Consider the following 57,671-nt stretch of genomic DNA (forward strand, 5'->3'; position numbering starts at 1 on the left):
GATTTCTATAAATCTGATGAGTTTTTAAGTTTTATTAAACATAATACTATCGAAGAAATCTTAACTGGATTTGAAAACTATGGTAAAAATCTAATAGATATCAAAGGAGCGACTGATTTACATTTTTTAGAAAATAAAGAAAACTTAACTACAGCTTTATTATTTTTATCAACACAATATACAAGAACTAAAAATATCAAATACAGAGTTAATAAGACCTTGCGAAAATATGACTTATTATACAATGCACAAAATGATAATTTCTGGATGTTTTTAAGTTTTGTTTATGCTTTAAATATAACATATTATCTAAGTGAAAAATTTAACTCAAAAATCATTGTTTACAATAATGTTTCAGAATTAAATTTCATAACATCAGACCAACCCGCCTTTAATTCAAATCAACAAAATAAAGATGAAAATGGTCATGTAACTGGTTTTGATCTTTTTTACGCTTTAAATCCTAAAGTTGCTATTAAGTTTGTCTGTAATAATGGTTCAGAATCTTTTGAGATACATAATGTAAATAAAAACGAAGTGATTGAGATTAATAAAATGATTTTTGAATTTTCATATAAAAACATATTCTTTGTAAACGAAAATGACATAATAAATTTATCTTTATAATCAACCCAATAATTTATTTTTCAATTTATTAAGCTGATATTCAATCTTATCCAAACACAAATTTCCGATACTTCCCTGATGGGTATGATTTAAATTTTTAACTTCAAAATCAAACTCTTTATTTTCGATCTCCTGCCCCACTTTTACATAAGCATCACGGAATGAACTTCCGTTTTTCACTTCTTCATTAATTTTTTCTACACTGAAAAGATATTGATACTTTTCATCTTCCAAAATCCCATCTTTCACCTGAATATTTGGTAACGTATAGCTTAAAATTTCAAGACATTCTTTCAAAGAGTCAATTGCAGGGAACAGAATTTCTTTCGTCAACTGCATATCTCGGTGATAGCCGGAAGGAAGGTTATTTGTCAATAAAATAAATTCATTCGGTAAAGATTGAATTCTGTTGCAGCGCGCACGAACCAACTCAAAAATATCCGGATTTTTCTTGTGCGGCATAATACTGCTTCCCGTTGTAAATTCTTTTGGAAAACTTATAAAATCAAAATTCTGACTCAAATACAGGCAAACATCATAGGCAAATTTCCCCAACGTTCCTGCCAATGTTGCCATTGCCATCGACAACATTTTCTCTGATTTCCCACGTGTCATTTGAGCGTACACAGAATTATAATTCATCGACTGGAAACCTAAATTATACGTTGTACTCTCACGGTCAATCGGGAAAGATGAGCCATAACCTGCCGCCGATCCTAAAGGATTTTTATTAATAATACTTTTAACCGAGTAGAGCATTTCCACATCATCCAACAATGCTTCTGCATAAGCTCCAAACCATAATCCAAAAGACGAAGGCATTGCAATCTGTAAATGCGTATATCCGGGAAGCAAAATATTTTTATGCTGATCTGCCAGTTTAATTAATATTTGAAAAAATTCGTCCGTCAATGTTGTGATTTCACGGATTTCATCCAGTAAATACAGTTTTATATCCAATAAAACCTGATCATTTCTTGAACGGGCGGTGTGAATTTTCTTTCCGGTGTCTCCTAATTTTTCAATTAAAATAGATTCAATCTGCGAATGTATATCTTCCGCGGTTTTATCGATTTCAAAAGTTCCATTTTCGATTTCTGCTAAAACTTTTTCCAATACAGATAACATCTGCGCTGATTCTTCATCGGAAATAATTCCAACTTCTGCCAGCATTTTACAGTGCGCCATCGAACCTTTCACATCGTATTTTGCTAAGCGTTCATCAAAGTCAAGATCTTTCCCGACTGTAAATTTATTGACTAATATGTTAGTGGCGTTGTTGTCTTTTTGCCATATTTTTTTCATAATTTTTTCTTTAAAACATTAATTTACTTTTGTCTTGAAATCGAAGATTCGACGTAGTCAAACAAAAGAAACAATCCCGAAGCTTCGGGACAAGACTTGGAAACTCCGGCTAAAATTTTAAATTATTTCCTAAAATTTCCAAAACTCGGGCGGGAAGTATTATTTGAAATAATTAGATTATTTTTTGCCGCCACTCAGACAGTGGAAATTTTTTAACGGAAATAATATAAAATTTCTTAACGCCTCCGTTTCCTAAGTCGTTATTTGCAGACTTCATTTTCAATCTTCCCTCTTCCAGCTTCCAGTCTATAAAACTTTTTCAAGTATCTTAATATAAATCTCAATTCCCTCCGCAATTTCTTCGATAAAAATAAATTCATCTGCAGTATGAGAGCGCCTGCTGTCACCAGGACCGAGCTTCACCGATGTACACGGAATAATTGCCTGGTCGGATGACGTAGGTGAACCGTAAGTTGTCCTCCCGATTTCCAGACCTGCTTTTACAAATGGATGATCCTTATCGATTTTTGAGGAATTTAGCCTGAAAGATCTTGCCGTTAAAGTTGATTTCATCTGGGACTGTATGATTTCAAACGCTTCCTGATTAGAATATTCATCAGTAACTCTCACATCTAATGTGAATTGACATGATTCCGGAACTACGTTATGCTGCACGCCGGCATGAATTCCCGACAAAGTCACTTTAACTTCACCCAAATAATCTGAAACTTTTGGAAATTTGAAATTTAAAATCTGCTGTACATCCTCCATACATTTCACGATTGAGTTATCATCGTTCGGATGAGCGGCGTGAGAAGGAGTTCCTTTCATCTCTCCGTCAATAACCAACAATCCCTTTTCCGCAATCGCCAGATTCATCTGCGTTGGTTCTCCCACAATGGCAAGCTCGATATTGGGTAGTTGAGGAAATAAAGCTTCAATTCCGTCAAATCCTGAAATCTCCTCCTCCGCTGTCAGAGCAATCAATAAATTATATTTTAAATCTTCTTTATCGAAAAAATGTAGAAAAACCTGAGCCATCGAAACCAGAGAAGCACCGGCATCATTGCTTCCCAATCCAAACAGTTTTCCATTCTTTTCAACCGCTAAAAAAGGATCTAAAGTGTAAGCTTTATTTGGTTTTACCGTGTCGTGATGAGTATTCAGCAAAATCGACGGCTTGAAAACATCGAAATTTTTATTCACCGCCCAGATGTTGTTTTTAAAACGTTTTGTAGGAATATTGTTCTTTTTAAAAAAGCTTTCAATCTCCACCGATGTATTATATTCATCTTTGCTGAATGATGGAATTTCAATCAGTTTTTTCAGCAAATCCACTGCGTTATTCAGTAATTCTTCTTTACTATAAACAGATTTCAGTTCCTGCATGCTGGTTTTCTATATGGTTTTTTAGTTCAGTCTCTTTAATTAAGAACACCTTATTTACATTATTTTGTACGGCTCCAAGAGCATTTTCTAATTTTGGCAAAATTCCTTTGTACAATTTCCCTTCATTTTTTAAAAGAGAAAATTCTCCTTCAGAAATATTTTTGATGACAGAGTCAGGATTTTCGACATCTTCCAAAACCCCTGATTTATCAAAGCAATACAATAATTCAACATCATATTTTAAAGATAAAGCCTGAGCAATCACCGAAGCAATCGTATCTGCATTGGTATTGAAAAGATTTCCTTTTTTATCGTGTGTGATCGCTGAAAAAACCGGAACGAGTTTAAGCTTAATCAATTTTGAGATCAATTTCCTGTTCACACTTCTCTTCTTGATATCACCTACAAATCCGAAATCTATTTCTGCATGTTCTCTTTTTTTAGCTTTAATTAAATTCGCATCAGCGCCTGAAAATCCTATTGCCTTGCATTTTTTCTGCTGAAGTTTTGCCACAATATTTTTGTTGATTCCACCCGCATACACCATCGCCACAATATCCAAGGTATCTTTATCGGTAATTCTCCGGCCGTTGATCATTTTCTGTTCAACACCAAGTTTATCAGCCAATGTGGTTGCTAATTTTCCGCCACCGTGAACTAAAATTTTCTTTTCTTTAATTTCAGAGAACTGCTCCAGAAATTCATTCAGTAATTCTTCATCATCGATTAATGCTCCGCCGATTTTTATGATGTATAGTTTTTCTTTCATTATTTAATTCATTTACATAGGATTGCATCCTATTCTGGATTATGTCATCCCTTTGGGACTTTGATTGAACTTAATTAAGATGATTTACTTAGAATTCAATTCATCCAAAATCTCAGAGAACACAGCCTGTGCAGAGAAAATCCGGTTTTTTGCCTGTTGATAAATGATGGAATTTTTACTATCCATTACTTCATCGCTCAATTCTACATTACGACGAACCGGAAGACAGTGCATCACTTTTCCCTGATTGGTATTGGCTAATTTTTTATTCGTCAGCATCCAGTTTTCTTTCACTTCAGGCATTGCCGCATAATCATCAAAAGACGACCAGTTTTTCACATAAATAAAATCTGCATCTTTTAACGCTTCCTCCTGATCATGAATTACTTTCACATCTTTAGTAAAGTTTTTATCCAAATCATAACCTTCAGGATTAGCGATCACTAATTCAACATCCATTTCCTGCATCCATTCTGCGAAAGAATTTCCTACCGCATGAGCAATCGGTTTGATGTGAGGCGCCCAGGTTAAAACTACTTTTGGCTTGGATTTTACACTGAGCTTTGCCTGTGGTGAGCTTGACGAATCATCGAAGTGCCAGTTTTCTGTAATTGTGATACAGTCTGCCAAACTTTGCAAAGGGTGACGTGTCGCCGATTCCAAAGAAATAACCGGAACTTTCGCATGTTGTTCGAACTGACTTAATATACTTTCGTTCACGTCATCTTCCTTGCTTTTCATTCCCGCAAAACAACGAACTGCAATGATGTCACAATATTGATTTAATACTTCAATGGCATCTTTAATATGCTCAACAGTGTCGCCATTCATGGCGGCTCCGTCTGCGAATTCCAGACTCCATGCTTCCTGTGCAGCATTTAGCGTCAGAATATTTAAGCCTAAATTTTGCGCCGCAATCTGACTGCTTAAACGCGTTCTCAAACTTGAATTTAAAAATACAAGTCCTATTGTTTTACCTTTTCCTTTCTCGGTTTCCGAAAGAGGATTTTCTTTAATTTGTAAAGCTTTTTTTATGATTTCCTGTAAGTTTTCAACATCGCTTACAGAGGTGAATTTTTTCATTTTGAATTGGTTGTTTTACCACAAAAGTCACAAAAGATTTTTCCAAATTTTAAAGTCTAATAGTTTGAAAATATAAGTTCACATAAGATGAAAATCAGAGATTTTCATTAAGCTTTAATGCTCTTTAAAAAGCCTGATAGATTCTTAAAATGATAAAGCTTTTGTGACTTTGTGGTTAATTAAAAATTATAGATTTTCTAAAACACTTTTCAAAGCACCGATAAAGAAATCGGTTTCTTCTTTTTTAATGTTCAACGCAGGAAGAATCCTCAACACAGCCTTATCATTGGAGTTTCCTGTGAAAACATGATGATTGTACAACAGGCTGCTCCTCACTTCTGAGCAATCCCTGTCGAGCTCAATTCCGATCATCAGGCCTTTCCTTCGGATCGTTTTAATATGTGGAAAATCTTTAATTTTATTTTCAATATACTCGCCCATTTCCTGAGCATTTTTGATGAGATTTTCCTCTTTCATCACGTCCAAAACCGCAATCGCAGCGACACAAGCTAAGTGATTCCCTCCGAAAGTAGTTCCCAGCAAACCGTTGCTTGCCTGAAATTTTGGATGAATTAAAACACCGCCGATTGGAAAGCCATTCCCCATTCCTTTGGCTGTCGTGATAATATCCGCTTCAATTCCGAATTCCTGATGAGCGAAGAAATATCCACTTCTTCCGTAGCCTGACTGAACTTCATCTAAAATCAAAACGGCGTTATATTTTTCGCACAGTTCTTTGATTTTAGTTAAAAATTCAACCGTTGGAATCATAATTCCGCCAACTCCCTGAATTCCTTCAATAATAACTGAAGAAATTTCATTTCCTTGCTTTTCAAAAATCGCTTCAAGCTGTTCGATATTATTCCAATCAGATTTTATGAATCTTTCGTCATAATTTACCGGAGCTACAATTTTTGGATTGTCGGTCACAGAAACCGCTGCCGATGTTCTGCCGTGAAATGAACCTGAGAAATACAGCACGTTGCCTTTTCCATTGTGAAAAGAAGCCAGTTTTAGAGCATTTTCATTCGCTTCAGCCCCTGAATTACATAAAAACAGATTGTAATCTTCTAAGCCTGAAAGTTTTCCCAATTTTTCAGCTAATTCAGTTTGTAATTCATTCTGAACCGAGTTTGAATAAAAAGATATCTTATCTAATTGTTTTTTTAATTGATTTTGATAATGCGGATGGTTGTGCCCGATAGAAATAACGGCATGACCTCCGTAAAAATCAAGATATTTTTCTCCTTTATCGTCCCAAAGAAATGATCCCTGAGCTTTTACCGGATTGATGTTGAATAATGGATATACGTTGAATAAATTCATGTCTATTTATAAATGATAATTGATGTTTGATGAATAATTTACAAATTCATCCCTAAAATTCTTTTTTTAATTTCTTTTGCCTTGAAGCAAAAGAAACAAAAGTTCAAGACTGGAAACTTCCGCTAAAAAACATTTTTGTTCTCTAAAAATTCTAAAACTTGCGCGAAATCGATATTTGTTCTTCGATTCGACATTTGTCTCGCGCTTCGAACAGTAGAATTTTCTTAACGTTCACAAAACTATTTTTCTTAACGCTCCATTTTCCTAGGTCGGATTATTGTCCGTTTTAAAATGCAATTGGCTTTAAATTTAATCCTAAATTCTCTTCCCAGCCCATCGCAATATTCATGTTTTGAACTGCTTGTCCCGAAGCTCCTTTCAACAAATTGTCAATCGCTGAGTGAATAACTGCAACATTTCCACTCTTTTCTATATGAATCACACAGCGATTGGTGTTGACAACCTGTTTTAAATCAATTGCTTTCTCACTTACCTTTACAAAAGGCGCATCTGCATAAAAATCCCTAAACAATTGATGAATATCCGAAAGTTCTACATCTGTTTTCACCGTGGAACTCGTAAAAATTCCTCTCGCAAAATCTCCTCTCCACGGAACAAAATTCAGACTGATTTCATTCGTATTAAAAGAAACTAACTGCTGTATAATCTCATCCACATGTTGATGTGTCAAAGTTTTATAGGCTGAAATATTATCGTTTCTCCAGGTAAAATGCGTCGTTGGCTGCAATGACTGACCGGCACCTGTTGAACCTGTAATTCCTGTTATATATACCTCATTCAATAACCCTTTTTCAGCCAATGGAAGCAAAGCCAGTTGAATTGCCGTTGCAAAACATCCCGGGTTCGCAATACTTTTTGCTCCCAAAAGGTGTTTTTTGTTGATTTCAGGTAAACCGTAGATAAAATCTCTGTTTCCAAAATTTCCATCTAAGCGAAAATCATTTCCTAAATCGATCACTAACGTTTCATCTTTTACAGCATTCTGAGTCAGCCAATTCTGGCTTTCTTTGTGCGGAAGACATAAAAATAAAATATCTACCTCTTCAGGCTGATCCGTTAAAATCATTTCACAGACCGTCGTTAAATCCGGGTACAAATCTGAAATTTTTGTCCCCGAATTTGAACGGCTATATAAAAAACTCAATAATATGTTGGGATGAAAAGCCAACTGACGAACTAATTCGCTTCCTGTATAGCCGTTGGCACCGATAATTCCTGCCGTCTTTTTGATATTAATCATTTTATTGGTTTTCACGGATTTCGACCGCAAATATTATTGAACCCTATCGGGTTCTGATTGCTTGTTGATTTAATAATCCATAGGTTCCACCTATGGCTATTCGTATTGAACCCTTCGGGTTCGTCCTTATAACGCAGAATTAATCTGATGGTATATATTTAAAGAATTGCTTACAATTTTCGTGTATCCTTTCACATCATCGCCTGTCCAAGCTCTGTTTGCTTCTCCGTAGCTTCCGAATTTATCGGACATCAGGTCATGTTTAGATTCAATTCCATTTAAAATAAACCTGTATGGATGAAGGGTCACATATACTTTTCCGCTTACTGTTTTTTGAGAATCGACTAAGAAAGACTCAATATTTCTCATCACAGGATCTAAGAAAATTGCTTCGTGAAGCCAGTTTCCGTACCAATCAGACAATTGGGATTTCATCATCTGCTGATATTTTGAAAGCGTATGTTTCTCCAATAAATGGTGTGCTTTGATAATCACAGATGCCGCCGCCGCTTCAAATCCTACTCTTCCTTTAATTCCGACAATCGTATCACCAACGTGGATATCACGACCGATTCCATACTCAGAAGCTAATTTTTCAATTTTTTGAATGGCATAAACCGAATGTTCAAAGTTTTGTCCATTTACCACTACAACTTCGCCATTCTTGAACTCAATTTCCAGTTCGGAAGGCTGAGTTTCTTTAATCTGAGATGGAAAAGCTTCCTCTGGAAGATAATTTCTTGAAGTCAAGGTTTCTTTGCCACCGACTGAAGTCCCCCAAAGTCCTTTATTGACAGAATATTGAGCCTTTTCGAACTCCATTTCGTAGCCATGGATTTTCAAAAATTCAATCTCTTCTTCACGGGACAAAGACAGATCACGAATCGGAGTAATAATTTCTACGTTCGGACACATCACCTGAAAAATCAAGTCAAAACGGACCTGGTCATTTCCAGCACCTGTACTTCCGTGAGCAATCGCATCAGCACCGATTTCAATCGCATATTTTGCGATTTCCTGCGCCTGGATCGTACGTTCAGCACTAACAGACAATGGATACGTATTGTTTTTCAACACATTTCCAAAGATCAAATATTTTACGCAAGAATTGTAATAATCCTCCTGAGCATCAACGCACCTGTATTCTTTAACCCCAAGATTTAAGGCTTTTTTCTCAAGTTCTTTTTCCTCTTCTTTAGAAAAACCTCCGGTATTTACAGTCACTGCGTATACTTCATATCCAAGTATTTCGCTCAGATATTTGGCACAGTAAGAGGTATCTAGACCTCCGCTAAACGCTAAGATTACTTTCTTGCTCATTTTTATATTTATTTTCGGGTTGATTATCGTCAACTCCATTTACTTTACTATTTTCAGGAACGAAAAGCATTGCTGTACAAAGGCAGTTTTTCCGTTCTTTTTTCATTAAAATTTCATAATTCACGCAGCTTTTGCATCCGCTCCAAAACTCATCATCCTGCGTTAATTCAGAATAAATCACTGGTTTATATCCCAAGTCACTGTTGATTTTCATCACCGCCAAACCTGTAGTTAAACCAAATATTTTTGCATTGGGAAATTTTTCTCGTGACAAAGCAAATACTCTGTCTTTGATTAAAGTTGCAATACCTCCATGCCTGAATTTTGGAGAAACAATTAACCCCGAATTGGCTACAAACTGACCGTGCGACCAGGTTTCGATATAGCAGAAACCTACCCATTCACCATTTTCTGTAGCGACTACAGCGTTACCTTCCGAAATTTTTTTACTTAAATATTCGATGGAACGTTTAGCGATTCCCGTTCCCCGCCGCTGTGCAGAATCATACATTTCCTGCTGTATTTCACTCACATACATTAAATGTTCGCATGAGGAAATTTGTATTTCCATTTATTTATCTGAATTTTTTGGCAAATTTAAAACATATTATCTTTAAAAAACAAATTAAAAAGATAATTTTATTGTTTAATTAATATTAACAGGTATAATTATCTTATTGTTAAGATTTAATATTGCTAAATTATTATATATTTGCTAAAATACTATATATGGAAAGTATCTGTCCGAAATGCAAAAGTGAAAAAGTCGTAAAAAGCGGAATCATTAATGAGAAACAAAGATTCCACTGTAAGGATTGTAATTATTACTTTACCGTTAAAAAATTAGGAAAAAAAATTGATGATTACTATGTGACCAAAGCACTACAATTATATCTTGAAGGCTTAAGTTTCCGCGAAATAGAAAGGATTATCGGTGTTTCTCATGTGACGGTAAGTTCCTGGATCAAGAAGTATAATATTACAAGACCACCCCACTCCGATTTTCACCCGGTTTATAAAATTTTAAAGCAAAATGAGTTGATCGAATACATTTCCAAAGAAGAAAACATTAGAGATTCAGGTTTAATTATCACTCAATTTGCTGACAAGTACATGTTGATTAAATGGGAAAGATTTAAAAAATAAATTAAAATTTCTAGTACATTTCTGCTAAAATTAAATTTCAAGAACATCAATTTAATTATTTAATAAGCATTATATTAAATGATTATAACTAAAATTTTGCTTAAATATTTAAATTTTCCGACCCATCAATCATCATTGATCATTAATCAACTATATTATAAGCACTAATATATACTGAATTTTTATAACTAAATTATTAATTCCAATTTGGCTTTCACAAAATAACAGCCAAAAAATTAATAATTTATGAAGAAAATATTAAGTTTTATTGGATTAGCTTTAATCAGCAGTTCTGTATACAGTCAGGGTTCTCCTGATTATGGAAATGGTTTAAAAATAAATTTAAATCCTGAAAGAGATAAATATGTCAGATTTATTCTCTGGGATCAGTTCTGGATCAGGAACACCGAAATGAACCCCGGAAGTATGGTTGGCGGAGAAGCCACTGACAATACCTGGAATTTAGGAAACCGACGAGCACGTATTTTAGCCTACGCTCAAATCACGAAGCGTTACATGATTCTCACCCATTTCGGGATTAACAATCAGACTTTCATCAACGGTGGCGCGACAGGAACAACAGGAACCGGCGGCTACGGAAATGGTAAAAAACCTCAGCTTTTCTTTCACGATGCATGGAATGAATATGCAGTCGTAATGCCTGGTGAAGCAGGAAAATTCAGCTTAACATTAGGTGGTGGTCTTCATTATTATATGGGACTTTCGCGTATGACGATGGCTTCTACACTGAACTTTCTGACTTTGGATTCTCCGGTTTTCAGCTGGCCCTTGATTGATAATTCAGATCAGTTTGCGAGACAGATGGGTCTTTTTGCCAAAGGTAAATACGGAAAATTTGAGTACCGGATGAGTTTAAACAAACCTTTCGCAACAGATTTAGTTCCGGCAAATACGCTGATTCCCGGAAATGAAGTCGCTGTTGACAACAACGGAAATCCAAACTGGTCTAAGGCAGGTTATTTTGAATATCAGTTTTTAGACACAGAGTCTAATCTTCTTCCTTTCAAAGTAGGTTCTTACTTAGGAACCAAAAAAGTTTTCAACGTTGGCGCAGGATTTTACCATCAGGCGGAAGGAACGAGAACTTCAGTCAACTCAAACATCGAAAAACACGATATTACCTTACTTTCTGTAGATGCTTTTGCTGATATTCCTTTAGGAGAAGCGAAAAATAAAATGGCTGTTTCAGCTTATGCAGGATATTTCAACTATAATTTCGGACCGAATTACGTGAGAAATTTAGGTACAATGAACATCGCAGCCAACGACCCGAATTTTGTCGGACAAAGAGCTTTAGCTGGTCCCGGAAATCTACAACCGATGATCGGAACCGGAAATGTGGTCTATGCTCAGGCAGGCTTGTTATTGCCAAGCCAGGCTGAAAAACCGAAAATCAGAATTCAGCCATTTGCTGCTTATACATATAAAGATTTTGAAGCGTTTGATAAACCATCGTCGCAGTTTGATGTGGGAGCCAACTGGTTTCTGGACGGTCATCACGCAAAAATCACGACACAGTATTCTACGAGACCGGTTTACACAAGTCCGACAGAAAACCCGAAATCTAAAGGAGAATTTATTGTACAGCTTCAGATTTATTTATAAAAACCAATTCCATTTAAATTAATTATTAACAAAAAAAATCTATTGATATGAGCGAACAACACCACGATGTTTACGAGAATATGACAGATAAGCAGAAAAACCGAACCATCTGGAGCGTGATCACCGCATCGTCCCTCGGAACCTTGATAGAATGGTATGATTTCTATATTTTCGGAAGTCTGGCAGTCGTTTTGGCGACCAAATTCTTCCCCGCAGACAATCCTACTGCAGCATTTTTATCTACGCTGGCCACTTTTGCGGCTGGATTTGTAGTGAGACCTTTCGGAGCCCTGTTTTTCGGAAGACTGGGAGACATCATCGGGAGAAAATATACTTTCTTAGTGACTTTACTGATCATGGGATTTTCAACCTTCCTGATCGGATGTATTCCGGGATATGAAACGATCGGATTTATGGCGCCGGTTTTAGTTTTAATTTTAAGACTTTTACAGGGTTTGGCCTTAGGTGGAGAATATGGTGGCGCAGCAACTTATGTTGCAGAATATTCGCAGCCACACAGAAGAGGTTACTGGACTTCATGGATTCAGACTACCGCTACAGCAGGACTTTTCATTTCACTGATCGTTATATTAATTACTAAAAATACACTCTCTGCAGAAGATTTTGACTCATGGGGATGGAGAGTTCCGTTTTGGATTTCGATTTTAATGGTTGGAGTTTCATATTTTATCAGAAAAAACATGAAGGAATCTCCGCTTTTTGCAAAGGCTAAAAGTGAAGGGAAAACTTCAAAAAATCCTTTAAAAGAAAGTTTCGGTAATAAATTCAATTTCAAATTTGTCTTGTTGGCTTTATTCGGAGCTGCGATGGGACAAGGGGTCATCTGGTACACCGGACAGTTTTATGCGATGAGTTTCCTTCAAAAAGTAATGAACATCAATTCGATGCAGGTTGATTATCTGATGGCCACAGCACTTTTGATGGGAACACCGTTCTTCGTGTTTTTCGGTTGGCTTTCAGATAAAATTGGCCGAAAAGCGATTATGATGACCGGAATGCTGGTCGCAATTTTAGCCTACAGACCGATTTATGACGCGATGTACAAAAGCGTCAATATCGAAGCAAAAACAGTTGCAAGTGAAGGTATTAAAGAAACAAGAGTTGCAGCCATTCACAAAACGATTGCCTCAGACAGTTTAGTTACATTTCACAAAGAAACGACTTATACAGACGGAACTTTAATTAAAAAAGACAGTATCGTTCACTGGTCAGCCGCCGGTCCTGTGATGAAAGACGGAAAAGCGGAAGAGCCAAAAGTTTCAACATCGATTACGTTGAACGACGACACGAGATGGTATTTGGTTTTCCTCGTATTTATTCAGGTGATTTTTGTGACGATGGTTTACGGTCCGATTGCCGCATTTTTAGTTGAAATGTTCCCGGTGAGAATCCGTTATACCTCGATGTCGTTGCCATATCATATTGGTAATGGGGTTTTTGGCGGATTGCTTCCCGCAGTAGCCACTTATCTCGTAACTTCCGGAAAAGATGCAGGACATGCAACGTGGTATCTTGAGGGACTTTGGTATCCGATCGGAGTTGCCGCAGTCTGTTTAGTCATCGGATTGATTTATCTGAAAAATAAGAACAACAATATCCACGATTAATAGGGATAATCACTCAAAAATTTATTAATTTTAAATCTACTAAAATGAACGGATTAAAAAAAATATTAGGCATTGTATGGATTTTAGCCGCCCTGATCGTCGCCTATTTTGGAATAACGGTGATGGGCATCCCTAAAATCACATCAGGAAAACAGGAAGACCTTGTGTTCGGCATCATTATACTTTTTGTATTGGTTCCGATTGTCACAGGCGGATTGGCCATCTTTGGATATTATTCTTTGACTGGAGAATATTCTGACGAGAAATAATTTATAAATGATAGATGATAATTGATGAATGATTTCGGTCTGTTCATCAATTATCGTTTTTAATAAAAAATTGACCGAAAATCATAACCCTTGAATCTTCCTTCAACAAGCTCAGGATGACATAGTAGTAATTTTAGATAGAAGTTTTTCTCTCTTTTAAGGTTGGAGAAAAGCAGAATTATTTTAAATTTTTTATTAAAATTGAATTAAAAAAAACTTTAAACATTCGAATCAATCAATTATCATTCATCAATAATCACTTATGAAAAAGCGTCACGAACAAAAACTGATCATTCTGAGCGTAGGTCTTTTGATTGCGTTCAGCATTCCTATTTCATTGTTGTTTAACAGTGAAAGGGAAGTTTTTGGATATCCGATGATTCTTGTTTATTTCTTCGCAGTCTGGATGATTTCCATCATTATTTCTTTTGTAATCGTAAAAAAATATGATGAGTAGTTTCGCATTATTTATCGTTGTCCTTATTTATCTCGCACTTTTGTTCTTAGTTGCCCATTTGGCAGAGAAGAAAAAGAGTAAAATCTGGATCAATAATCCCTACATCTATGCGCTGTCGCTTGCTGTGTACTGCACCGCATGGACGTATTATGGAAGTATCGGCGTGGCAGCGACCAGCGGACTCAATTATTTACCGATTTACATTGGTCCGATCATGGTAATTCCGGCCTGGATTTACATTAATACCCGAATCGTCCGCATCTCAAGAGTTAATAAAATCAGCAGTTTGGCAGATTTCATTTCATTAAGATATGGAAACAGCCGTAGTTTCAGTGCAATCATCACTCTGGTTTGTCTGTTTGCAATTATTCCATACATTGGATTGCAGATCAAAGCAATTTCCGAGACTTTTCATTTAGTTACAGAAACTAAATTTTCTCAAAATATTTTAACGGACAGCGGAACTTTTGTAGTTATATTAATAGCTGTCTTCTCATCGTATTACGGAACAAAGTATGTTGATGCCTCAGAAAAACGTTTGGGAATTATTTCTGCCATTGCTTTGGAAAGCTTCCTGAAGTTATTCTTCATTATTATTTTGGGATTATTCGTTATCTATTATGCGTTTGACGGATTTTCAGACCTCTATCAAAAAGCCAGCAAATTCCCTGATTTTAAAGCAAAAAATACATTTAACGGAATTGAAGGCGCGATGAACTGGATGGTTCTCTGCATGATTTCCGGAACAGCCATCTGTATTTTACCGAGACAGTTTCACACCGCAATCGTTGAAAACAGACAGGAAAAACACATCAAAACTGCAATCTGGTTTTTCCCTCTTTACCTTTTAATATTTACGATTTTCATCTTCCCGATTGCCTGGGGCGGAAGATTGATTTTCAACGGACAAAACGTGAATCCCGAGTTCTACTCTATTCTCATTCCGCAACATTTTGACAATACTTTGATTACTGTTCTGGTGTTTTTGGGAGGTTTGAGTTCATGTATTTCAATGATTATTATTTCGGCGATTACTCTGTCTATTATGCTTTCAAACAATTTAATTATTCCTTATGGTTTATTGGGGAAATTTAAAGCTGAAAATGAAGTTCAAAATACAAGAAACATTACGAACATCCGCAAATTCTCGATTTTCGGGTTGATTATAGTTGCTTTTGCCTTTTATAAATATTTCATTTTAAAAACTTCTTTAGATTCTGTCGGACTGATTTCATTTGTCATTATTGCTCAATTGGCACCTGCATTTTTTGGAGCAATATTCTGGCGAAGAGGCAGTTATCAGGGCGCAGTGGCCGGACTTTTAGCTGGATTAATTATTTGCTATTTCGGACTGATTATTCCGCAGTATTATTTTTCCTACAATTCTGAATTGAAGGGAGTTTTAAGAGATTTGTATAATGCTTTTCAGTTTTTTGACATTTCATTTTTAACCCAAATTCCTGAAATTTTCTTTTGGTCAATTTTGGTAAACACTGCCCTATTTACCATACTTTCCGTGAGTATGAAAGGAAATTACCGTGAAAGAAATTTTGCCGAATTGTATGTTGATATCGATAAATATATTCAAAACCACGAAAATGCTTTCATTTGGCGTGGAACTGCTTATGTTTCTGATATTCAAAATATTCTGGAACGTTTTTTAGGCAAAAAGAAAACTGAACAGGCCATGCGGATCTTCAATATCAAATACAATATTGATTCACAAACCGAAACCGCCGATTCCAGATTTATTAAATTTTCTGAAAACCTTTTGGCAGGAAGAATCGGGACTGCTTCGGCAAAAATTCTGATTGAAGGCGTAACCAAGGAAGATAAAATTTCATTGAAGGAAGTTTTAAATATTTTGGAAGAATCAAAAGAGAATATCACGCTGAATAAAAAACTGACCGAGAAATCTGAAGAACTAAAACAGCTTTCGAACGACCTCAGTGCCGCCAATGAAAATCTCATCGTAAAAGACCGTCAGAAGGATGATTTCCTGGATTCTGTTGCGCATGAACTGAGAACTCCAATTACAGCAATACGTTCGGCAGGGGAAATTTTAGCCGATGACGACGATATACCTTTAGATATTAAAAGAGAATTTTTAAATAATATCATCACAGAGTCTGACCGTTTGAGCGAGATTATTAATGATATCCTTTATCTGGACAAGCTTCAGCACGGAGAAATTGCATTAAACATTCAGGAAAATAACATTATCGAAACATATAAAAAGGCTTTAAACCCTATCCTGCATTTGATTCAGCAGAAATTTATCCATGTCAGCGAAGTTGATTTATTGAAGCATTACCAGTTTGAATACGATGAAGCGAGATTTATCCAATTGTTTCAGAATATTTTGGGAAATGCACTTAAATTTACTGATGAACAGGGAATAATTCAGACGAAACTTTCAGAAAAAGATGATAATTTGATTATTAAAATTTTCAATACTGGGAAAAATATTCCCGAAGAAGATCTGGAAATGATTTTCGATAAATTTTATCAGTCTAAAAATCAAAACATTATCAAACCTACCGGAAGCGGCCTTGGACTGGCAATTTCCAAACGAATTATCGAAGCCCACAACGGAACCATAAAAGCAGAAAACAGCGGATTGGGTGTGACGTTTACCATCACGTTACCCATCATAAAAATGACAGATAATGACGCAGAACCCGAAAAGTAGCCCTGGATGAAATCGAGGCACGAGATTCGGCTAAGCCAAACCTGATATTGGAAGCAACAGATAAGAACCCGAAGGGTTCAACAACAATAGCCGTGGGTGAAACCCATGGATATTGAAAAACACAAAACAACGAACCCGACAGGGTTCAACAACAATAGCCGTGGGTGGAAACCCATGGAAATTGAAAAACACAAATAACGAACCCGACAGGGTTCGACAAAAAAACACACAAATGGGAACATACAAACAAATATTCTATCATATTGTTTTCGGAACAAAAAATAGAAAACAAACGATTAATGAAAAAAATGAAACCAAACTGTAAAAATACATTTTCGGCATTTTAAACAATAAAAAATGTAAATTATACGGAATTAATGGCATACCAGATCATATTCATATTTTATGTGACTTACATCCAAATTTAAATCTCAGCAGTTTGGTAAAGGATATTAAAGTAGCATCAAACCTGTGGATGAAAGAATCTGGATTATTTGATGAGTTCGAAGGATGGCAGGAAGGCTATGGAGCATTTACAATATCGGTGAGAGAAAAGGAAACTCTTATAAATTATATTAAGAATCAAAAAGAACATCACAAAAAAGAGACGTTCATGGAAGAATTTAAAAGGTTATTGAATGAAAACGGGATTAAATTTGAAGGTGAAATTATTTAAAATTCAACCCTACCGGGTTGTTTTGATCCGAATGAAGATTCATATTCCCTAGGTTTCACTTACGGCTATTAAAATTGAACCCTTCGGGTTCACCAACATAAAAAAACAATGAAGTTGAATCATAAAGAAAATACACAATGAAAAAGATCTTAATCGCTGACGACGAACACAAGATATTAATGTCTCTGGAATACAGTTTCCGGAAAATCGGTTACGAAGTTTTTATCGCCAGAGACGGAACCGAGGTTTTGGAGTTTTTAAAAACCATTGTTCCAGATGTGATTTTACTCGACATTATGATGCCCAATCTTGACGGCTACAGCACTCTGGAAGAAATTAAAAAGAATGAAAATTTAGACAATACAAAAGTTCTCTTCCTCAGCGCCAAAAACAATCCGAAAGATATTGAGAAAGGCCTGGAAATGGGAGCTGACGCGTACGTAACAAAACCGTACTCGATTAAAAAACTGATTTCTCAGATTGAGGAACTGTTGATTAATTAAGCACGAATATCATAAATAAAATTGCACAAATGATTTAGTGCAATTCGTGTTTTAAAAACAACAAATTATGAACACAGATAATCTATTTAAGCAAAGCATAGAAAACAAAGAGCAGTTCTGGAAAGAACAGGCTCAGGAAATTTCTTGGTTTGAATTTCCAAATCAGATTATTTCAAAGGACGCAAATGATTACACCCGATGGTTTGCGGATGGAAAACTCAACATATCTTATCTCTGCATTGACAAACATATTGAAAACGGTTTTGGAGAAGAAACTGCAATTATTTATGATTCTCCGGTCACAAATCAGAAGAAAAAATACACCTTTAATCACGCTAAAAAAGAGATTTCAAAATTAGCAGGCGGACTGGTTTCTTTAGGTTTAAAAAAAGGCGATACCGCAGTCATTTATATGCCGATGATTCCGCAGACGCTTTTTGCGATGTTGGCTTGTGCAAGAATCGGCGTGATTCATAATGTAGTTTTCGGAGGTTTTGCACCGCACGAACTGGTCGTTAGAATTGATGACTGCAAACCAAAAGCGTTGATTACAGCCACTGCGGGAATTGAAATTTCCAAAAGAATTCCCTATTTGCCATTGGTGGAAAAGGCAATCGAACTGGCACAGGATAAAGTCGATAACATAATCGTTTTTAACAGAAGATTAGTCGACAATCAGGATGAAATGTTTGAAGGCATCATCGATTACGAAGAGTTGGTTGAAAAGTCTGTGCCTGCATACTGTGTTTCTGTGGAATCGAATCATCCGCTTTATCTTTTATACACTTCCGGCACTACCGGAAAACCAAAAGGCATTACGAGAGATACCGGTGGTTACGCAACTGCTTTGAAATTTTCCATGAAATACATCTATGGAATTGAACAGGGTGAAACATTTTGGGCGGCTTCCGATTTTGGTTGGGCAGTCGGTCACAGTTACAGCGTTTACGGACCTTTAATCAACAGAAACACAACGATCATTTTTGAAGGAAAGCCAATTTTGACTCCCGACGCAGGAACTTTTTGGAGAATTATTTCTGAGTACAAAGTTTCCGCAATGTTTACGGCTCCTACAGCCATCAGAGCGATTAAAAAAGAAGATCCGAATGGCGAACTGGTAAAGAAATATGATTTAACCTATTTTAAAAAGCAGTTTTTGGCAGGCGAAAGATGCGATGTTGCTACTTTGGATTGGTTTGAAGAACACATCGGTGTTCCCGCCATCGACCATTGGTGGCAGACAGAATCCGGCTCGCCGATGTTAGGTTTATTAACTTTTGATGATAATTATAAAATTAAAAGAGCTTCCGCAGGGAAACCGATTCCAGGATATGATATCAAAATTTTTGATGAAAATGGATATGAATTGGATGAGCATAAAGAAGGATATTTAGTTATCAAACTTCCGCTTCCGCCCGGTGCAATGCTGGGAATTTGGAATGATTACGAGCGTTTTGAGAAAAGTTATTTATCTCAGTACAAAGGTTATTATTTTTCCGGAGACGGTGCGATAAAAGATGAAGACGGATATATTTTCATCACCGGAAGAGTGGACGATGTCATCAATGTTGCAGGCCACCGACTTTCAACTTCAGAAATGGAAGAAATTGTCTCCTCGCATCCTGATGTCGCGGAATGTGCCGTAGTCGGAATTGATGATGAATTACGCGGACAGGTTCCTTTTGCAACGGTTGTTTTAAAAAACGGTTCCGAAATTTCTGAAACTGATGTTGAAAATGAAATTATTAAAAATGTCAGAGAAAAAATTGGCGCAGTGGCTTTTCTAAAATCTGTGATGGTCGTAAAAAGACTTCCAAAAACCCGTTCAGGAAAGATTTTAAGAAAACTGATCAGAACGATTATTGATGGTAAAGAATTTCAGATTCCGTCGACCATTGATGATGAAATGATTATTGAGGAATTAAAGGAGAAGATTCTGCAATACAGAAATTCATAAACTTAATTGTGATGACAGAAATTATTAAAGCAAATTCCGATGACGACAAGATTTTAACCGAAATTACAAAAAGATCAAAGGCTTACTGGGGATATTCCGATAAACAAATGGATGAGTGGTCAGATTTACTAACCATCACTTCAGAATATATCCAAAACAATGAAGTTTATAAATTAGTTATCAACCAATCGGCTGTTGCTTATTATTCTTATTTCGAAATTGAAAATAACAGCGTGAGACTGGACAATCTTTTTGTTTCACCAGAAAATATCGGTAAAGGATTTGGTAAATTATTAATGAGTGACTTCATTTTAAAAATAAAACAGAGTCAAAGATCAAGAATAATTCTTGATGCCGACCCAAATGCACAGAAATTTTATGAAAGTTTCGGATTTGTAAAAGCAGGTCAGATAGAAACATCAATTAAGGATAGATTTTTACCAATTATGGAGCTCAAAATTGATTAAATTGTTGGAAATTCATTTAAAATAGACACCACTTTGCTTATGTAAGTGGAACGGCTCTGTGAGACTAAATGCAACATGAATAAAAAAAACTCTGTGACCTTCGTGTTCAAATTAAAACACTACAAAACAATTTAAATAAAAAATTAAAAAATAAATAATTCTAAAAAGAAAAAGTATGAGAAATTACGTGATAGAAGATTTACCGCACTACTTTGAAGAGTACAAAAAATCAATCAAAAACCCGAAAAAATTCTGGGATAAAGTGGCTGACCAAAATTTTGTTTGGTACCAAAGATGGAGCAAAGTGGTAAAATATGATATGAATGAAGCAAAAATCACATGGTTTAAAGATGCTAAATTAAATATCACTAAAAACTGCCTCGACAGACATTTATCGGTACGTGGCGAAAAAACAGCCATCATCTGGGAACCCAACGATCCGAAAGAGGAAGCTCAGCATATTTCCTACAACGAACTGTATGAAAGAGTCAACAAAACAGCCAATGTTTTGAAAGACATGGGCATCGAAAAAGGCGACAGAGTCTGCATCTACCTTCCGATGATTCCAGAATTGGCGGTTACAATGTTGGCCTGTGCGAAAATCGGAGCAGTACATTCAGTTATTTTCGCCGGATTTTCAGCTTCGGCAGTCGTTTCTAGAGTGAATGACTGCGGCGCAAAAATGTTGATCACTTCAGACGGAAGTTACAGAGGCAACAAAATTTTAGATTTAAAATCAATCATCGACGAAGCTTTAGAAAAATGTCCGACTGTAGAAAAAACTTTGGTTGTCAAAAGAACCAACAACGAAATAAAAATGAAGGAAGGCAGAGATTTCTGGATGGCTGACCTGTACGAAAAAGCTTCTGCCGATTTCGTAACGATCATTATGGATGCCGAAGATCCTCTGTTTATTCTGTACACATCAGGTTCTACCGGAAAACCAAAAGGAATGCTTCACACTTCTGCCGGTTACATGGTTTATTCGGCGTACACTTTTAAAAATGTTTTCAATTATCAGGAAAATGACATTTATTGGTGTACTGCAGATATCGGATGGATTACGGGACACTCGTACATTTTGTACGGACCTCTTTTAAATGGAGCAACCACTGTTATTTTCGAAGGAGTTCCAACCTATCCTGAGCCTGACAGATTCTGGGAAGTGATTGAAAAGCATAAAGTCACTCAATTTTACACTGCACCAACTGCCATCCGTTCTTTAGCCAAAGAAAGTGCTGATTGGGTTGATAAACATGATTTAAGCTCATTGAGAGTGATCGGATCTGTGGGAGAACCTATTAATGATGAAGCTTGGCATTGGTTTAACGATCATGTGGGAAGAAAAAAATGTCCGATCGTCGATACGTGGTGGCAAACCGAAACAGGTGGAATTATGATCTCTCCTATCCCATTTGTTACGCCGACCAAACCGACGTATGCTACACTTCCTTTACCGGGAATTCAGCCGGTTCTAATGGATGACAAACGCAACGAAATTACAGGAAATCAGGTGACAGGAAATCTCTGCATCCGTTTTCCATGGCCGGGAATTGCGAGAACCATTTGGGGCGACCATCAAAGATATAAGGAAACTTATTTCTCAGCATTTCCAGGGAAATATTTCACTGGTGACGGTGCTTTGAGAGATGAAGTGGGTTATTACAGAATTACAGGCCGTGTAGATGATGTGGTGATTGTTTCCGGGCACAATTTAGGAACTGCTCCGATTGAAGACAGCATCAACGAACATCCGGCGGTGGCAGAATCTGCGATTGTAGGCTTCCCGCACGACATCAAAGGAAGTGCTTTGTATGGTTTCGTAATTTTAAAAGACAGTGGCGCCGGCCGTCAGAAAGAAAATCTCAAAAAAGAAATCAATCAGCTGATCTCAGATCAGATCGGCCCGATTGCAAAGCTTGATAAAATTCAGTTTGTTTCCGGGCTGCCGAAAACACGTTCAGGAAAGATTATGCGTAGAATTCTGAGAAAGATTGCGGAAGGAGACTTCTCGAATTTCGGAGATACTTCTACTCTATTGAATCCTGAAATTGTGGAGGAAATTAAAAACGAACGTCTGAATTAATTTCTGTTGTTCATATTACAAACTGCACTCCTAAGTGCAGTTTTTTTTTAATATTTGCCAGAAAAAATACAATTATAAACAAAATAGACACTATCTTAATTTTTATTAATTTATTATAGATAAAATAATAAAATGTAAATTTTATTAAATTTTTATTAGCTATTCTAAAAATTTGTTTTATCTTTAAATACCAAAACAAAATTACTATGTCAAGCATTTTAGCGGGATTATTTGAACGCCACAGTGATTATAAGCGATTGGAAAATGAACTGGAGACTTCAGGTTTTGAAAACTCTGATTACATAGTTTATCTCACCGAAGATCATCATCAGTCACAGTATATGGCGAGTGTAGAGATAAAAGATAACGAACAGGCACAAAAAGCACAATATGTATTTCATCAGAATTCCGTTCTGAAAACATACATATTTGAAAATATGAATATCGGTCAGGCATCATACAGTAACGTTAAAAAGTACATCGACGCCCGGAGCAAGGCAGAGATTCATAACAGTCCGGATGTGAAGAAAAAATCACAGCACAGTGGAATGGACTCTGAAGTGAAATTCTAAAAACTAAAACTCATAACCAGAATCCGTAGAAATTTTTCTACGGATTTTTTAGTTTCAGGAATTGACGAATCACTTTATTTTTCGTATTTTCGTTTAAACAAAGCCTTTTACACAAATGAGTTACGACTTAGAGCAAGAAAATAAAGAAATCTTAGCGAGGTATAAAGACCTGATTTCTAATACATACAGAACTTTGGATGAAGAGAACAATAAACTCATCCGAAAGGCTTTTGATATTGCATTAGACGCACACAAAGACCAAAGGAGAAAAACCGGTGAACCTTACATTTACCACCCCATTGCTGTGGCCAAAATTGTAGCAACAGAAATCGGTTTGGGAGCAACATCTATTGCATGTGCACTACTGCATGATGTTATTGAAGATTCGGATTACAGTTACGAAGATTTGAAGAAAATTTTTGGTGAGAGAATCGCAGGGATTGTCAACGGACTGACCAAGATTTCAATCATGAATCATCAGAATATTTCTGTACAATCTGAAAACTACAGAAAACTTCTCCTGACGCTTTCAGAAGATTTCCGCGTGATCTTGATTAAAATCGCAGACCGTCTTCACAATATGAGAACCTTACAGAGCATGGCTCCCGATAAGCAGAAAAAAATTGCTTCCGAGACCGTATATATTTATGCTCCAATGGCTCACCGTTTAGGTCTGTACAATATTAAATCTGAATTAGAAGATCTTTCTTTAAAATATAACAATCCGGATATTTATAATGAAATCACTCAAAAACTCGAACTTGCCAAAGAAAGCCGGGAACGATATATTGAGGAATTTAAAAAAGAAGTTTCAGAAAGACTGACAGATGAAGGTCTGAATGTAACGATTAAAGGCCGCGCTAAGGCAATTTCATCGATTTACAGAAAAATGCTGAAGCAGGGAGTTTCATTTGAGGAGGTTTTCGATAATTACGCGATTAGAATTATTTATAAATCTGATGCTAAAAACGAAAAATTTCTAGCCTGGAAAATTTACTCTATCGTTACGGATGTTTACCACAGCAATCCCTCAAGAATGCGTGACTGGATTACCCAACCTCGTTCTACAGGTTATGAAAGTTTACATTTAACTGTGTTGGGACCTGATAAAAAATGGATTGAAGTGCAGATCCGTTCAGACAGAATGGACGATATTGCCGAAAAAGGTGTTGCTGCCCACTATAAATATAAGGAAGGATACAAACAGACTAACGACGACAGAAATTTCGAAAACTGGGTAACAGAAATACGTGAAGTTCTCGAACAGCAACAGAATCTTTCTACCTCTGAGCTTTTAGATAATATCAAGCTTAATTTATATTCTAAGGAAGTTTTTGTTTTTACACCTAAAGGAGAAATCAAAATTTTACCGACCAACGCTACCGCTCTGGATTTTGCATTCTCCGTGCACTCAGATTTGGGAATGAAATGTCTGGGAGCAAAAATAAACGGTAAGCTGGTTCCGATTTCTTATGTTTTGCAAAATGGTGATCAGGTTGATATCTTATCATCTCAAAACCAAAAACCAAAATTTGACTGGCTGGATTTTGTAGTGACTTCCAAAGCTAAATCAAAAATAAAAGGATATTTAAATTCCGAGAAAAACTCATTAGTTGATGAAGGAAAAGAAATTCTCCGCAGAAAATTGAGACACGCAAAAATCAATTTTAACGACGAAGAAATCAATAAACTTCAAAAGTTTTTCAATCTAAAAACATCTCAGGAATTATTTTTAAAATTCCAGACCAATGAATTAGACGCAAGCAGCCTGAGAAAATATATTGAAAGCAAAAATGTATTCAACAACCTGCTTTCGAGATTCAGAAAATCACCTACCAAAAATCAACATTATGTTGAGCCGAAAGAAATCAATTTAGACATGATTGTTTTCGGGAAAGATGAAGAAAAACTGAATTATAGTTATGCAAAATGCTGTACCGTAATTCCGGGAGATAAAATTTTTGGCTTTATCACCATTTCGGAGGGAATAAAAGTACACAGTGACAATTGTCCGAACGCGATTAATTTAAGAGCTCAGTACGATTACCGTGTAATCCCTGCAAAATGGGTCAATGAGGAAAGCTTCAAAAACCGTATTAAAATTGAGATCGAAGGTCTTGACAGAATGGGTATGATTAATGACATTACTACTGTAATCAGCGGCGCAATGGGTATGGATATGAAAAGTATGTCTATAGAATCCAACGACGGTGTGTTCACAGGAAATATAAACCTTGAAGTGAAAAACAGAAGCCAACTTGATGAAACATTTAAAAAACTAAAAGATATCGATGGCGTTTCTAAGGTGATCCGAATCTAACTATGAACTTAAGTATCTACTTTAAAAAGTTTTTTGAAAGCAGTCAGTCATCAGGAATTTTATTAATTTTTTGTGTCGCCATTGCGTTAGGAATTGCGAATTCTTCTTTGGCTGAAAACTTTCAGAACTTTTTGGATCAGGAAGTAGGTGTTAATTTATTTCATCTAAAATATCCTGTCTCTATATGGATTAATGACGGTTTAATGGCGATCTTCTTTCTTCTGGTAGGTCTTGAAATTAAACGCGAGGTTGTTGAAGGTGAACTCTCTTCCTTTAGAAATGCTTCCCTTCCTATCTTTGCAGCAATCGGTGGAATGCTGGTTCCGGCAATTATCTACACAATTTTCAATTTGGGAACCGAATACAGCAATGGTTGGGGAATTCCAATGGCAACAGACATTGCTTTTTCTCTGGCAATAATTTCAATGCTTGGTAAAAAAGTTCCCAATTCAATTAAAATATTTCTGGCTGCATTAGCGATTGTTGATGACCTGGGAGCAATTTTTGTGATTGCGATTTTTTACACTGAGCAAATTCACTGGATATTTATTTTGCTTTCTTTGGGAGTATCTGTCTTATTGTTTCTGCTGAATTATTTTAAAGTTACAAAAATCGTTTTTTACCTGATCCCAGGAATATTTCTTTGGTATTTTCTCCATCATTCCGGCATCCATGCTACGATTGCTGGCGTTGTTCTGGCATTTTCAATTCCGACCAATGTTTCAGATGTCGAAATTTCACCTTTAGAAAAACTAGAACATCAGCTTCATTTACCTGTGAGCTTTTTTATCATGCCAATTTTCGCATTGACGAATACAAATATAACTTTTAACAGCGGGATGATCAACGGTTTATTCAGTGGTTTGGGGCTAGGAATTGTCTGCGGACTGGTTATTGGAAAGTTAATCGGAATCAATCTTTTCTCATGGATTGCTATTAGATTTAAAATCAGTTCACTTCCTCAAAACTCGTCATGGACTCAGATGCTGGGCGTCGGACTTTTGGCTGGAATCGGTTTTACCATGTCCATTTTCATCGCCCTGCTTTCATTTAAAGAAGAAATTCAGATTCAGGACGAAGCTAAATTCGCGATCCTGATTGCTTCATTTATAGCAGCCGTTTCAGGTTATGTTATTTTAAGTTTAAGTTCTTCAAAAAATCATGAGACTTTGGAAGATTAGTTTTTAGTCACAGTCCATGTTCCTTTTAGATTCCCCATTTCCCAGGTTCCCTTTTTAGTCTGCATATTTCCGATGAGCATAAAACCCTGGGAAGATTTCGTCGTTGTATTGAAAGATGACATAATCAAATGAGTAAGATATGAATCTGAACCTCCAGTTACACCTCGACTGACTTCTACACTGGCATCTTTTCTTACATTAATGGCCAGTGAACCGCTGACATCACCGCTGTAACTTCCGGTATAATTCCCCATAAACTCAGACGTAAAGTTTTCCTGTGCGCGCTTTTCCTCAGCCTGATCAAGAATATGCTGACACGACTGCAAACTTACCAATGCACAGAAAATAAATACAATAAATTTTATATTTTTACTCATCTTTTTTCTTTATATCTTCAATTATACTGCGAATATGTTCCTCATCACTGTCGAGATTAGGTTCTTCATTTTTTGACTGGTAATGTGATGCCTCTTTCTTAAGTTCGTCTGCCAACAGTTTTTCCACTCTCAGTTTACGTAAAGCCATATTCAGCTCGTTCCCGAAAAGAAGAAGGTAAACATTTACGTTGACCCAAATCATCAGTAAAATCATACTTCCGATAGATCCATACAACACGTTGTAACGTGCAACATTTTTGACGTACAGCGTAAATAGATATGTTGTTAAAATAAACAGAACCGTCGTAAGAATCGCACCTGGAATTGCCTGCCTGAATCTGATAATCTTCACCGTTCCCAGCCAGTAAAACATGGTCAGTAACAGGAAAAAGAACAACGGAAATGATACGAAACCAATGATTTTGGAAAGGTTATTGACGAGCCACGAAATATTATATTTGGGTGTAAAAAGCTTCAGAACAACTTCGGAATAGTAGACGCCGAAAAGAGCTAAAAACACAATGGTAACAAAGCCAATGGTGATAAAAAATGATAAAATAAATTCTTTAACGTCAGGGAGCTTCTCTTTAGAATTTTCATTAAAACCGCTGATAATGGAGAACGTTCCGTTGGTTGCAAATACAAGGGCAATAAGAATTGTTAAATTACTGATTCCCTTCATATTGGGAATAATACTGCTTTCAATATAACTTCGCACATCACCTTCGATGTTAGATGGGAAAATATTGTGCATCAACACTTCAAAAATATAAAACTGAAGCCTGTCATACAAAGGCATATGTGGCAAAACAGACAGTAAAAACAAAATAAACGGAAAAAGACTCAATGTAAAACTCCAGGAAATTGCCGCAGCCTTCTTTCCTATTTTATCTTTAAAAACTCCTGCAAAATAGATTTGAAATAACTGCCAAAGCGATATTCCCAAAAGCGGAATATGTATATCATCTAAAAAATCTTGAACTTTCAAAAGAAAACCCGGAACTTTTATTGCCATTTTTTATTTTAAAATTTTATCGATTTTATCGAACTGCTGATTGACAAATTTAGGGGAATTTATTCTAAAACCCAATCCAAAACGAAATAACCAGTTTGTCGTTGAATAAAAATTTTCGTTCCTGCTGTTAATCCAGTTGAGTTGTGCGCCGCCACCGAAAAACCATTTGCCATTATCAAATCCAATTCTGGAGTATGAATTGAGCCCGAAATTAAATTCATCATAATTTTCATCAATCAGGTATCCGTAATGAATCTGCGGATACATTTCTACAATTGCATACCAGTTTTTTCCTATGATTCGCTGTATACCACCACCTGTTTTTAATGTTACTCTGACATCTTTTGTCACTGAGGGATCGCCCGAAGGATCTGAAATTTCCATACCCTGATACTTCACACGGTCGGTATCCTTCATCATATTATATTGGTAAACCAATCCTGTAAGCACAACAAAATCATTTTTCAAAGGCTTGTGCGTCATGTTGGTATAGGTTCTGTAATTATCTTTTTTTCCGAGCCACAGATAGCTCGTTTCACCTGTAAAAGACTGAAATTTCGCATCGGGAAACTGCATAAAATCATTGCTTAAGGCTTCTGTAAATTCATCATCTAAAACAGCTTCAAAAAATCGTTTTGTGTCATCCAGATACAAACCTTTTACCTGACTGTAATTAACAGACTGTCTCAGTTTCGGGCTCAGAAAAAATGCAAATCCGAGGTTGAAATATTTCGTTCTTCCCTTTATATCATCATCATTATTAATCCTTACAAACTTTGGAGCAAATGAAATACTTGCATCAACCCATCGGTATCTCAGGAAAAATTCTGTATAAAAAGAATCATTGGGTTTCAGAAGAAAAGACTGACCTTCATAGTAAAGTCCAAAAGAATTATTGACATAACTGACGCCGGCAACCAAAGAGATCTTATTTTTGTCTGCCTCCAGATATTTTTCCTCTTCAGATTTACTGATCTCCTGACAGAAAGTAATTCCTGAAAAACTTAAAAACAACAATGAGAAAATAGAAAATTTCATACTGACTGTGCTGGTTATGTAAAAATACAGATTATAAAATAATTCTTCATTTTTTTAATTATAAGTATCTTTGAACTTTCTTTTTTTAAAGCTAAAAAATGCGCATCAATCTACTCTGTATCGGGAAAACCGACGATAAGGAAATCACTTCTCTAATCAGCTATTATCTTACCCGACTTCCCAAACACTGGAATTTTGAAATTATTGAAATTTCTGATATTAAAAACGCCAAAAATCTTTCGCCGGATTTGTTAAAAAAAGAAGAAGCTAAATTATTTCAGAATTACATAGATAAAAATGACTGGGTTGCGATTTTAGATGAAAAAGGAAAACAGTTTACCAGCAGAGAATTTTCTCAGAAAATCGACGGCTGGATGAATTCTTCAGTTAAAAAGATACATATTCTGATTGGCGGTGCTTATGGTTTCTCAGATGAAATCTACAGCAGAGCCAACGAAAAAATGTCACTTTCTAAAATGACATTTACTCACCAGATGATCCGGTTATTTATCGTTGAACAGCTGTATCGTGCAGATCAGATTCTACAGGGAAAACCTTATCATAACGACTGATATTATATTTAAACTAAAGTTTTAGGTTAATCTGTCTTTTCGCCTCTCCCACCACAAATGCAACAGAGTTTGCGATATTAAAACTCCTGATCAGCTTAGACATCGGGATGGTTAAATGATTTTCAAATAAGTTTAAAACATCTTTGCTCAATCCTACACTTTCTTTACCGAAAACAAGCCAGTCGCCATCCTGAAAGTCAATTTCAAGATACGATTGTTCAGCATGAGAACTCATCAGAAATACTCTCGACTTGTCAGGAATAACGTTCACCCATTCTTCAACATTGGCATATTCAGTCACATCAAGATGTACCCAATAATCTAAACCGGAACGTTTAAGATTTTTGTCATCAATTAAAAAACCTAAAGGATGAATGAGGTGTAGCCGGCTCTCGGTTCCTACACATAACCTTCCGATATTGCCTGTGTTATTTGGGATTTCCGGTTCTACAAGAACAATGTTTAACATGAATGAATTTTAAGAAAAATTTGAGAATTTATTTTTTGATACATTTAGCATATTGCTCAGTCAATGCACCTTTTTCGTAACCTGTAGCAACTGCTTTATCCAGACTTGCACAGGCTTCTTTATCTTTTGCAGTATCAAATAAGATCAGCGCCTTGGTTACATACGATTGCGAGAATTTTGGATCAATGGAAATTGCTTTGTTGACATCCGTCAGTGCTTCTTTGTATTTTTTAAGTTTTAAATAAACGTCAGCTCTACCGTTGTATAAAAGAGATTCGGGTTTTTCCGAAAGAAGTTGGTTATAATCTTTTAAAGAACCTTCGAGATCACCATTTCTCTTTTTAAGATTTGCCAAACCAGTTCTTGCAAAAATATTATCCGGTGCAAAGCTCAAAACCTGATTCAAATCTTTTTCGGCTAAATCTTTCTTGTTTAAATTCTCATACACCTTTGATCGGGTAAGATACAGTTCAGCATTCTGATCATCAATCAGCAGGCCTTTATTTAAATACTCCAATGCTTTGGTTTTGCTGCCTTTCTGATTGTGCAGTGAACCTAAATTTGCATAAACAGCAATCGATTTCGGATTTGCCTTTAAGGCAGATTCGTAAGATTTAAAAGCTGCAGGAACTTTCCCCAACCTCCGTTGTGCTGTACCTAGATTATTAAAATATTCAGATTGAAACTGCTGAATCATTTCTTTATCTGCTAACTTCTGATATTGCTCTTCGGCACATTTGAAATCAGCTTTCTGCATACATTCTTCTGCCATCTTTTTATCCTGAGCAGAAAAAAAACTCAGCGAAGAAGCCGCTAAAGTAATAATGAATAGATGTTTTTTCATTTTATATAGTTTGTTTGTTGATGACTTTTTTTGCGAGCATAGAAAATACCGCTCCCAATAAAATACCAACAAACGCTCCTACCAAAATATCTATCGGGAAATGCACTCCTAAATAAATGCGACTGTAAGAAACTACCACAGCCCACACAAATATAACATAAGGAAACCATCTAAGCTTATCTTTTAACAGAAAACTTAGATAACTTGCTAAAAAGAAGGTATTTGAGGCATGGGCAGAATAAAATCCGAACTGTCCGCCACATTTCACAATTCTCATATAAGACTGTAGACTAGGGTCATGACAGGGTCTTAATCTGGCAACGCCATATTTAAAAATCCCAGATACCTGATCAGAAATAGTCACACCGATGGCAACAAACAGGAGGATATAAAGTAAGGATTTAAGCTTAAAATTTTTGTATAGAAAATAACAGAAAATGATATAAAGAGGCACCCAGATCCATGTTCCCGAAATCATTAACCAAAAGTGATCAAACGGTGTATCTCCCAAATTATTAAGAAAAAGAAATGCTTTCTTATCTTCAAGAATAATCTCTTCCATGATTATCTGCTTACTGGACCCTCGTAGGTATCGTCTTCTGAAGGTTTTAATTTTGGAGTTTCATCGGCTGCGGGCTCACCAATAATATCCTTCTGAAGATTCTTAGTAGGATCATAATCTTTGGCAGCATCTTTCACCTTTTCAATTTCACGCTTTATTTCAGAAACCGGATTATCTGTTTCTTTCATGATTTCGGTTTTAATATCTTCTACTGCGCCACGCATCTTTCTTACTCCAGATCCAAGATCTCGGGCAATCTGAGGAAGTTTATCCGGTCCGAATAAAACTACAATCGCAATGGCGATTAATGCCATTTCTCCAATGCTTAATTCCATAATGCTAAATTACAAAAGATTATAGATAAATGTTGTTTTGTGGCTTAATTTTAAATAAAATTTAAGATTTCTTTTTCTGAAAAGCATAATAAGTGACCACTACACTTATGGTCATCAAAACAAACGCCAAAAAGAACGGTGCACCTGAAAATTTAAAAGGCGCTTCCTTATGCGTAAAGTAAAAGAATAATTGAGTCATCATTGGCGGACCAATAATTGACGTTGCACTCATTAAGCTCGTCAACGCGCCTTGAAGTTCGCCCTGCTCATTTGCAGGTACACTTTTTGTAATCACTGACTGTAATGCGGGTCCGCATATTCCACCTAAACAGTATGGGATTAGAAATACAAACATCATCCATCCTTCGGTAGCAAATGAAAACAGTAACATTCCCAAAGCGTATAAAGCCAGACCGTAATAAATACTTTTTTGCTCGCCCAATTTTGGCGTCGTCCAACGGATCAAAACTCCCTGCACCAATCCCACTAAAAGCCCAACAACGCCGAGTGAAATGCCAACCATTTTTTCTTTCCAGCCAAATTCATACATCGTAAAGAAACTCCAGTTGCTCTGAACTGCGTGACCGGCAATATAAATTAAAATTAAAGCAACAATTAACCCTGAAATTTCTGGATGTTTACCTAAAAATTTAAACGACCCAACAGGATTTGCCCTTTTCCAGCTGAATTCTCTTCTTTTGTTTTTATCTAAACTTTCAGGCAGAATAAAATATCCATACAAAAAATTCAGTAAGCATAAAACCGCCGCCGCATAGAATGGAACCCTCGCTCCATACTGTCCCAAAATCCCACCGATTACGGGACCGATGATAAATCCAAGACCAAAAGCAGCACCAATTAAACCGAAGTTCTTTGCTCTGTCTTCATCGGTGGAAATATCTGCAATATAAGCACTCGCGGTGGTAACACTCGCTCCTGTAATTCCAGCAATAATTCGGCCGGCAAACAGCCAGATAATCGTGGGAGATAAAGCTAAAAGAATATAATCTACCGCAAAGCCGAAAAGAGAAATCAAAATAACAGGTCTTCTTCCAAATTTATCGCTAAGGTTTCCTACAATTGGTGAAAATAGAAATTGGGTAAATGCATATGCAAAACCAAGCCAGCCGCCATATTTTGCAGCTTCACTGATATCAGCATGAATCAATTCTTTGATCAATGCCGGAACCACCGGTATGATAATTCCCCACCCTGTAATGTCTATCAGCAAGGTGATGAATATAAAGCTCATGGCCGCTTTTTTCTTTGATTTTTCCATAGCACTGCAAAAGTAATCAAATCTCTAAAAATAATGTTCTAAAATTTTATCAATTAAAAAAGTGCCCTATTCTGAAAACGAAAAAAGCCTTTCGAATGAAAGGCTTTTTCTTATTTAATGTAGTTTGAATTATTTTGAAGCAAGAACTTCTTTGTCTGATGATGTTTTTCCGTGTACACCTTCTTCTTTTCCTGATTTCAGGAAATCATATGCAATCGCCGAAGCAATGAATATGGATGAGTACGTACCGAATCCGATACCAATCAACATCGCAAACATAAATCCTCTAAGGTTATCTCCACCGAAGATAAAGATTGCCAAAATTACAAGGATGGTTGTGAATGATGTATTGAACGTTCTACCCAATGTACTTGAAATAGAATCATCAAATAATCCTGCCAAAGTAAGAGATTTTTTCTCTCTTAAATATTCTCTAATTCTGTCGAAGATAATTACGGTATCATTGATTGAATATCCTAAAACCGTCAAGATCGCAGCAACAAAATCCTGATTGATCTCCATGTTGAAAGGCATAAATTTGTGAAGCAGTGAATAAGCTCCCAAAATAATTACCGCGTCATGGAACAATGCTGCAACAGCACCCAAAGAGAACTGCCATTTTCTGAATCTTACTAAAATATAGATAAAGATACCAGCCAAAGCAGCAACAACTGCAAGTATACCGTGAGTTTTAATATCGTCTGCCACCGTAGGTCCTACTTTCTCAGAAGAAACAATTCCTGTTTCACCTTTGTCTGCAGCTTTGAAATCTTCTAAAGTAATATTTGCCGGTAAGCTTGATTTTAAACCTTCGTATAATTTCTGCTCAACAGTCTGATCAGCTTTTAATGATTCATCATCAATTAAGTAATCTGTAGAAATCTTCAACTGATTGTCGCTTCCAAAAGTTTTAGCCTCAACAGAAGAGTTTTTACCGTCTTCAGTGGTAAACATTTTAACTAAATTCTGCTCAACATTCTCAGCATTTACGTCTTTATCAAATCTTACAACGTAGTTTCTACCACCTGTGAAGTCAATTCCGTACTTAAATCCGTGAATTGCGATAGATGCAATACAAACCACTGTTAAAAGTGCAGAAACAATGTAAGCGTATTTTCTTTTTCCGATAAAATCGATCCAGGTATTTCTGAATAGGTTTTTAGTTGGAGCCGTCCATACAGAAAGGTGTTTCCCTTTATGCAGTCTGCTGAAAATCATTACTCTTGAAAGCAATACTGATGTAAAGAAGGTCATTAAGATACCAATTCCTAAAGTCAAGGCAAATCCTTTGATTGGTCCTGTTCCGAATAAAAACAATACACCTGCAGTCAGCAACGTCGTTAAGTGACCGTCAACAATTGCACTTAGTGCATGTTTGAAACCATCTTTGTATGCTTCGAGAATACTTTTCCCTGCGAATAGTTCTTCTTTTGTTCTCTCGTAAATAATTACGTTGGTATCTACCGCCATTGCCATCGTAAGAACGATACCCGCAATACCAGGAAGCGTAAGAGTAGCATCTGCAGAATCCATAATTCCGAAGATGTAGAATAAGTTGATGATCATTGCGATCACAGCATATACTCCAGCTCCACCATAATAGAAAATAATGTATGCGATAATGATTAAGAATGCAATACCGAATGACAGCATCCCTGCATCAATAGATTCCTGTCCTAATGAAGGTCCAACCTGAGTAGCCTGAACTACTTTTGCACCAGCAGGTAATTTACCAGCTCCCAAAACGTCAACCAATTCTTTAGCTTCCTCCTGAGAGAAGTTACCAGAGATTTGAGTTCTTCCGTTTGGAATAGCATTTACAACATTCGGCGCTGTATAAACTCTGTTATCCAAAGTTACAGCAACTGGTTTTCCAACATTTTTCTCTGTTAAAGTTTTCCAGTCTTTTGCACCTTTAGAATCCATCTGCATGTCAACCACTACTCTGCTCAGTTCGTCGTAACCAATGCTTGCTGTTTCAACCGCACCGTCAACAGGAGCTTTCTGGTTGATGTTTCCTCTAATAGCATATAATACCAAGCTGTTTGTATCAGTAGATTCCGGCTTATATCCCCACATAAACTGGGTATACTTAATGTTTGCAGGACGTAAAGACTTGGCAATTTTGCTGTTTAATATTTTGTTAACCTTTGCAGTATCAGATAATTTAACGCTGGCAACACCATTTGTTTTCAATTTATCTAACTGAAGAAGACTCATAAAATTAATATTCTTCGCGACTCCGATAGAATCTCCTTTTGTGGAAACTGTAGTCGTAAGAGTCTGGAAATAAGAAGCTACCTCAGGAATCTGCTGAATTTCCCAAAACTGAAGTTTTGCAGAAGTTTGAAGCATTTTTTTCACCTTATCAATGTCTTTCATGCCAGGCATTTCAACAGAAATTCTTGCTGTACCCGGAACTCTCTGAACATTCGGCTGAACAGCTCCCATTTTATCAATTCTGGTTCTGATTACTTCAAAAGCCGTACCCACAGAAAGGTCAATTCTTCTTTTGATAATACTCTGAACCTGCTCATCGGTAGTATTGAATTTAATCTCAGAAAGATTCGTATTACCGAAAATTTCAGGATCTGCAAGTTTTAGATTAGCACCTTTAGCTCTGTTTACGGCATCAAACTCAACAAAGAAATTGTCGATGTAAGATTTTGTTGAATTTTTCTGAACTTCGTCAGTTTTATTTAAAGCTTCGATCAGAATAGGGTTTGTAGAATAATTGGTTAAATCATTTACAAGATCTCTCTGATTGATCTCCAATAGAACATTAATTCCACCTTTAAGATCCAGACCAAGTTTCATTTCCTTGTCTTTTGCTTTGGTGTAATAAAGTTCTGTAAAAACTAGATTCAGTGTATCCTTAGAAAGTCTTGCGATCTCTTTCTGATACTTTTCCGGATTGTCTCCTGCAATAGCAGTTGCCTGCCTTTCAATCTTGCTGGCGTACCATGTTGGTAATAGCTCATTTAAGCAAATTAACCCTAGTACAATAGCAACAATTGTAATAAGTCCTTTTCCTTGCATTTTGTTATAACTACGTTAAATTAAGTCGGCAAATATAATGATTTTCTTGATATTTTATGAATTTTTAAGAACAGAAATGGTTTATTTTCAGATATATCGGCATTCATGTTTCAATTAAAGATTTACCAATTAATCTTATATTTTTTAATGAATTTTTCAATCGTCTTTTGGTATGAAATTTTCATTTAACATAATACACTAAATATCAAAATATTATGAAAAGATTATTACTTTCAGCAGTTCTTTTTTCTGCCATGCATTTCAATGCCCAAAGTTTTGCTTTGCAAGAATTTGCGACGGGATTTTCTAATCCTGTAGAGATTGCACATGCCAACGACAACCGCCTGTTTGTCGTGCAACAAAATGGGATTATAAAAATCGTTCTTCCCAATGGTACTGTTAACGCAGCAGATTTTATAAATCTCAGTTCGAAAATTCTTTTTGGTGGCGAGAGAGGACTTCTGGGAATGGCTTTTCATCCACAGTACGCAACTAACGGTTACTTTTTCGTTTATTACAACAACACTGCAGGAAATATAGTCGTTGCAAGGTATACCAGAAATGCCACCAACCCTAACATTGCAGATATCGGAACTGAAAAAATTATATTAAATATTCCAAAACCTTTTGATAATCATAATGGTGGCAGCATTCACTTTGCGCCAGACGGTAATCTCTGGATCGTAACTGGTGACGGAGGAAGCGGTGGTGATCCCAATAATAACGGACAAGATAAAAACTCTCTGCTGGGAAAAATGTTGCGAATTGATATCAATTCTACAGCACCTTACAATATACCAGCCGGAAATCCCTACATCGGTGTAGACGGTGCTGACGAAGTATGGTCTTACGGTCTTAGAAATGCCTGGAAATTCTCTTTTGATCTTACTACAGGAAATGCAATGATTGCAGACGTTGGTCAGGGAGCGATTGAGGAAATCAACAAAATACCTATTGCAACTGCAGGGCTCAACTATGGTTGGCGATGCTACGAAGGAAATACGGCATACAATACGACTGGTTGTGCGGCTTCTACAACGATGACTTTTCCAATTGCGGTATACGATCATTCCGGAGGAAAATGTTCTGTAACCGGCGGCTATGTTTACAGAGGAACAGCTTCGCCAAGCCTGCAGGGGAAATATTTCTTTGCAGACTACTGTTCTACTCAGATCGGAACACTTGATGCTAACAATACCATCACTTGGACAACTCCTTTTACCGGAAATAACTTTTCAACATTTGGTGAAGACTACATGAAAGAACTGTATGTTGCCGCTGTCAATAACGGGAAGATTTACAAAATCACCACGGCAACACTGGGAACACAGGAAGATAATTTATTAACAGTAAGAATTTTCCCCAATCCTGCCCATGACAGAGTTTTTGTAGAAGGCTTACAGACAGAAAATGCAAGAATTGGCTTGATAGGTACCGAAGGTAAAATAGTTTTAGAGGGCATTAAACTCGACAGTGAAAACAGTTTTGACGTGACAGGAATTACGCCGGGAGTCTATTACCTCAACATTAAAACCACAGATCTAAAAGAATACAGCCAAAAATTAATTATAAAGTAGCTTATGGCTTATGGCTTATGGCTTATGGCTTATGGCTTATGGCTTATGGCTTATGGCTTATGGCTTATGCAAATAAAAGCGATTCATATCTGAATCGCTTTTATTTTATATTGTCATTGAAAAAATTCTGGTTTCCGGTTTGTTTCTCATCATTCTGAGGTCAAAAACCATGGCGACGTTTCTTGTGAAAGCTCTGCCTTTTTCAGTAATTTTTATTTGATTGTCATGAATTTCAACTAATTCATCTTTCTCCATTTCTCTCAACATTTCGAAAGCATTTTCAAGCTCAGGAAAAGAGTTTTGAAGATCGAAAGAAGTTTCAAGCTGACACATCAGGTTTAAAATATGTCGTCGGATTGTTAAATCTTCATCACTTAAAATATGTCCTTTTACCACAGGAATTACACCTTCTTCGACCGTTTTTTGATATTCTTCAACCGTTTTTACATTCTGTGCAAATGCATACCAGGAATCTGAGATCGCAGACATTCCCAAACCGACCATCAATTGGGTTTTGCTGGAAGTATATCCCATAAAGTTACGGTGCAGTTTTTTCTGAATTAAAGACTGATACAGATCATCATGTTCGAGAGAAAAATGATCCATTCCAACCTCAATATATCCCAGATTTTCCAGCAACTGTTTTCCATCTTCGTACAAACGTCGCTTTTCTTCGCCACTCGGAAGATCATTTTCATCAAAACCACGCTGCCCTACTCCTTTTACCCACGGAACGTGAGCGTAAGAATAAAATGCAAGACGGTCTGGTTTCAGTTCCATTGTTTTACGGATGGTATGTTCCATGGCTTCCCAGCTTTGATGCGGCAGTCCGAATACCAAATCATGGCTTATTCCTGTATATCCGATTTCTCTGGCGATTTCTGTAACCTCTTTTACTTTTTCAAAAGGCTGAATTCTGTTGATTGCTTTCTGTACTTTTAAATCATAATCCTGAACACCAAAACTGGCTCTTCTGAATCCTAAATCATATAAAGTCTGAAGATGCTCTCTGGTTGTATTATTAGGATGACCTTCAAAAGAAAATTCCTGATGCTCAGCAATTTCAACTGTTGAAAAAATACCTTCCAACAATGTTCTTAAATTTTGTGGAGAGAAAAAAGTAGGCGTTCCGCCACCTAAATGCAGTTCCTTTAACTTTGGTTTTCCGTTAAATAATTCAAGATAAAGTTTCCATTCTTTCAAAACACTTTCGAGATATGGAATTTCAACACTGTGTTGCTTCGTAATCCGTTTATGACAGGCGCAAAACGTACATAATGCTTCACAGAAAGGCAGGTGAATGTAAATAGAAATCCCCTCATCAGAATTGCTTTCATTGAAAGATCTGATCACACTTTCTTTCCACTTTTCCGGAGAAAATGAACTTTCGTCCCAATAAGGTACAGTAGGATAAGACGTGTAACGAGGACCTGGAATATTATATTTATCGATTAAAGAGTTCATACTGAAAATTTAAAACAAGATTAAATCCGTAAAGGATTTTAACTATGCAAAATTAACTATTACAGATGACTTTTTCTCTATGAATTATGTTAGGTCTTATTTTATAATCAATCTAAATACTTCTTCGGCAAAGTTTTTTCCAAGGTCAATATACCCTGCGCTGTCATAATGCCACGGATCATTTCCGTAATTGTATCTGATGGTTGAGCGTACGACAGCTGCTCTTTTATCATCTTTCACAAATTTTTCCTGAGCATACTGCACCAGTTCTCCTGTCGGCCAAACCTTTCCTTTTTCATTCTTCCCTGAATCGGAAATTTTGCCAATGACTACGGGCAAATCATCTGTAAGTAGAGCTGCCCGCATTTGATTCATTAAAACTTTCAAATGACCATAATAGCGGCTGGCAATCTCTTCATCATGGCTCGCATCACCTTCACCCTGCATCCACAGAATTCCGGATGGTAAGAGCTCATCTATTTTTCCATCTCCGTCAATGTCAGTTTCAGCCAACGCATTTTTTAAGGTTTTAAGAAAGTTATCATACTGGCTGATTCCGTTAGTACCATGAAAATCGGCATCCCAACACCCGAAACCACCTCTTGCGACACTGTCGATCGAGGTTCCTTCTCTAGCATATTTTATCAGGGCAATTTTATCATTAGGGAACAGCTCTTTGATTCTTTTGGCGAAAGATAATTCCAAACCAAATCTGTCAGAAAGCTGATTGCTTTTCCCGTTTGTTTTGAATCCTGTCCCATTGCCGGGTTTTAAAACATCCCACTTCCCCGTTCCACCGTTCAAATCACCATCAGGAACTGAATTTCCCTGAAAAATATAGATCTCTTTAAAAGATTTTAAATCGTTGGGTAAATCCTTATTGTAACCAAATCCATTCATATTCGACTGTCCGGCAAGAATAAACACCCTGATTTTTTGGGGATAGAAAAAAGTCGGAATAAGTATAAGAAAGAAGATTTTCAAATTTTTCATTAAGATCATTTTTATTCAATATTACTGACGTTTTTGAGCAGAAAAAAAATATTTAACTGAACTTTCAACGTTATAAATTTAATTTAGATGTAATTCTGTTTTATTTAATTGATTTTCACTTTGATTATTCGGTCTTTCCCGGCAAAAACAACAGTGTTGCCGTCAACCCATTCACAGACGAAAAGTCCTTTTTCATCAGAAATTTTCTTCCAGGTTTTTCCAAAGTCTGATGAGTAACTGATATGCTGATCACCAACCGCTATGATTTCTCTGCCTTTCGACTGGGGCTTTATTTTCACACAAGTCATATATCCTGCATTCTGTCCGGATGCCTGAATTTTCCAAGTTTCTCCTCCGTCATTCGTTGTAGCAATATTGTTGATATTTGCATCTTGTTTTGTATAATCTCCACCGACTGCGATGCCAAATTTGTCGTCCACAAAATCAATAGAATAAATTCCCTGAGATGAAATTCCCTGAACAAAAGGTGTATTGAAAGCTTCTAACTTTTCATTTTTCAGATGTAATCTCAAAATCCTTGAAGTATTTCCACCGGTTCCCACCCAAAGATAATTTTGTCCCGCTGAAATATTGGTATTACTCGCGGCAAATGCGACTTCCCCAGTATTCATTTTTAGATGTGAAAACTTTTTAATTTCAAATTTCCCTCTGTTAAAATTGAATTGCAACAGTTTTAGATTTAAATCTGCTGAAGGATCTGAAAATGCGTAAAATTTATTTTTATGAAAATAGAGGGCGTCGTAAAAAGCTGTTTTTGCAGTGTCCCTATAAACGACAGTGAATTTCAGACTTTTCTTATCAATCTTGAAGAACTGTGCAGGACTTTCGATATTGATGGCATACAGTGAATTTTTATCCTGAGCCAAAGTTCTGAACTGCAGTTTTTTTTCTGACAGCTTTATCTGCTTCTGTTCCTGAGGATTTTTCAAATCAACATAACCAAATTTAGAATCTGTGCCACTGTACCACAGTTTATTACCGTCAATTTCAATTGCGCGAATACTGATTTTATCGTTTAGTAAAGTTTCAAAACTTACATTCTGAGCGAATAGCGATGCAGCGAGGAAAGACAATAATAAGGGGAAGAGTTTTTTCATAGGTAGAGTTTTTATTATACTGTCTCCAAAATCGTCCAACATTGACCTCTTTCAATCCTGAAAACATTCAAATTTAATCAAAAAAAATTCCGCATAAAGCGGAATTTAAATTCATTCTTTATTGTCAATATTGATATTGACGTCTTCTAAAGGTTTCTGTTCGGCCTTAAAAGTTTCACCATAACCTCCATTCTGCAGTTTTGAATTTCTTTTACTGTAAAGGAAGTAAATGATAAACCCAATAATTAACCATCCGAAAGAATACATCTGCGCTTCTTTGCTCAGGTTGAAAATCAAGTATACATTAATTGCAATTCCTAAACATGCAATCACCGGCAATGCAGGAACTCTGAAACTTCGTACCAAATTTGGCTCTTTCACTCTTAAAACCCATACAGCAACACATACCATCGTGAATGCGAATAGTGTTCCGAAACTTGTCATATGCGCCAAATCATTAATAGGTGTCAAGGATGCTATAACAGCAATCACCGATCCCAAAATCATTAAGTTTTTTCTAGGAACACCTGTTTCTGCATTTACTTTTGAGAATGTTGCAGGAATCAATCCGTCTTTAGACATTCCTAAGAAAATTCTGGACTGGCCCATAATCATTACCATCAATACTGAGATCAAACCAACTGTAGCTGCGATTGTAATAATATAACCAGCCCACGCCTGACCTGCAATATCAAATGCATACGCTACCGGAGCTTTAATTGCATCAGGATATTTTCCTAAAGGATTAAAATCTGTATAATGCATCATCCCTGTAAGAACTAGAGACACTAGAATATATAAAATTGTACAGATTACCAATGAAGTGATAATAGCAAACGGAACATCTTTTTTAGGATTGATCGCCTCACCTGCCTGCGTAGAAACTGCATCGAAACCTACATACGCAAAGAAAATAGCAGATGCTCCCGCAACAATTCCGGCAACGCCATAGGCTTTATGAGGAACTCCGTTTTCTGTGATCGTTGTAGCTTCAGGAATAAACGGTGTCCAGTTAGCTGTATCAATAAAAAATATACCGGCAATAATTACAAATATAATTGCAGATACTTTTAAAATTACAATAAAGTTGTTTGCTTTTGCAGCGCCTTTTGTACCTCTCAATAAAATCCAGATTACAAATAGAACAATAACCAATGCAGGAAGATTCAGGAACAGTTTGAAATCAAAAAGTTCCGGAGCAGCATTAAAATTACTGATAGTCTCCTGAAAGCCCAATAATTTATCTGCCGGCAGTTTTCCTTCCGCCAATTGTTTTGTAGCTTCCCCGAATGCTTTGTGAGCAGTACCCGGATCTGTCGTCATCCAATAAGGAAGGTGTAAACCAAACATTTTGAGAAGTTTACCAAAGTAGCCCGACCACGACACAGCGACGGTCATCGACCCCATTGCATATTCCAAAATTAATCCCCAACCTATAATCCAAGCAAAAATTTCTCCTACTGTTCCGTACGCATAAGCATATGCAGAACCTTCCACTGGAAGTATTGATGCAAACTCTGCGTAGCACAAAGCTGCGAATACACAGGCAATCCCCGCAATTACAAAAGACAATGCCAAAGCAGGTCCTGCATTGTAATAAGCACCGGTTCCTGTAAGCACAAAAATTCCTCCTCCGATAATAGCTCCAATTCCGATTGCAGTAAGGCTCCATTTACCTAAAACACGTTTAAGTTCGCTCTTCTGTATATCGGCTTCGTAAGCACTCATTGGCTTTTTAGCCCAAATTTTCGACATATTTTTTTATTTATTAAAGATTTACGAAAATATAAAAATTTTAACGATATTAACATTTATTAATAAAAATTCATGATTTAATTTACATTTAAAAATATAAAAAACTGATTTACACTTGTTTTACACATTTTAAAGCGACTGTTTTTTTGCTTATTTTTGACCTCATGAATTTATATGATCTCTTTGTAAAACCGTATGAAACCTATACTGATTTGCAGATTTTTCTTGAAGCTGCAGGAACTTTCTTCGGAATTCTTAGCGTTTTCTTTTCCATTAAAAAAAATATCTGGGTCTATCCCACCGGAATTATTTCTACCGTCATTTATGTATATCTTCTTTTTATTGCGGGTTTGCTAGGAGACTGCATGATCAACGTGTACTATACAGTTATGAGTATTTACGGTTGGATTTTGTGGCGACAGCATTCTGAGGACAACGTTCATGTAGAAGTTTCATGGGCAACAAAAAAGGAATGGCTGATTTCTCTTATTCTTTTTGTACTCAGCGTCATACTGGTGATGATCATTTATTACTACAAACCTTTGCTGGATAATAACTTCATTTCTAAAAATGTGGAGTACGGTTTTCATCATCTCGATTGGGCAAACTGGATGGACATCTTTACAACTTCCGTTTTTCTGGTCGGAATGTGGCTGATGGCGAAAAGACGTATTGAAAACTGGATATTCTGGATCTTGGGAGATCTCATTTCTATCCCTATGTACATTTACAAAGGCTACGGAATTACTTCGGTACAGTATTTGGTTTTTACTGTGATGGCTACCATTGGCTATATTCAGTGGAGGAAAAATTTTAAACAAAACAATATTTAATAAAGATGAAAAATTTAATAAAAATAGCATTCGCAGTATTCATTACATTAAGTCTGTCTTCTTGTATGTCTTACAATAGCGGATATGCAGATACATATGGCGATCCGTATTATAACGATGGTTATTACTACGCACCGCAGGGATACTACAATACCGGAGGATATTATGGAAATGATGGTTATTACTATAGAAATGATATGAGATACTACTATGATAATGGTGTACCTTATTATTACGGTAATAACAGAAACAAGGTGTATGTACAAAAGCAGAACTCGACTCAGAGACCAGCTAATGGGTTTAAAAATACACCAACCGATAATGGCGGCACGTATACGAACCCTAGAAATACCAATAACAACAACAGAAATAATGGTAACGGTTTCAGAAACCAGGGTAACAGTAACAGCAGACAAAGATCACAGCAACCACAAAACGCACCGAGATCAAACAACAACAGTGGATACAGAAACAGCCCGAGCACAAATAATACACCAAATACAGCACCGGCTACACCTCAAAACAATACCCAAAATAATTCTCCAAGATCGGGTGGCGGATTCAGAAAATAATCATTCTAAATAAGTAAACGGACAGCAATCGCTGTTCGTTTTTCGTTTTAAATATAGTAATTTTGCACGTTAGTTTTTTAGACAAAATAAAGTATGGAATTTTATAAATATCAGGGAACAGGAAACGATTTTGTAATGATCGACAATCGTGATTTACAGTTTAATAAAGATAAAAAAATCATTGAAAAACTGTGTGACAGAAGATTCGGTATTGGAGCTGACGGTTTGATTCTGCTGGAGAATGATGAAAAATATGATTTTAAAATGGTCTATTACAATTCTGACGGCGGAGAGAGCACAATGTGCGGTAACGGCGGTAGATGTTTGGTAGCATTTGCTTTCTTCCTGGATATTTTTGAAAATAAATGTACTTTCATTGCTATTGACGGTGAACATGAAGCAGAGATTCATAACGGGATTGTCAAGTTGAAAATGATTGACGTGGAAAGCATCACTAATGACGGAGATGATTCGGTTTTAAATACGGGATCACCTCATTATGTAAAATATGTAGAAGACATTGCTAATTTTAATGTATTTGCAGAAGGAAACAGTATCAGAAATTCTGATAATTATGTTGAAAAGGGCATCAATGTAAATTTTGTTGAAAATATTTCTAATGATGAAATTTTTGTAAGAACCTATGAACGAGGCGTTGAGGACGAAACTTTCAGTTGTGGAACAGGAGTTACCGCTTCTGCTTTAACTTTTCTGCAAAAAAGTAATCTAACTTCCATAAAAGTTAAAACGTTGGGCGGCGACCTTAAAGTATATGCTGAGAAAAACGGAAATTCTTTCCAGGAAATTTGGCTTGAAGGTCCTGCAAAACAGGTTTTCAGAGGTAAGGTAGATCTTATTTAAAAAAACAAAACTTTTAATCAATTATTCATAATGAAAAAAGCAATTCTCATTATCGTCCTCCTTATTCTTGCTGTGGCAGGATTTTTTGGTTTTAAATTTTATGCAAAATATTATGGGAACAACGTAGAGAAAGATGGCTACGTTTTAATTCCACACGGGGCAGAGTTTAAGCAGATTTTAGACTCAATTGCGCCATATATAGATAACAGAGAATCTTTCACTGATGTTGCGAAAGATAAAGAAATGGATCAGCACTTCAAACCCGGACGTTATCATTTCAAAAAAGGTGCAAGCAATACAAGTCTTGTAAATATGATTAAAGCTGGAAATCAGACGGAAAATTCTTTTAGAATCGGAGATTTCGGAGACATCTATCAAATGGTCGGGAAAGTTTCTAAGAAAACAGAATTGGATTCACTGACATTTGTAAAAGACTTAAATCAAATAGCTGCAGAAAAAGGATATCAGAATGCTGAGGATTTAAAGAAATATTTTTTTATTGATACTTATAATTTCTTCTGGACAGTAACTCCGAAAGAATTTTTCAAAAAATTTGAAGATCAGTACAACGGGTTTTGGACAGCAGACAGAAAAGCAAAGGAAGAAAAATCTGGCTTGTCGAGAGATCAGATTTATTCACTGGCCTCTATTGTTTACAAAGAATCAGGTGGAAAACCGGACGAGATGAAAACAATAGCAGGATTATATCTGAACCGTTTCCGAAAAGGAATGAAATTACAGTCTGACCCCACAGTTATTTATGCGATCAACAAGCAAACCAATTTTAAAGAACCTATAAAAAGAGTTCTGTACAAGCATTTGAATACTCCATCACCATACAATACTTATGCGAATGCAGGAATCCCTCCGGGACCAATTTGTGTCGTTGATAAGAATTCTGTAGATGCAGTTTTGGATGCTGAAAATAACTCATATATCTTTATGTGTGCAGATCCGGCAAGGATGGGTTATCACAAATTTACAGCCAGTGCGGAAGAGCACGTCATCAATGCTAAAGCATACCAGGATTGGCTGAATTCAAAGAATATCAAATAATAAAAATATTTAACTAAAATTTAACAATTTAGTAATTAACAAATCGCATTCAAAGGCGACCTATCTATTAAAAATAATAAACGAATCATGAAAATGTGAAAATTCAGCGTTTAATAATTCTATAATATTAAGTGTGTTTTTCATGATTTCATTTAAAGAATACTTTATGAATCAGACGGAAATAATCAGCATAATTACAAAGAAAACCCTTGGGTTAACTTTTGTATTATCTGCAGCGGCATTTGCCTTCGGACAGGAAAAAGTAGGTGTATCGGGAACTATTGTAGACAAAAGCAATCAGCCTGTACCTTATGCTTCTGTTACCTTTAGTCACAAGGAAAACAAACTTTACAGTGATGCAACATTAACTGACGATAAAGGTCAGTATCAACTGGAACTTACTCCAGGAAACTATAATATCTCAATTGAAGCAATCGATTTCAAGAAAAGTGTGATCAACAAACAGATTGCAGCGGCCGGAAACATTGGTGCTTTATCAATTGAAGCAGAAACGTCTCCTACAAATCTGAAAACTCAGGATATTCAGGGCGTGACGATTACCGTTGCTACAAAACCATACAAAGTTGAGTTGGATAAGAGAACCTATGACCCTTCTCAGGATATTGTAAGCAAAGGTGGAAATCTTCAGGACGTGCTGTCAAACGTACCTTCAGTTTCTGTAGATACAGACGGAACGGTTTCGATGAGAGGAAGCTCAAACGTGAGATTCTTAATCAATGGAAAACCTTCTGCTCTTCTTGGAATAGATGACGGTGCGAATGCTTTACAAAGTATTCCTGCAGATCAGATCGAGAGAATTGAGGTGATTACAAACCCATCTTCGAAATTTGAAGCAAGCGGAACCGCAGGTATTTTAAATATTATTTTAAAGAAATCTAAAAAAACCGGTTTCAACGGAAGTGTGATCGGAACTTTAGGTTATTTACCGCAAACTAATTTAAATACCAATCTAAGCTGGAGAAAAGGAAATCTTACCTGGTTTCTGAATGGCGGTGGCGGTTATCGTGAATCTAAAAATACCAACAGAAATAATGCAACATTTTTTAATGCAGCATTAGATAGCGACAGAACTTTCACAGATCAGGAGTCTATTACAGACAGCAAAAATAATAACTATAACGCGTCTTCCGGTATCGTATATGATATTTCAGATAAAACTTCAATAAACGCTTCGGCAACTGTAAGAACATTTGACAGTGAAAATTTAGGTACCATCACTTATGATTACCGTTTTCTAAACGATCCTAGGTCGTTTGCAACAAGAACAAACACTGGATCTAATAATAATCTTGCTTTTCAGGGAGATTTCGGTATTGATCATAAGTTTGATGACAAAGGTCAAAACCTGTCGTTATCTGCAAGTTTACAGAGTAACAGATCATATAATATTACTGATGTAGACCAAACAGAAAACGGTCTTTTTGAATTGCAGAATTCAATTAATCAGAACACAAAAAATAAAACATTGGTAGGTAAAGCTGATTATGAACTACCAATAGGTGAAAACTCCAGATTTGAGGCGGGTTATCGTTTAGATATTAATCAGAATACTTATGATAATGATGTTCTGGAAAGATATAATATAACTTCTCCCTTTAATTTCTTACCTGTATATACTTACAATGCATACTATAGAGAAATCTTTAATGCAGGCTATGTACAGTTTAAGAGTAAAATCGGAAATTTGGGATATCAGTTAGGTCTTAGAAACGAACATTCTCAAATTGACATTAAATATTCAAATCTAGATTTCAATACAGACAATATAAATAATAAAAAAACTTATAATAATTTATTCCCCTCTGTTTTCTTAAGTTACGAAATTGCGAAAGACAATCAGTTTTTGGTTAACTACTCAAGAAGAATTGACAGACCGAGATCTTTCTTTTTAATTCCTAATCCAAGTTATACTGATAATCAGAATATCTTTGATGGTAATATTGATTTGAATCCATCATATGTAGATTCTTACGAATTTGGATACAGTATCTCTAAAGGAAAATTTACAATCAACCCTACCCTTTACTACAGACACACCAATGATGATGTGAAAATGTTGGTTTTCCCTGACGATATTGGTGCGTTTCATACAAGACCTATTAATTTAGGAACTGATGACCGTTTTGGTTTAGATTTAAACTTTAACTGGGATGCTACAAAATGGTTGAAATTCTTAGGAAACGTAGATGTATTTGGATATAAAACTACCGGAGTATTTGATGATTTATCTATTGTTCCGGAAGCTATGTCTTTTGAAGGAAATGGTTTCTCTACAAGAGCCAGATTGACATCAACCTTTAAAATTGATAAAACGTTTAGCTTTCAGTTACAGGGTTTCTACAGAGGAGCTCAGAAAACTAACAGCGTGGACAGAAAAGATATGTATGCTTTAAATTTTGGTGCATCAAAAACGATCTGGGATGGCAACGGAACTTTGAGTTTCAACATTCAGGATATTTTCAATACCAGAGCTATGCAGTCTACCGCTTACGGTGTAAATTATGTGAGAGATTCTTACATGCAATGGCAGCCAAGACAGTTTGCAGTTTCACTGACTTACAGATTTAAGCAGGGTGAAAAAATTGAGCAGCCGAAAAGAAAGAAAGATGTGAATTCTAATGCTACAGGAGACGAACAGCAAGGTCCGATGTAATACTGGAACTAAGAAAAATGCTATAAATAAAAATTCCCGAAAATTAATTTTCGGGAATTTTTTTATTTTAATTTTGCCATTTCGGCTTCGTAGATTCTTTTCCTAAGATCGCTTGATGAAAAACGATGATCTCTTTTGTTGTAGAAGATCTCAATCCCTTTTTCTTCGCAGTATTTTTTTCCTGTAAAATCTCTGTCCATGTAATCATCTCCAATTATTCGGACATCGATCACAAAAGATTTCAAAATATCTTCTAAATCTTCTTCTGTGTAATAAGGGATAATTTCGTCTACTGCATTAACTGCTCTCAACTGGATGTATCTCTCTACAATAGTCTGAGTGGGCTTATTCTTTGTTGGTCTGTCGTGAGAAGGATCTATCTGTAATCCTACAATCAGGTAATCGCAGACAGTTTTTGCTTCTTCCAACATTTTGATGTGCCCTGCGTGTAATAAGTCAAATGAGGAAAATGTAATTCCTATTCTATCAGTTTTCATATAAAATCGTGGGTGTAATAATAGTTAAAATTTAATTTTTTCTTGATTCTAAATACCTCTGCCAATCCCATACCGTTTTTAATGCTTCTTCTAATGTTGTTTCAGATTTCCAGTTCAATTCTTTCTCAGCTTTGTCTGCATTGGCATAAGCTACGGTAATATCACCCTCTCTTCTGTCACAAATCTGGTAAGGAACCGCAACATTATTTGCTGTCTCAAAAGCCTGTACAACTTCTAAAACGGACGAACCTTTTCCTGTTCCCAAATTATAAATATCGATTACTGTGTCTTCGGAATTTTTATTGATCAGACTTTTCAACGCCGCAACGTGCGCTTTCGCCAAATCTACAACGTAAATGTAATCACGAACTGCAGTTCCGTCTTCTGTGGGATAATCATTTCCCCAAACGCTCAGTTTTTCACGAATTCCTGCTGCAGTCTGCATTACATAAGGAACTAAATTATTCGGAACACCGATTGGCAATTCGCCCAACAAAGACGAAGGATGCGCCCCTATCGGGTTAAAATATCTCAACAAACAAATTTTGCTTTTATAAGCCTGAGCAAAATCTTTTAAAATTTCCTCACCCATCTGCTTTGTTTTTCCGTAAACGCTCTCAGGCATTTTCAGCGGAGTATTTTCGTCGATTGGCATTTCGTCTGCCTGTCCGTACACAGTACACGATGAACTGAAAATAAAGTTTGATATTTTTCTTGCCTTAAATTCCTGTAAAATATTGATTAATGAAAATAAATTATTCTCATAGTAATCAATCGGTTTTTCCTGACTTTCCCCAACTGCTTTGAAAGCTGCAAAATTGATACACCCTTCAATATTGTGTGCGTCAAAAACCTGATTGAGAAGTTCTTTTCTTTTCAGATCAAAGGGATAAAATAAAGGTCGCTTACCTGTAATTTCCTCGATATTATTTAAAATAAATTTTTCTGAATTGGATAAGTCATCTACAATAACTACTTCAAAGTTGTTATTGATCAGTTCTACCACGGTGTGGGAACCGATGTATCCAAGCCCGCCTGTTACAAGTATTGCCATTTTTTTAAAAGTAATGTTTAATTGGTAATGTGTAATTTTTCATTCTTCCTTTTGTCCTATCTGATTGATTTCTAATTGAAAATAGTCAACTTTAGATTTGTACTTTATAATTAAAAAAAGTAAACCCAATAATACAAAATAAACAATTGGAGGCATAATATAATCAATGGAGTCACCTCCAAAACTTCCCTCAAGAATTGATTTAATAATACTGAATGTGATTGTTGAAGAAATTAAAATTAATGATATTGAAAAAGTTAAAATTGATAATTTATTTTTCTTAATTAATAATATAAAAGATAGAGCTGAAAGCACTGTAATTATAAATATTATTATTGAGTATAGATCAAAAACAGAATTAAGAACTACTCTATTGTAAATCCCATATCCGAATGATATAAAAAAAATCACATTGACTAAAAGAGCAAGCCAATAAACAAATTTATATCTGAAAACCTTTTTTTTCATCTATTTTCCCATAAACTCCAGCACAGCATCCGTAATAAACTTCAACTGTTCTTCGTCTAGTTCTGTATGCATCGGTAGAGAAATCACCTGATCCAGAAGTTTGTCTGTATTTACAAAATCTGCGTCATTGCTTTCCTGAAAATATGCTTTTTGTTTTCTTAGTGCTACCGGATAATAAATCATCGCAGGAACTTCTTTTTCTGTTAAGAATTTTTGAAGCTCATTACGTTTTCCGTTTAGAATTCTCAGAGTATACTGATGAAAGACGTGGGTAGAATATTCAGCTCTTTTTGGAGTTAAAATGTTTTCGTGTCCGGCAAAAGCTTCATCATAATAATCAGCTGCTTTTCTTCTGGCGTCATTATAAGAATCAAGGTTCGGAAGTTTTTTTCTTAGAACTGCAGCCTGAATGCTGTCTAGCCTTGAGTTCACTCCCACTTCGTCGTGATAATATCTTTCATACATTCCGTGGTTGACTATACCTCTGATTTTATATGCCAGATCATCATTATTAGTGAAGATGGCACCACCATCACCATAACAACCTAAATTTTTAGATGGAAAAAAAGAAGTGGTACCGACTGTCGACATCGTCCCTGCATGTCTTACACTTCCGTCTGAAAATGTAAACTGAGAACCAATAGCCTGCGCGTTATCTTCGATCACAAATAAATTATGTTCTTCTGCAATTTTTAAAATCTCTTCCATATTCGAGCACTGTCCGAAAATATGTACAGGGATTATTGCTTTCGTTTTAGGAGTAATCGCCTTTCTGATCTGTTCCGTAGATATCGTGAATGTATCATAATCAACATCAACCAACACAGATTTTAACTTAAGAAGATGAATAACTTCAACAGTTGCAGCAAAGGTAAAATCAGCGGTAATAACCTCATCACCTTCCTGTAAATCAAGAGCCATTAAAGCAATCTGTAAAGCATCAGTTCCGTTTGCACAGGGAATTACGTGTTTTACATCAAGATACGATTCCATTTCGTTCTGGAAAGATTTTACTTCAGGTCCGTTGATGAAAGCCGCAGAATCCAAGACATTAAGCACCGCATTATCTACATCATTTTTTATTTTGTAATACTGACTTTGCAAGTCAACCATCTGTATTTTTTTCATAGGTAAAATTATTTTTCTGAGTTTAAATGTTACTGCTTGGCTTTTGGAATTTCTTTACACAAAATCTTGTGCGGCAGTTTCACAAACAAATATTTTCGTAAAAATAAGGATTTTAAAATCCTTTCAAAAATTTTATTGAATTTGTTTTATCTTTATACAAAATAAATAGATGAAAAAACTTTTATTATTTTGTTTTATAGCCGGTTACGGATTAATTCAGGCACAAAGTGAAGTTGTATTTGTCTATTTTAATGATAAACCAAACAAAGCTGCATTCTATGCAAATCCGTTATCAGAGCTTACCCAAAAAGCCCTCAACAGACGAACTGCTTTGGGAATTGCTTTAAATGACCAGGACGCACCTATCGAGCAGTCATTTATTCAAAACTTACAGAATTTAGGATTCACCATCACGGATTATTCTAAATGGCTGAATGGAGTTGCCGTAAATGCCAATCAGGCGCAGGTAAATTTGATTAAAGCCCAGCCATTTGTGCAGTCGGTAGAAAGTTTTGCAAAAAATTCTTCTCTTGTTGTGAAAACCCAGAATACCAATAAATGGGAAAGTTTTGAGCTTGCACAGAAAAACCTGACCGTTTTTGATTATGGTTCAGGATCTAACCAGATTGATCAGCTCAACTTACGACCGCTTCATCTTGCAGGTTTTACAGGAACAGGCGTTACGATTGCGGTAATTGATACTGGCTTTCCTACCGTAGATACCGGTTCTGCCTTTTCAAGATTATGGACCAATAATAAAATTAAAGGTGGCTACGATTTTGTTACCAAAACCGGCAATATCTATGACAGTGCACTGAATTCTCATGGAACAGTAGTTCTGGGAGCAATCGGTGGCTATATTCAAAATACATTTGTAGGCTCAGCTCCAGATGCTGATTTTTATCTATACAGAAGTGAAAATGCAGCTGTAGAAGTTCCTGAAGAAGAATTATACTGGATAGAAGCCGCTGAAGAAGCCGACAGAAAGGGTGTCGATTTAATTACTACATCTCTGGGTTATTCCACATTTGATGACCCGAAATACAGTTATACTTACGCAAATATGAACGGAACCACTTCTTTCATTGCCAGAGGAAGTCAGATTGCAGTGAGTAAAGGAATTTTTGTTTTAATTGCTGCCGGAAATTCCGGAGAGCAGCCTTGGCATTACATTACAACACCTGCGGATAATGCTCAGGTTTTTACCATAGGCTCAGTAGATTCTGCAGGACTTTCTTCCGGTTTTTCTTCGTATGGCCCCAACGCATTGGGAGTTATAAAACCAGATGCCAGCGCAAGAGGTTCTTTTTCTACCACCGTTGCCAATAACTCTACAACAACAGTTTCAGGTACATCAATTGCCACGCCTATTGCTGCAGGCGGTGTAGCATGTTTGATTCAGGCATTTCCTACAATGAACAGAAACACAATGAGAACGCAATTAAGACAAACTGCGTCCCTGTTTCCAAATCATACCGATCAAATGGGATATGGAATTTTGAACTTTGGAAGCCTTTACAATTCGGTGTTAAACACATCAGAACTTGTAAAAAAAGAAAAGATTGTCATCTTTCCGAATCCGGTAAAATCTATTTTAAATATTGCAACAGAAGGTGAAGTTTCGTCAGTAGATGTTTACGATAATCTTGGAAGATTGGTTTTAAGATCAAATAAAAAATCTATCAGCGTACAGGATTTTTCAAAAGGAACTTACTATCTGAAGATCCAGATTAAAGATAAGATCTATTATGAGAAATTTTTAAAAGAATAAAAAAGACAAGCCTTCCAATTGGAAGGCTTGTCTTTTTTATTTTAAAATAAATGATTTATGCTGAATTCCTACTCGCATTAATATTTCCAAAGAGCGATCTCGTCACCAGTTTTTCATACGCTGCTTTATCTCCTTCGCCTTTTTGAATTTTCATTAAAGCATACTGCTGAATGCTCAACAGTGGAAGAACAATCTTTTCACGAATCTTAACTGATTTTCTCGACAACGGATCTTCTTCCTGCAACATTTTAAATCCTGTCAGCTCAAGCATAATATCTTTTGAAAGATTATATTCGCTGAAAAGCACATTCCAGAATTCACCAAATTTTGGATTATCTTTAATATAGTAAGTCAACGGAAAATATGATTTGTTCATACTCATCATCGAGTTTAAAACTAAAGTTTTAAAGAAATCAGAACCTTTATATAATTCTCTTACTTCATCAAACCTTCCCTCTTCCTTCAACTGCTGCATTGCATAGCCGAAACCGAAGAATCCCGGAACATTCTGCTTCAGCTGTGACCATGATCCTACAAAAGGAATTGCTCTCAGATCCTCAAACTTTAATTCGTTGCCTCCTCCGCGTTTTGAAGGGCGGCTTCCAATATTGGTTTTCCCATAATACTCGAGTGTACTCATCTCCTGAAGATAAGGTACAAACATTGGATGGGCCTTTAGATCTGAGTATTTTTTATAACTGATATTCGCCAGCTCTATGATTAAAGCTCGTTCTTTTTCTGTTAAATCTTTTTTAGAATTCTTAAACACATCATTTTCAACTCCAGCAGTAAGAAGCTGTTCAAAATTGAATTTTGCCTGCTCTTTATTTCCGAAAATACTGGTAATCGTTTGGCCCTGAATAGTTAATTCTATTTTATTATTGGCAATGGTTTTACCTTGAGAAGCGTAGAAATCATGGGTTTTTCCACCACCTCTTGCCGGTGGACCACCTCTTCCGTCGAAAAAGACGACTTTAATTCCGTTTTCTTCGGAAAGCTTGGTAAGAACTTCTTTTGCTTTATATATTTCCCAATTGGCTTTCAGATAACCTCCGTCTTTTGTTCCGTCTGAAAAACCAAGCATGATCGTCTGCTGATTCCCTCTTCTTTCCAGATGTTTTTGGTAGATTGGGTTTTGGTATAATTCAGTCATTACATTTTCTGCATTATCAAGACCTTCCATGGTTTCAAAAAGTGGAACAATATCCATATTGATTTCTTCATCCTTATAGCCTGAAATTTTGAAAAACGCATAAACATTCATTACATCTTTCACAGCATCAGAGTTGGAAATAATATATCGGTTCATTCCACGGTTTCCATTGGCGAACTGAATCTCTTTGACCTGCGCGACATTGATTAAAGTATCTTTTACAATATCTTCAAACTGATCAGCGTCTATTTTTTCTGAAAGCTGTATCAACTGATTAAACTTCTGATCATTACTCACTTCAGTATTTTTACCAAATTTCACCGTGTATACATCATCGATGACCTGCTGATGAATTCTGCTGTCCTGTCTGATATCTAATGTTGCAAAGTGAGTCCCGAAGATCTTAACGCGGTCTTTAAAATTTTGAAGCAGATCTAAAAACAGCGAATTATGCTGCTCTACCAATATTTTTTCAGCTTCATCGAGCCTTTTGAGAATATCTTCAGCAGTGATTCTTTCATTTCTAAAAATAGCAGAATACAGTTCAGTACTTAACTGTGCAAAAACCTCAGAAACTCCTCTGAAGCTAAGTCTCCTTCTTACATCTTTTAAATTCCCGTAATACGATTTTAATATTGCAGAACGCAGTTCTTCAGAAACTCTTTTCGTAACATCTGCTGTCACAAAAGGATTTCCGTCTCTGTCACCTCCCGGCCAAAAACCGAGCTGAATTAAATCTTCATGCAAATGAAAATGACCGTTGCCGAAAGTTTTTTTGATTTTTGTAAACAGTTCACCAATCGTATCGTAATAAACATATCTTAAATAATGAATGATGCTTAGAGCTTCATCTATTGGAGTAGGTTTTTCTTTATTAACAAAAGGAGTTTTTCCCAGCTGCTGCAAAAGCATATCAATATTGGTAATTGAATCTTCGGTAATAGATTTTCTGAGATCATGCAGAATTCTCTGCACAGAACTCGGATAAAACTGAGTTGGGTGAGCTGTGAAAACAACTTTCACTGTAAAATCTCTCAACTTTTCACGTACTTTTTCAAGTTTATGATCCTGTTGTGAACGCTCAAAAAGATTGGTTACCGTTCCACTATCACTTTCGGAATGCAAATTAGGAAACGCTGCATCTTCAATACTGTCAAACAAAACTACCTGTCTCTCAATATACTGAATGATTTTAAAGAGTAGTTCGAGCTTCTGCTCTTCGGTCTGTAAATCTGTATGATTGGTGAAAAATTCTTCTACAATTTGTTCAGGAGTTTTTCCTGCCTGATAACCATCTTTGCTTTCTTCGTAAAGAAAAGGAAGAAGCATCCCGATATTGGTCATTTTGTCATAAGGCAGGCTCATAAATAATGAGTTGTAAATCTGAAATTTATTTTCTACAATCTGCCTGAATTTTTCTGCGCGCTGATCTTGTCTCATACAACAAATGTAATAGATTTTAAATTTAATTGCGAATGATTGACTTTAAAAATAATATGAATTTTAAAATATTAATAAAACTTTAACTACAATTTTAACTAAGCCTGTCCCCGATTTTGGAACTCATTAGAAATATTAGCCCTATATTTATATTCTAATTTGTTTACAATCATTTATTATGACTGAAAAACCATTATCACATCAGACAATCGACGAGCTTTATCAAAATGAAGACAAGGCACGAAAAAACTTCATCTATCAAATCGTCATCATTCTTTTTATCATAGGTATTTCAATTTTTGTAACTTCTGAAAAAGGGTTCGGATTTTACACATTCTTTCCTGTACTTTTCAGTTATTCTCTTCTATCATCTTACACAAGATTAAAAAATATAAGAGATGAAATAAAGTCAAGAATAATCCATTTAAAAGGATATTCCAAATAAATATTTTTCATCATTAAGGGAATTTAATAAATTCCCAAACATATTTTTTTGTATTTTTGCTTTTCCAGAAAACCAAAACAAAATACATATGTCCAAGAAAATACTTCTGCTATTTTCACTTACGTTTATTCTATTTTCCTGCAAAGAAGATTGCTACACTCATCCTGATTCTGTTGTTTTTGAATTTGTTAATTCTCACGGCGAAAATTTAATACAAAATGGCTCTCTTCCCACTTTCTCTATTCAGGAAGAAGCCGTCAATGGAGTTTCTGCAGGCGTACAACTTACAAAAACTGATGATCACAAGGTTAAGCTGGAACGTGTGGGCTCTTTCAACGGAACAAAAAATTACAGATTCTTTTCGGCAATAAGATTTTTCGATTTCTCTATCCGTTCATCTCCGGTTACTACAGAATGTGATGGCTTTCAAATTGATCATATTGAATTTGACAGCATTAGCTCAACTAAAGAAGACAAATTCTACAGAATTGTTCTGGAATAACAACATGATGAACATGAAAAAAAACACTTTAGCTGAACTGGATTCAGATGAATTGGCAGCAAAAAAGAAAACCCTAAAGGGAGCTATGATCAGCTTAGGAGCCGTTTTACTGATTTCCTT

At 36.0% G+C, this 57,671-nt stretch carries 53 protein-coding genes (1 of these 53 running past the window's edge); 27 read left to right on the forward strand and 26 right to left on the reverse strand.

Annotated elements, in window-relative coordinates:
* On the forward strand, positions 1-627 hold a 627-nt coding region (locus tag OMO38_RS06645; protein WP_264749428.1), incomplete at its 5' end, for a DUF4238 domain-containing protein.
* Here the strand turns inward: OMO38_RS06645 and argH are convergent.
* The 8 genes from argH to OMO38_RS06685 all read right to left on the reverse strand — a co-directional run bounded on the left by argH (position 628) and on the right by OMO38_RS06685 (position 9,651).
* Complete coding sequence (gene argH, locus OMO38_RS06650; protein WP_264749429.1) at positions 628-1,932, reverse strand: argininosuccinate lyase; 1,305 nt, start codon at positions 1,930-1,932, stop codon at positions 628-630.
* A 306-nt stretch (positions 1,933-2,238) separates the two neighbouring features.
* Entirely contained in the window at positions 2,239-3,321 is a 1,083-nt protein-coding gene (locus OMO38_RS06655; RefSeq protein ID WP_264749430.1) for a M20 family metallo-hydrolase, read from the reverse strand.
* The gene (gene argB, locus OMO38_RS06660; RefSeq protein ID WP_264749431.1) at positions 3,296-4,090 is read right to left on the reverse strand and encodes an acetylglutamate kinase; all 795 of its coding nucleotides are present in this window, start codon (positions 4,088-4,090) and stop codon (positions 3,296-3,298) included. The genes OMO38_RS06655 and argB overlap by 26 nt, the downstream gene beginning before the upstream one ends.
* Positions 4,091-4,174: 84 nt before the next feature.
* A complete protein-coding gene (locus tag OMO38_RS06665; RefSeq protein ID WP_264749432.1) occupies positions 4,175-5,173 on the reverse strand; it encodes a Rossmann-fold NAD(P)-binding domain-containing protein in 999 nt (332 codons plus the stop codon).
* Positions 5,174-5,359: 186 nt separating this feature from the next.
* A complete protein-coding gene (locus OMO38_RS06670; RefSeq protein ID WP_264749433.1) occupies positions 5,360-6,499 on the reverse strand; it encodes an aspartate aminotransferase family protein in 1,140 nt (379 codons plus the stop codon).
* 286 nt (positions 6,500-6,785) lie between these two features.
* Positions 6,786-7,760, reverse strand: a complete 975-nt coding sequence (gene argC / locus OMO38_RS06675) for an N-acetyl-gamma-glutamyl-phosphate reductase (protein WP_264749434.1) — start codon at positions 7,758-7,760, stop codon at positions 6,786-6,788.
* 126 nt (positions 7,761-7,886) lie between these two features.
* Positions 7,887-9,080 carry an argininosuccinate synthase gene (locus OMO38_RS06680; protein ID WP_264749435.1) on the reverse strand — a complete coding sequence of 398 codons (1,194 nt, stop codon included), beginning with the start codon at positions 9,078-9,080 and terminating at the stop codon, positions 7,887-7,889.
* Positions 9,052-9,651: a GNAT family N-acetyltransferase gene (locus OMO38_RS06685; protein ID WP_191735207.1), complete on the reverse strand. Its 600-nt coding sequence runs from the start codon at positions 9,649-9,651 to the stop codon at positions 9,052-9,054. The genes OMO38_RS06680 and OMO38_RS06685 overlap by 29 nt, the downstream gene beginning before the upstream one ends.
* A gap of 158 nt (positions 9,652-9,809) precedes the next feature.
* On the opposite strand from OMO38_RS06685, the gene OMO38_RS06690 reads away from it, so the two are divergent.
* The 15 genes from OMO38_RS06690 to nhaA all read left to right on the forward strand — a co-directional run bounded on the left by OMO38_RS06690 (position 9,810) and on the right by nhaA (position 26,660).
* Entirely contained in the window at positions 9,810-10,226 is a 417-nt protein-coding gene (locus tag OMO38_RS06690; RefSeq protein ID WP_264749436.1) for an IS1/IS1595 family N-terminal zinc-binding domain-containing protein, read from the forward strand.
* A 246-nt stretch (positions 10,227-10,472) separates the two neighbouring features.
* Positions 10,473-11,852, forward strand: a complete 1,380-nt coding sequence (locus OMO38_RS06695; RefSeq protein ID WP_264749437.1) for a porin — start codon at positions 10,473-10,475, stop codon at positions 11,850-11,852.
* Positions 11,853-11,899: 47 nt separating this feature from the next.
* Positions 11,900-13,480, forward strand: coding sequence for an MFS transporter (locus OMO38_RS06700; RefSeq protein ID WP_264749438.1), 1,581 nt, complete (start codon positions 11,900-11,902; stop codon positions 13,478-13,480).
* Positions 13,481-13,524: 44 nt separating this feature from the next.
* Positions 13,525-13,749: a DUF6814 family protein gene (locus OMO38_RS06705; RefSeq protein WP_056080148.1), complete on the forward strand. Its 225-nt coding sequence runs from the start codon at positions 13,525-13,527 to the stop codon at positions 13,747-13,749.
* A gap of 262 nt (positions 13,750-14,011) precedes the next feature.
* Positions 14,012-14,206, forward strand: a complete 195-nt coding sequence (locus OMO38_RS06710) for a hypothetical protein (RefSeq protein ID WP_047442934.1) — start codon at positions 14,012-14,014, stop codon at positions 14,204-14,206.
* On the forward strand, positions 14,199-16,898 hold the full coding sequence (locus OMO38_RS06715) for an ATP-binding protein (protein WP_264749697.1): 2,700 nt from the start codon (positions 14,199-14,201) through the stop codon (positions 16,896-16,898). The genes OMO38_RS06710 and OMO38_RS06715 overlap by 8 nt, the downstream gene beginning before the upstream one ends.
* A gap of 112 nt (positions 16,899-17,010) precedes the next feature.
* A complete protein-coding gene (locus OMO38_RS06720) occupies positions 17,011-17,223 on the forward strand; it encodes a hypothetical protein (RefSeq protein ID WP_264749439.1) in 213 nt (70 codons plus the stop codon).
* Between the two features lie 15 nt (positions 17,224-17,238).
* The gene (locus OMO38_RS06725) at positions 17,239-17,574 is read left to right on the forward strand and encodes a transposase (RefSeq protein ID WP_264749698.1); all 336 of its coding nucleotides are present in this window, start codon (positions 17,239-17,241) and stop codon (positions 17,572-17,574) included.
* Between the two features lie 137 nt (positions 17,575-17,711).
* Positions 17,712-18,077: a response regulator transcription factor gene (locus OMO38_RS06730; protein WP_264749440.1), complete on the forward strand. Its 366-nt coding sequence runs from the start codon at positions 17,712-17,714 to the stop codon at positions 18,075-18,077.
* A gap of 67 nt (positions 18,078-18,144) precedes the next feature.
* A complete protein-coding gene (locus OMO38_RS06735) occupies positions 18,145-20,034 on the forward strand; it encodes an AMP-binding protein (protein ID WP_264749441.1) in 1,890 nt (629 codons plus the stop codon).
* Positions 20,035-20,045: 11 nt separating this feature from the next.
* Positions 20,046-20,501 (forward strand): GNAT family N-acetyltransferase, encoded by a 456-nt coding sequence (locus tag OMO38_RS06740; protein ID WP_264749442.1) that lies wholly within the window; start codon positions 20,046-20,048, stop codon positions 20,499-20,501.
* A 175-nt stretch (positions 20,502-20,676) separates the two neighbouring features.
* Positions 20,677-22,587: an acetate--CoA ligase gene (acs, locus tag OMO38_RS06745; RefSeq protein WP_264749443.1), complete on the forward strand. Its 1,911-nt coding sequence runs from the start codon at positions 20,677-20,679 to the stop codon at positions 22,585-22,587.
* Between the two features lie 206 nt (positions 22,588-22,793).
* The gene (locus OMO38_RS06750) at positions 22,794-23,159 is read left to right on the forward strand and encodes a hypothetical protein (RefSeq protein ID WP_264749444.1); all 366 of its coding nucleotides are present in this window, start codon (positions 22,794-22,796) and stop codon (positions 23,157-23,159) included.
* A 115-nt stretch (positions 23,160-23,274) separates the two neighbouring features.
* Complete coding sequence (locus tag OMO38_RS06755; RefSeq protein WP_264749445.1) at positions 23,275-25,479, forward strand: RelA/SpoT family protein; 2,205 nt, start codon at positions 23,275-23,277, stop codon at positions 25,477-25,479.
* A gap of 2 nt (positions 25,480-25,481) precedes the next feature.
* Positions 25,482-26,660: a Na+/H+ antiporter NhaA gene (gene nhaA, locus OMO38_RS06760; protein ID WP_264749446.1), complete on the forward strand. Its 1,179-nt coding sequence runs from the start codon at positions 25,482-25,484 to the stop codon at positions 26,658-26,660.
* Here nhaA and OMO38_RS06765 read toward each other — a convergent pair.
* Genes OMO38_RS06765 through OMO38_RS06775 form a run of 3 tightly spaced genes read right to left on the reverse strand, consistent with a single transcriptional unit; the run spans position 26,657 to position 29,090 of the window.
* The gene (locus OMO38_RS06765) at positions 26,657-27,037 is read right to left on the reverse strand and encodes a hypothetical protein (RefSeq protein WP_264749447.1); all 381 of its coding nucleotides are present in this window, start codon (positions 27,035-27,037) and stop codon (positions 26,657-26,659) included. The two genes, nhaA and OMO38_RS06765, sit on opposite strands and share 4 nt — an antisense overlap.
* The gene (locus OMO38_RS06770) at positions 27,030-28,052 is read right to left on the reverse strand and encodes a YihY/virulence factor BrkB family protein (protein WP_264749448.1); all 1,023 of its coding nucleotides are present in this window, start codon (positions 28,050-28,052) and stop codon (positions 27,030-27,032) included. Before OMO38_RS06770 ends, OMO38_RS06765 begins: the two co-directional genes overlap by 8 nt.
* Before the next feature lie 3 nt (positions 28,053-28,055).
* A complete protein-coding gene (locus OMO38_RS06775; RefSeq protein ID WP_264749449.1) occupies positions 28,056-29,090 on the reverse strand; it encodes a DUF4421 family protein in 1,035 nt (344 codons plus the stop codon).
* Between the two features lie 98 nt (positions 29,091-29,188).
* On the opposite strand from OMO38_RS06775, the gene OMO38_RS06780 reads away from it, so the two are divergent.
* The gene (locus tag OMO38_RS06780) at positions 29,189-29,662 is read left to right on the forward strand and encodes a 23S rRNA (pseudouridine(1915)-N(3))-methyltransferase RlmH (RefSeq protein WP_264749450.1); all 474 of its coding nucleotides are present in this window, start codon (positions 29,189-29,191) and stop codon (positions 29,660-29,662) included.
* Between the two features lie 13 nt (positions 29,663-29,675).
* On the opposite strand, the gene OMO38_RS06785 is transcribed toward OMO38_RS06780, so the two are convergent.
* The 6 genes from OMO38_RS06785 to secD form a co-directional block, all read right to left on the reverse strand.
* Complete coding sequence (locus tag OMO38_RS06785) at positions 29,676-30,131, reverse strand: tRNA (cytidine(34)-2'-O)-methyltransferase (protein ID WP_264749451.1); 456 nt, start codon at positions 30,129-30,131, stop codon at positions 29,676-29,678.
* 28 nt (positions 30,132-30,159) lie between these two features.
* A complete protein-coding gene (locus OMO38_RS06790; RefSeq protein WP_264749452.1) occupies positions 30,160-30,975 on the reverse strand; it encodes a tetratricopeptide repeat protein in 816 nt (271 codons plus the stop codon).
* Between the two features lies 1 nt (position 30,976).
* Positions 30,977-31,537 carry a phosphatase PAP2 family protein gene (locus OMO38_RS06795; protein ID WP_264749453.1) on the reverse strand — a complete coding sequence of 187 codons (561 nt, stop codon included), beginning with the start codon at positions 31,535-31,537 and terminating at the stop codon, positions 30,977-30,979.
* A 2-nt stretch (positions 31,538-31,539) separates the two neighbouring features.
* Positions 31,540-31,872: a Sec-independent protein translocase subunit TatA/TatB gene (locus OMO38_RS06800; protein WP_264749454.1), complete on the reverse strand. Its 333-nt coding sequence runs from the start codon at positions 31,870-31,872 to the stop codon at positions 31,540-31,542.
* A 61-nt stretch (positions 31,873-31,933) separates the two neighbouring features.
* Entirely contained in the window at positions 31,934-33,151 is a 1,218-nt protein-coding gene (locus OMO38_RS06805) for a TCR/Tet family MFS transporter (RefSeq protein ID WP_264749455.1), read from the reverse strand.
* Positions 33,152-33,280: 129 nt separating this feature from the next.
* On the reverse strand, positions 33,281-36,190 hold the full coding sequence (secD, locus tag OMO38_RS06810; protein WP_264749456.1) for a protein translocase subunit SecD: 2,910 nt from the start codon (positions 36,188-36,190) through the stop codon (positions 33,281-33,283).
* Positions 36,191-36,405: 215 nt separating this feature from the next.
* Here secD and OMO38_RS06815 point away from each other — a divergent pair, with 215 nt between their 5' ends.
* The gene (locus OMO38_RS06815) at positions 36,406-37,767 is read left to right on the forward strand and encodes a PQQ-dependent sugar dehydrogenase (protein ID WP_264749457.1); all 1,362 of its coding nucleotides are present in this window, start codon (positions 36,406-36,408) and stop codon (positions 37,765-37,767) included.
* Positions 37,768-37,872: 105 nt separating this feature from the next.
* On the opposite strand, the gene hemN is transcribed toward OMO38_RS06815, so the two are convergent.
* The 4 genes from hemN to OMO38_RS06835 form a co-directional block, all read right to left on the reverse strand.
* Positions 37,873-39,231: an oxygen-independent coproporphyrinogen III oxidase gene (gene hemN, locus OMO38_RS06820; protein WP_264749458.1), complete on the reverse strand. Its 1,359-nt coding sequence runs from the start codon at positions 39,229-39,231 to the stop codon at positions 37,873-37,875.
* A gap of 96 nt (positions 39,232-39,327) precedes the next feature.
* On the reverse strand, positions 39,328-40,224 hold the full coding sequence (locus OMO38_RS06825; protein ID WP_264749459.1) for a sialate O-acetylesterase: 897 nt from the start codon (positions 40,222-40,224) through the stop codon (positions 39,328-39,330).
* Positions 40,225-40,328: 104 nt separating this feature from the next.
* Complete coding sequence (locus OMO38_RS06830; RefSeq protein ID WP_264749460.1) at positions 40,329-41,342, reverse strand: WD40/YVTN/BNR-like repeat-containing protein; 1,014 nt, start codon at positions 41,340-41,342, stop codon at positions 40,329-40,331.
* A 111-nt stretch (positions 41,343-41,453) separates the two neighbouring features.
* Positions 41,454-43,097 carry an APC family permease gene (locus tag OMO38_RS06835; protein WP_319804210.1) on the reverse strand — a complete coding sequence of 548 codons (1,644 nt, stop codon included), beginning with the start codon at positions 43,095-43,097 and terminating at the stop codon, positions 41,454-41,456.
* A 164-nt stretch (positions 43,098-43,261) separates the two neighbouring features.
* Here OMO38_RS06835 and pnuC point away from each other — a divergent pair, with 164 nt between their 5' ends.
* The 5 genes from pnuC (at position 43,262) to OMO38_RS06860 (ending at position 49,093) form a co-directional block, all read left to right on the forward strand.
* A complete protein-coding gene (gene pnuC, locus OMO38_RS06840) occupies positions 43,262-43,930 on the forward strand; it encodes a nicotinamide riboside transporter PnuC (protein ID WP_264749461.1) in 669 nt (222 codons plus the stop codon).
* 5 nt (positions 43,931-43,935) lie between these two features.
* Positions 43,936-44,502 (forward strand): hypothetical protein, encoded by a 567-nt coding sequence (locus OMO38_RS06845; protein WP_264749462.1) that lies wholly within the window; start codon positions 43,936-43,938, stop codon positions 44,500-44,502.
* A gap of 93 nt (positions 44,503-44,595) precedes the next feature.
* Positions 44,596-45,363, forward strand: a complete 768-nt coding sequence (dapF, locus tag OMO38_RS06850) for a diaminopimelate epimerase (RefSeq protein WP_264749463.1) — start codon at positions 44,596-44,598, stop codon at positions 45,361-45,363.
* A 30-nt stretch (positions 45,364-45,393) separates the two neighbouring features.
* Positions 45,394-46,419, forward strand: a complete 1,026-nt coding sequence (gene mltG / locus OMO38_RS06855; RefSeq protein ID WP_264749464.1) for an endolytic transglycosylase MltG — start codon at positions 45,394-45,396, stop codon at positions 46,417-46,419.
* 166 nt (positions 46,420-46,585) lie between these two features.
* Entirely contained in the window at positions 46,586-49,093 is a 2,508-nt protein-coding gene (locus OMO38_RS06860; protein ID WP_264749465.1) for a TonB-dependent receptor domain-containing protein, read from the forward strand.
* 62 nt (positions 49,094-49,155) lie between these two features.
* On the opposite strand, the gene OMO38_RS06865 is transcribed toward OMO38_RS06860, so the two are convergent.
* From OMO38_RS06865 to OMO38_RS06880, 4 genes are read right to left on the reverse strand one after another with little or no spacing between them, the layout of a single operon-like run.
* Positions 49,156-49,590 carry an adenylyltransferase/cytidyltransferase family protein gene (locus OMO38_RS06865; protein WP_264749466.1) on the reverse strand — a complete coding sequence of 145 codons (435 nt, stop codon included), beginning with the start codon at positions 49,588-49,590 and terminating at the stop codon, positions 49,156-49,158.
* Between the two features lie 31 nt (positions 49,591-49,621).
* Complete coding sequence (gene galE / locus OMO38_RS06870; protein ID WP_264749467.1) at positions 49,622-50,644, reverse strand: UDP-glucose 4-epimerase GalE; 1,023 nt, start codon at positions 50,642-50,644, stop codon at positions 49,622-49,624.
* Between the two features lie 39 nt (positions 50,645-50,683).
* The gene (locus tag OMO38_RS06875; protein WP_264749468.1) at positions 50,684-51,112 is read right to left on the reverse strand and encodes a hypothetical protein; all 429 of its coding nucleotides are present in this window, start codon (positions 51,110-51,112) and stop codon (positions 50,684-50,686) included.
* Positions 51,113-52,240: a DegT/DnrJ/EryC1/StrS family aminotransferase gene (locus tag OMO38_RS06880; protein WP_264749469.1), complete on the reverse strand. Its 1,128-nt coding sequence runs from the start codon at positions 52,238-52,240 to the stop codon at positions 51,113-51,115.
* A 169-nt stretch (positions 52,241-52,409) separates the two neighbouring features.
* Between OMO38_RS06880 and OMO38_RS06885 the strand changes: the two genes are divergently transcribed.
* The gene (locus OMO38_RS06885; protein ID WP_264749470.1) at positions 52,410-54,011 is read left to right on the forward strand and encodes a S8/S53 family peptidase; all 1,602 of its coding nucleotides are present in this window, start codon (positions 52,410-52,412) and stop codon (positions 54,009-54,011) included.
* A 55-nt stretch (positions 54,012-54,066) separates the two neighbouring features.
* Here OMO38_RS06885 and OMO38_RS06890 read toward each other — a convergent pair whose 3' ends face one another.
* Positions 54,067-56,604 (reverse strand): phosphoenolpyruvate carboxylase, encoded by a 2,538-nt coding sequence (locus OMO38_RS06890; protein WP_264749471.1) that lies wholly within the window; start codon positions 56,602-56,604, stop codon positions 54,067-54,069.
* Between the two features lie 178 nt (positions 56,605-56,782).
* Here OMO38_RS06890 and OMO38_RS06895 point away from each other — a divergent pair, with 178 nt between their 5' ends.
* The 3 genes from OMO38_RS06895 to OMO38_RS06905 all read left to right on the forward strand — a co-directional run.
* Positions 56,783-57,049, forward strand: coding sequence for a hypothetical protein (locus OMO38_RS06895; RefSeq protein WP_264749472.1), 267 nt, complete (start codon positions 56,783-56,785; stop codon positions 57,047-57,049).
* An 88-nt stretch (positions 57,050-57,137) separates the two neighbouring features.
* Positions 57,138-57,551 carry a hypothetical protein gene (locus tag OMO38_RS06900; protein ID WP_264749473.1) on the forward strand — a complete coding sequence of 138 codons (414 nt, stop codon included), beginning with the start codon at positions 57,138-57,140 and terminating at the stop codon, positions 57,549-57,551.
* Between the two features lie 13 nt (positions 57,552-57,564).
* Positions 57,565-57,671, forward strand: the beginning of a protein-coding gene (locus OMO38_RS06905) for a hypothetical protein (RefSeq protein ID WP_264749474.1). Its footprint extends 151 nt past the window's final position; 107 of the gene's 258 nt are visible here — the first part of the coding sequence; the start codon lies at positions 57,565-57,567; the stop codon falls past the right edge of the window.

The sequence above is a fragment of the Chryseobacterium kimseyorum genome (genome assembly GCF_025971945.1).
Taxonomy (GTDB): Bacteria; Bacteroidota; Bacteroidia; order Flavobacteriales; family Weeksellaceae; genus Chryseobacterium; species Chryseobacterium kimseyorum.

Excerpts from the sequence above, each read along its gene's own strand:
- acs (WP_264749443.1), top strand. The coding sequence starts at position 20,677 with ATGAGAAATTACGTGATAGAAGATTTACCGCACTACTTTGAAGAGTAC.
- OMO38_RS06830 (WP_264749460.1), bottom strand. The coding sequence starts at position 41,342 with ATGAAAAAACTCTTCCCCTTATTATTGTCTTTCCTCGCTGCATCGCTA.
- OMO38_RS06765 (WP_264749447.1), bottom strand. The coding sequence starts at position 27,037 with ATGAGTAAAAATATAAAATTTATTGTATTTATTTTCTGTGCATTGGTA.
- OMO38_RS06900 (WP_264749473.1), top strand. The coding sequence starts at position 57,138 with ATGTCCAAGAAAATACTTCTGCTATTTTCACTTACGTTTATTCTATTT.
- OMO38_RS06895 (WP_264749472.1), top strand. The coding sequence starts at position 56,783 with ATGACTGAAAAACCATTATCACATCAGACAATCGACGAGCTTTATCAA.
- OMO38_RS06845 (WP_264749462.1), top strand. The coding sequence starts at position 43,936 with ATGAAAAATTTAATAAAAATAGCATTCGCAGTATTCATTACATTAAGT.
- OMO38_RS06665 (WP_264749432.1), bottom strand. The coding sequence starts at position 5,173 with ATGAAAAAATTCACCTCTGTAAGCGATGTTGAAAACTTACAGGAAATC.
- OMO38_RS06790 (WP_264749452.1), bottom strand. The coding sequence starts at position 30,975 with ATGAAAAAACATCTATTCATTATTACTTTAGCGGCTTCTTCGCTGAGT.
- OMO38_RS06710 (WP_047442934.1), top strand. The coding sequence starts at position 14,012 with ATGAAAAAGCGTCACGAACAAAAACTGATCATTCTGAGCGTAGGTCTT.
- galE (WP_264749467.1), bottom strand. The coding sequence starts at position 50,644 with ATGGCAATACTTGTAACAGGCGGGCTTGGATACATCGGTTCCCACACC.
- OMO38_RS06705 (WP_056080148.1), top strand. The coding sequence starts at position 13,525 with ATGAACGGATTAAAAAAAATATTAGGCATTGTATGGATTTTAGCCGCC.
- OMO38_RS06655 (WP_264749430.1), bottom strand. The coding sequence starts at position 3,321 with ATGCAGGAACTGAAATCTGTTTATAGTAAAGAAGAATTACTGAATAAC.
- dapF (WP_264749463.1), top strand. The coding sequence starts at position 44,596 with ATGGAATTTTATAAATATCAGGGAACAGGAAACGATTTTGTAATGATC.
- OMO38_RS06690 (WP_264749436.1), top strand. The coding sequence starts at position 9,810 with ATGGAAAGTATCTGTCCGAAATGCAAAAGTGAAAAAGTCGTAAAAAGC.
- OMO38_RS06885 (WP_264749470.1), top strand. The coding sequence starts at position 52,410 with ATGAAAAAACTTTTATTATTTTGTTTTATAGCCGGTTACGGATTAATT.
- OMO38_RS06825 (WP_264749459.1), bottom strand. The coding sequence starts at position 40,224 with ATGAAAAATTTGAAAATCTTCTTTCTTATACTTATTCCGACTTTTTTC.
- OMO38_RS06860 (WP_264749465.1), top strand. The coding sequence starts at position 46,586 with ATGAATCAGACGGAAATAATCAGCATAATTACAAAGAAAACCCTTGGG.
- OMO38_RS06880 (WP_264749469.1), bottom strand. The coding sequence starts at position 52,240 with ATGAAAAAAATACAGATGGTTGACTTGCAAAGTCAGTATTACAAAATA.
- OMO38_RS06780 (WP_264749450.1), top strand. The coding sequence starts at position 29,189 with ATGCGCATCAATCTACTCTGTATCGGGAAAACCGACGATAAGGAAATC.
- secD (WP_264749456.1), bottom strand. The coding sequence starts at position 36,190 with ATGCAAGGAAAAGGACTTATTACAATTGTTGCTATTGTACTAGGGTTA.
- OMO38_RS06835 (WP_319804210.1), bottom strand. The coding sequence starts at position 43,097 with ATGTCGAAAATTTGGGCTAAAAAGCCAATGAGTGCTTACGAAGCCGAT.
- OMO38_RS06805 (WP_264749455.1), bottom strand. The coding sequence starts at position 33,151 with ATGGAAAAATCAAAGAAAAAAGCGGCCATGAGCTTTATATTCATCACC.
- mltG (WP_264749464.1), top strand. The coding sequence starts at position 45,394 with ATGAAAAAAGCAATTCTCATTATCGTCCTCCTTATTCTTGCTGTGGCA.
- argC (WP_264749434.1), bottom strand. The coding sequence starts at position 7,760 with ATGATTAATATCAAAAAGACGGCAGGAATTATCGGTGCCAACGGCTAT.
- OMO38_RS06815 (WP_264749457.1), top strand. The coding sequence starts at position 36,406 with ATGAAAAGATTATTACTTTCAGCAGTTCTTTTTTCTGCCATGCATTTC.
- OMO38_RS06785 (WP_264749451.1), bottom strand. The coding sequence starts at position 30,131 with ATGTTAAACATTGTTCTTGTAGAACCGGAAATCCCAAATAACACAGGC.
- OMO38_RS06750 (WP_264749444.1), top strand. The coding sequence starts at position 22,794 with ATGTCAAGCATTTTAGCGGGATTATTTGAACGCCACAGTGATTATAAG.
- pnuC (WP_264749461.1), top strand. The coding sequence starts at position 43,262 with ATGAATTTATATGATCTCTTTGTAAAACCGTATGAAACCTATACTGAT.
- OMO38_RS06770 (WP_264749448.1), bottom strand. The coding sequence starts at position 28,052 with ATGGCAATAAAAGTTCCGGGTTTTCTTTTGAAAGTTCAAGATTTTTTA.
- OMO38_RS06735 (WP_264749441.1), top strand. The coding sequence starts at position 18,145 with ATGAACACAGATAATCTATTTAAGCAAAGCATAGAAAACAAAGAGCAG.
- OMO38_RS06685 (WP_191735207.1), bottom strand. The coding sequence starts at position 9,651 with ATGGAAATACAAATTTCCTCATGCGAACATTTAATGTATGTGAGTGAA.
- OMO38_RS06695 (WP_264749437.1), top strand. The coding sequence starts at position 10,473 with ATGAAGAAAATATTAAGTTTTATTGGATTAGCTTTAATCAGCAGTTCT.
- OMO38_RS06890 (WP_264749471.1), bottom strand. The coding sequence starts at position 56,604 with ATGAGACAAGATCAGCGCGCAGAAAAATTCAGGCAGATTGTAGAAAAT.
- OMO38_RS06730 (WP_264749440.1), top strand. The coding sequence starts at position 17,712 with ATGAAAAAGATCTTAATCGCTGACGACGAACACAAGATATTAATGTCT.
- hemN (WP_264749458.1), bottom strand. The coding sequence starts at position 39,231 with ATGAACTCTTTAATCGATAAATATAATATTCCAGGTCCTCGTTACACG.
- OMO38_RS06715 (WP_264749697.1), top strand. The coding sequence starts at position 14,199 with ATGAGTAGTTTCGCATTATTTATCGTTGTCCTTATTTATCTCGCACTT.
- OMO38_RS06755 (WP_264749445.1), top strand. The coding sequence starts at position 23,275 with ATGAGTTACGACTTAGAGCAAGAAAATAAAGAAATCTTAGCGAGGTAT.
- nhaA (WP_264749446.1), top strand. The coding sequence starts at position 25,482 with ATGAACTTAAGTATCTACTTTAAAAAGTTTTTTGAAAGCAGTCAGTCA.
- OMO38_RS06740 (WP_264749442.1), top strand. The coding sequence starts at position 20,046 with ATGACAGAAATTATTAAAGCAAATTCCGATGACGACAAGATTTTAACC.
- argB (WP_264749431.1), bottom strand. The coding sequence starts at position 4,090 with ATGAAAGAAAAACTATACATCATAAAAATCGGCGGAGCATTAATCGAT.
- OMO38_RS06800 (WP_264749454.1), bottom strand. The coding sequence starts at position 31,872 with ATGGAATTAAGCATTGGAGAAATGGCATTAATCGCCATTGCGATTGTA.
- OMO38_RS06865 (WP_264749466.1), bottom strand. The coding sequence starts at position 49,590 with ATGAAAACTGATAGAATAGGAATTACATTTTCCTCATTTGACTTATTA.
- argH (WP_264749429.1), bottom strand. The coding sequence starts at position 1,932 with ATGAAAAAAATATGGCAAAAAGACAACAACGCCACTAACATATTAGTC.
- OMO38_RS06775 (WP_264749449.1), bottom strand. The coding sequence starts at position 29,090 with ATGAAATTTTCTATTTTCTCATTGTTGTTTTTAAGTTTTTCAGGAATT.
- OMO38_RS06670 (WP_264749433.1), bottom strand. The coding sequence starts at position 6,499 with ATGAATTTATTCAACGTATATCCATTATTCAACATCAATCCGGTAAAA.
- OMO38_RS06795 (WP_264749453.1), bottom strand. The coding sequence starts at position 31,537 with ATGGAAGAGATTATTCTTGAAGATAAGAAAGCATTTCTTTTTCTTAAT.
- OMO38_RS06680 (WP_264749435.1), bottom strand. The coding sequence starts at position 9,080 with ATGAGCAAGAAAGTAATCTTAGCGTTTAGCGGAGGTCTAGATACCTCT.
- OMO38_RS06700 (WP_264749438.1), top strand. The coding sequence starts at position 11,900 with ATGAGCGAACAACACCACGATGTTTACGAGAATATGACAGATAAGCAG.
- OMO38_RS06875 (WP_264749468.1), bottom strand. The coding sequence starts at position 51,112 with ATGAAAAAAAAGGTTTTCAGATATAAATTTGTTTATTGGCTTGCTCTT.